Here is a 54839-nt window from a genome sequence, read left to right on the forward strand (position 1 = left end):
ACAGGCAGGCGAGCACGGAGAGGATCGGCACCAGCGGCACCAGCGGCGTGCGGAACGCGCGCGGGAGATCGGGCCGGGTCCGCCGCAGGATCACCACGCCGATCGACACCAGCACGAACGCGAACAGCGTGCCGATGTTGACCATCTCCTCCAGCGCCCCGGCCGGGAAGAAGGTGGCCGCCACCCCGACCGCCCCGCCGACGAGCAGCGTGGCCCGCTCCGGCGTGCCGTGCTTGCCGGTGCGCGACAGTCCGTGCGGCAGCAGCCCGTCGCGCGACATCGCGAACAGCACCCGGGTCTGGCCCAGCATCAGCACCATGACGACGGTCGTGAGGCCGGCGAGGGCCCCGACGGAGATCACCGCGGCCGCCCAGTCCACACCCAACGACGTGAACGCGGTGGCCAGCGTGGCCTTCTTCTCGCCGACGGTCGCGAGCTCGGTGTAGGGCACCATGCCGGTCAGGACCAGCGAGACCGCCACGTAGAGCACCGTCACGATGACGAGCGAGCCGATGATCCCGCGCGGAAGCGACTTCTGCGGGTTGCGCGTCTCCTCCGCGGTCGTCGCGACGACGTCGAAGCCGATGAACGCGAAGAACACCAGCGACGCCGCGGCCAGCAGCCCGTAGATCCCGAACGTGCTGCTCGCGCCTCCGCCGAGGAACGACAACAGCGACTGCGTGAGGACGCTGCCCCCGGAGCTCGCCGGCGCTGCCGGCGGGATGAACGGGGTGTAGTTCGCCGCCCGTACGTAGAACAGGCCGACGACCACCACCAGCAGGACGATCGCGACCTTGATCGCGGTGATCACGAAGCTGACCCGGCTCGACAGCTTCGTGCCGAGGTAGAGCAGCGTCGTCAGCGCGGCCACCAGCAGCAGCGCGCCCCAGTCGAAGGAGAAGAAGCCGAGCGACACCGAGGTCGAGACGTCGCCGCCACCCAGGCTCAGCACCTGCCCCAGGTACTGCGACCAGCCCTTCGCCACCACGGCGCTGCCGACCGCGAACTCGAGCACCAGGTCCCACCCGATGATCCACGCGACGAACTCCCCGGCCGTCGCGTAGGAGAAGGTGTAGGCGCTGCCGGCGACCGGCACGGTGGAGGCGAACTCGGCGTAGCACAGCGCGGCGAGCCCGCACGCGACCGCGGCGATCACGAACGCCAGCGACACCGACGGGCCGGCGATGTTGCCGGCCGTGCTCGCCGCCAGTGTGAAGATGCCCGCGCCGATGACGACCGCGACGCCGAAGACGATCAGGTCCCAGGTGCCCAGGTCCTTGCGCAGCTTGGTGTCCGGCTCGTCGGTGTCGCGGATGGACTGCTCGACCGACTTCGTCCGATGTATCCCGGATCCTCGGGACGTCTCTGAAGGTCGCATGCCGGCGAACGTAAACGTGCCGAGCGGATGGCGCGACTCGTCCGGGGGTGTTCAGGCCCGGCCGCTCACGGGAACACTCCCAGCATGGCCCGGTTCTCCGCCGTCAACTCGTCCGAGGCGGTCGTGGCCGCCCCCCGCCAGGAGATCTGGGCGGTCCTCACCGATCCCGTCGTCCTGCCGCAGCTCACGCCGCTGCTGCGGCGCATCGACGTCGCACCGCACGACCCGGACCTGTGGACGTGGCAGATGGTCGGGCTGTCGGTGCTCGGCGTGGGCATCAGTCCCGTCTTCACCGAACGCATGCGCTTCACGACCGACGACGACGGCGGCGGCGTCCGCATCGACTACACGCACGAGCCACCGGCCGGCGCCCGCGAGACCACCGCGGCCGAGGGCCTCTACCTGCTCTCCGACGTGCCCGGCGGCACCCGGCTGCGGATCCACGTCGAGCTGGCCGTCGAGCTGCCGCTGCCGCGGCTCTCCGCACCGGCCGTCACGCCCGTCATGCAGGCGACGATCCGGCGCATGGGCGAGCGCTTCGCCGCGAACCTGCTGCGCCACCTCGGGGTGACGGAGCCGCCGGCTCAGGCGGCAGCCGTGGACCGGTCGAGGTCCGGTTCCAGGTAGATCATCCGCGCGACGGGCACCGCGGCCCGCACGCGGGCCTCCGCGGCGTCGATGGCCGCGGCGACCTGCTCGACCGGCAGCCCCGGCGTCAACGCGATCTTCGCCGCGACCAGCAGCTCCTCCGGCCCGATGTACTCGGTGCGGATGTGGATGACCCGCTGCACCTGCTCGGCCGTCAGCCCGTCGACGATCTGCTGCAGCACCGGCGCGGTCGCGCCCTCGCCGACCAGCAGGCTCTTCATCTCGACGATCAGGATGATCGCGATGACGCCGAGCAGCAGGCCGATCGCGATCGTGCCCAGCGCGTCGAACACGGGGTTGCCGGTGAGCACGGTCAGGCCGACGCCCAGCAGCGCCAGCACCAGCCCGATCAGCGCGCCGAAGTCCTCCAGCAGCACGACCGGCAGCTCCGGCACCTTCGACTGCCGGATGAACTGCCACCACGTGCCGCCGCCCTTCAACGGGCGCGACTCGACGATCGCCGTCCGGAACGAGAAACCCTCCAGCCCGATCGCCACCACCAGGATGATCACGGCGACCAGCGGCGTCGACAGCGGCTCGTGCGACTCCAGCTTGTGGAAGCCCTCGTACAGCGCGAACACCGAGCCGAGCGTGAACAGCAGCAGCGCCACGATGAACGAGTAGAAGTAGCGGTCCCGGCCGTAGCCGAACGGGTGCTCGGGCGTGGCCGCCCGCTGCGCGCGCTTGCCGCCGAGCAGCAGCAACCCCTGGTTGGACGTGTCCGCGACGGAGTGCACCGCCTCGGCCAGCATCGACGACGACCCGGTCACCAGGTAGCCGATGAACTTCGCCAGCGCGATACCGGCGTTGGCGAGGAGCGCAGCGATGATCGCGCGGGTTCCACCATGCGAGGACACGGACCGCACGATAACGGGACGAAGCGCCCAGGGATCAACCCAGGGCGTCGCCGGCCAGGAACAGCTGCGTGCCCTCCTCCTGCGCCTCCAGCGTCAGGCCGGTGTCCTCCGCCCCCAGCCACGCGGACGCGCCGCGGCGCAGCTCCAGCCGGCCGTCACGACCGCGCAGGCACGCTGCGCCGGCGGTGCACAGCAGGATGCGCGGGCCGCCGTCCGGCACCTCGACGGGGTCGTCGGCTGGTGCGGCCTGCAGGCGGCGCAGCAGGAACTCCTCGAACGGCGTCTCGTAGCGCAGCCACGCCCCGTCCGGGGTTCCGGTGAGCACGGGCGGCGGGGCGGCGGCGAAGTCGAGGACGCGCAGCAGCTCCGGGACGTCGACGTGCTTGGGGGTGAGGCCGCCGCGCAACACGTTGTCGGAGCTGGCCATGACCTCGATGCCGGCGCCCTCCAGGTAGGCGTGGAGGTTGCCGGCGGGCAGGTAGACGGCCTCACCGGGGGCGAGCGTGATCCGGTTGAGCAGCAGCGCGGCGAGCACGCCGGCGTCGCCGGGGTAGCGCTCCGACAGCTCCAGCACCGTACGGGCCTCCGTACGGAACGGGCCGTCGGCGGCGGCCACGCGCACGCACCCGGCCTGCAGCGCGGGCACCAGCGTGTCGAGCAGCGCCTGCGGCAGCGTGATCCAGGTGGTGAAGAGCGCGCGCAGGCCGTCGGCGTCGGGCTGGCCGGCCAGCAGCTGCACGTACACGTCCAGCTCGGGCACGGCCAGCTCGCGCAGGAACTCGACGGTGGCGTCGGGGCTGCGGAAACCGACGAGCGCGTGGAACTCGGTGAGCGCGCAGATCAGCTCGGGCTTGTGGTTGGGGTCCCGGTAGTTGCGGTCTGCGGCGTCCCGGGCGAGCCCGGCGCGTTCCTCCCGCTCGAACCCGACGCGCGCCTGGTCGAGGCTCGGGTGCGCCTGCAGCGACAGTGGCTCGTCCGCGGCGAGCACCTTGAGCAGGAACGGCAGCGTGCCGTCCCACTTGCGGGCGCGGTCGGCGCCGAGGAGGCCGTCGGGGTCGGCGCGCAGGGCGTCGAGGAGGGTGCCGCCGCTCTGCAGCCGCGACGGGTCACCGGGGTGGGCGCCGAGCCACATCTCCGCCTGCGGGTGGGGGGCCGGTGACTCGTGGCCGAGCAGCTCGGCGAGCACCGTCCGCGACCCCCACGCGTAGGGACGGATCGGGTTGTCCAGCAGCTCCACGCCGCGATGCTCCTGTCGTCTCTGGCCGGTCAGGCCGGCGCGATCATGCGGGTGGCCAGCCCCAGGTACACGGCGGCCACGTCGAGCCGGGACGCGAGCAGGGCGGCCCGCAGCAACGCGGCGTGACGGGTGCCCCTGGCGACCTCCTCGACAGGGTGGACGACATCCGGCGACGGCAGGTCGCGTCCCGTGCGACGCAGCAGCGCACGGACCGGATCCTCCTCCTCGGTGCCCAAGAGCACGACTCGTGGCGGCGGCGCTGCGACCTCGCCGTCGCCGCCGTCGGCGAACGGGTCGTGGAAGATGTCGGTGGTCCCGGTGGCCAGCGCCCGCAGCAGCCCGGACGCGGTGACGCCGTCGGCGGCGTCGGCGCCGTGCGCGACCTGCCCGGCGTGCGTGGCGAGCGCGCGCACCCCGTGCGCGGCCACCGCAGCCGCGACGGCGTCGGTGCCCCACAGCAGCGGCGTGCGGTCGGCCAGCCGCAGCGCGAGCGCCTTGGCGGGGTTCATGAACGGTTCGTGGCCGGGTTGGTTGCGTTCCGCCTCGGCGTCGAGCACGTCGGCGACGGGACCCAGGTCCTCGCCCAGACCGGGATCGGCGCCGAGCAGCCCCAGCTCGGCGAGCGTGACGAGGCCCAGTGCGAGCGCGCGCGGCAGCTCCAGGCCGGCCGGCACGGGCACCCGCGGCTCCACCAGCCGCACCCGCCCGGCGCCCGCGGACGCGACCGGACCCTCGGCCGGTGCCGACAGCACCACCTCGGCGCCGCGGCGCGCGGCCCGGCCGATGGCGTCGGCGAGCTCGTAGTCGGTGCCGTCGCCGGTGTGGGCGAGGACGACGTCGAGCGCGCCCACCCACGTCGGCACCAGCTCCGACACCACCACGGGAACGGGGCACGCCGGCCCCAGCACGGCAGACAGGATGCCGGCGGCGGACGCCGACACCCCCGGCCGCGCGACCAGCACGAGCGCCCGCGGCCGGCTGCCGGCGAGCTGCCCGATCCCGGCCTCGGTCGCGGCGTGGGCCGTGGAGCGGACCTGGGCGCCGGCCGTCGCGGCGGAGCGCAGGATGCCGGCCGAGTCGAGCGAGGCCAGCGCGGCCGGGTCGCCCAGCACAGTGTCGTCGAGCACGATCACGGCCCGTCAGGCGCCGTCTGCGGGCAGGGCGGGCAGCGCCTCGTCGGCCAGCAGGACCGGGATGCCGTCGACGACGGGGTAGCGCAGCCCGCACGACGTGCAGGTCAGCACGTCGGCGCCGGGGTCGGCGACCGTGCCGACCCGCAGCGGGGCGTGGTCGGCCGGGCAGGCCAGGATGTCCATGAGCTGATCGTCGAGCTGTACGGCCACGCCGACTCTCCTCGCGCTGGTTCCCGGGACGTATCGGATCGATGCTAGTGCCCGGAGTCACTCTCCCGGGCGAATTCGGACTACCCGCGAACGATCGCCAGCACGGCGTCGCGGAGCGCGGCGAGGGACGCCCGGTCCGGCGCCTCCACGTTGAGCCGCAGCAGCGGTTCCGTGTTGGACGGGCGCAGGTTGAACCACGAGCCGTCGGGCAGGTCGACGGTGAGCCCGTCGAGCAGGTCGATGCGGACGCCGGGCCTGTCGGCGTAGGCGGCGCGCACGGCCGCGATCCGGCCGGGCACGTCGGTGACCGTCGAGTTGATCTCGCCGGAGGCCGGGTAGCGGTCGTAGCGCTCCATGAGCGCCGACAGCGGCCCGTCGGACTCGGCCAGCGCCGCCAGCACGTGCAGCGCGGCCAGCATGCCGGAGTCGGCCCGCCAGAAGTCGCGGAAGTAGTAGTGCGCCGAGTGCTCGCCGCCGAAGACGGCGTCGGACTCGGCCATCTGCTGCTTGATGAACGAGTGCCCGACCCGCGTGCGCACCGGCCGCCCACCGTGCTCGGCGACGATCTCCGGCACCGCCCGCGACGTGATCAGGTTGTGGATGATCGCCGATCCGGGCGCCTTCGCCAGCTCGCGGACGGCGACGAGCGCCGTGATCGCGCTGGGGCTCACCGGCTCGCCGCGCTCGTCGACCACGAAGCAGCGGTCGGCGTCGCCGTCGAACGCGAGTCCGACGTCGGCCCCTTCCGCGAGGACGCGCTTCTGCAGGTCGACGAGGTTGGCCGGGTCGAGCGGGTTGGCCTCGTGGTTGGGGAACGTGCCGTCGAGCTCGAAGTACAGGGGCACGACCTCGAACGGGAGGTCGCCGAACACCGCCGGCACCGTGTACCCGCCCATGCCGTTGCCGGCGTCGACGACGACGCGCAGCGGCCGCGCACCGGACAGGTCGACCAGCCCGTGCAGGTACGCGGCGTACCCGGCGAGCAGCTCCTGCCGAGACCGCACACCGCCCCCGGGCCCGGCCGGCACCCCGGCCTCGACGGCCTCGCGGATGGACCGCAACCCCGTGTCGTCCCCGATGGGCGTGGCGCCGGCCCGGCAGAGTTTGATGCCGTTGTAATGCGCCGGGTTGTGGCTAGCCGTGAACATGGCACCCGGCAACCCGAGCGTGCCCGAGGCGAAGTACAGCATGTCGGTGCTCGCCAGACCGATGGACACGACGTCGAGCCCCTGACCGGTCACCCCGTCGGCGAACGCGTCCACCAACCCCGGCGAACTGGCCCGCATGTCGTGCCCGACGACGACCGCCGCAGTGCCCGCATCCTCCGCGCGCAAGAGCCGAGCAAGAGCCGCCCCGAGATCGCGCACGACCGTCTCGTCGAGCCCGTCACCGACGACACCGCGGATGTCGTAGGCCTTCACGATCGCCGAGAGGTCCACGTCAGCCGAGCCTAGTGCGAACCGGAACCGGGCCGGTGGGGCGGGTGCGCACGAACGCAGCGACCTGTCGGGGCTCCGCCCCGCGCGGGTTCCGCGGTTGACCAGTCGCCCTTCCACAACGCGGTGACCGCCCGGGGCTCCGCCCCGAACCCCGGCCCTCTCTCCGGTGGAGCGGGAACGAGCGGGTCGGCTCCACCGTCGATCGGTCGCCCTGACGGGATGCCACACCGGCGGCCGGGCCGCAAACGAAACGACGTGTTTGCACCCCGACCACCGGCGCGGCGTTGCTGCGCACGCCCGATCGACGGTGGAGCCTGAAGACTGCGCGCTGGGCACAGTGGTGCCGCGCTCATGCCTGGGTCCAGAGGTCGGTCATCCAGGGTGGCGGGATGAACTCCGGTTTCCCGGACGACATGTCGATGCGCCACTCGGTGGAGTGAATTTGATCATGATGCTGGCAGCAGAGCATGACCAGGTTGCGTAGGTCGGTCGGTCCGCCGTGTTGCCACTCGATCACGTGGTGGACCTCGCACCAGCTCGGTGGTCGGTCGCAGCCGGGGTGGGCGCAACCACCGTCGCGGGCGGCCACCGCGCGGCGCAGGCGGGTGCCGATGGTGCGGCTGGCCCGGCCGATGTCGACCGGTTCGCTGCGCTCGTCCAGCAGTACCGGGATGAGCTGGGCGTCGCAGGCCAAGCGGCGCAGTTGACCGGGGGTGAGCTGGCCACCAGTGTCGAGCATGGCCGAGCGGACCCGGTCTTCCAGGTCGGTCAGGCTGATGGTGACCACCAGCCGGGGCCGTTCCCCGGCCACCTCACCGGAGTCGTCGAAGTCCAGCGCGAACCCGCAGATCTCCGCCAGCGCGGCGGCGTTGCGCTCCGCGCTGGTGGTGCCCCGGTTCTCGGGTGTGGGTCGGGTGCGGGCCTCGATCGCGGTGCGGATCGCGGCGAAGGCGAGCGGGTCCTCGAACTGCCCCCGCAGCCAACCGCTGCCATCAGCGTTGGCGCCCATCTGCAGTTCGTTGCGACCGGGCGGTTCATCCGGTTCCGGCCCGTCCAGATCAGCGGCGGCCAACAGCTCCAGCCCCATGATCCGCACTTCGTGCGGGGTGAAGGTACGCGCGGCCTCACCGAGGCTGGCCTCGATCGCGATCCGGTCCGCCAGGTTGATCCGGGAGGCCGGGCGGGAGTTCATCAGCGCGGCGATGGTCTCCACGTGCCGCAAGGTCGCGGCGCCGTCGGCGAACGCGGCCGCGGTGGCAGGCAGCACCGGCTCCAGAGGCTCGCCATCCAGCGTGGTGCGCGGCTCGACCTGCTGGGCGACGGTGACGTGCCGGCGGGCGGTGTCGTGGTCCCATCCGAGCAGATCCTTCAACCCGGCGAGAGTGGTGCGGTAACCCTTCTCGGCCAGGGTGCCGTCGCGGTCGACGGCGGCGATCTGGTTGACCTTCGCCCGATCGGCCCGGCGTGCCACGCCCTCGGCCACGAGGAGTGCGGCGAGGTGGTCGGAGTGGGTGTCGATGAGCGCGAACGCCTGCTCGATCAGGCTCACGGCCTGCGCGAGCGGGTTCTCGGTCATGCCCCCAATGATACCCGAACACAGGTTCGAACGAGCGCCGACTATCGCAGGTCAGACACCGTTCAACGCCAGCGGGGGATCGACCCCCGGTCCTCGCAGAAGTTGAAGTGTCCTCGCAGAGGTTCGAACTCCTGCGAGGACCACCGAACCTCTGCGAAGTCACCGGATCCCCGCGAAAGAGGCTCCACCGTCGGTCGGGCGTGCACAGCAAGGCCGCACCGGTGCTCGGGTGTCAAACACGCGGTTCGTTTGACACCCGAGCACCGGTGTGGCATCCCGGAGGGCGACCGACCGACGCTGGGGCGGCGGTAAACAGCTCCACCGGAGGGAGGGGCGGGGCCCGGGGCAGCGCCCCGGAAGCAGGAACCGCAAGCCCGGAAAGAACCGGAACCCGCTACTCCTCCTCCGACCCCGGAAGAACCCGGAGATGCCCCCGCCGCCCCTTCTGCACCCCGGGAGCCGGAACAACAGCCTCAACCGGCCGATCCACCCGCCCAGCCTCCCGAACGGCCTCGGCAAGAGCCGTGAGGTCGTCCGAAGTCGGCTGTGGCGGCGCGAACTCGCCTTCGAACCGCACGAGCTCCCACCCGCGCGGGGCGGTGAGCTTGTGCGCGTGGGTGGTGCACAGGTCGTAGGTGTGCGGCTCCGCCTGCGTGGCGAGGGGACCCACCACGGCGGTGGAGTCGGCGTACACGTAGGTGAGCGTGGCCACCGCGAGCTCGGTGCACCCGGTCCGCGAACACCTCCGCACGCTCAGCACCTGCCGACCATAGCGCCTGCGGGCACCGCACGGTCACCACGACGCGCACGTGTCTTGCCGGCCGGCCCGGCAGCTAGAATCGGGGTGGTGACCACAGCGCGACGCACCCTCCGGAGGGCGCCCCGCCGCCGCGATCGGCGCGGGCGCGGGTTGCGTGGTCTCCTCTACCCCGCGTCGACGCCGGCCTCGCGTACGCGTGCGGAGCGGTTCGACGCGCTGGTGCTGGAGGCGCTGGAGCCGATCGAGCTGCGGTGGGGTTCGGAGCTCGCGGAGCTGGATCTGGCGGTGGACGAGGTCCCGGAGGTCACGGAGACCTCCCCAGACCGCGTGGTGTGGGACACGGGTGTGCTGGCCGACACGGGTGTGCCGCTGGCCCAGCTGGTGCCGGCGGGGGTCGATCCGCAGGGCATGCCGTCGCGGGCCCGGATCGTGCTGTACCGGCGGCCGATCGAGGCGCGCGCGAAGGGGGCCGCAGAGTTGGCCGATCTGTTGCACGAGGTGCTGGTCGAGCAGGTGGCCGACTATCTGAACATCGAACCGGACGCGGTCGACGGCGGTTCCTGACCGTTCCGAATTCCGGTCATTTGTCCAAATAGCAGGAAAGCCACTTTCCTGCCACCGAATGGTGGGGAAGTGGCTTTCCTGCAAGGGCTGCGCGTCAGATGACCGCCCGCCGCAGCCGGCGACGCTCCCGCTCCGAGAGCCCGCCCCAGATGCCGAACCGCTCGTCGTGCGCCAGCGCGTACTCCAGGCACTCGGCACGGACCTCGCAGCCCGAGCAGATGCGCTTGGCCTCGCGCGTGGAGCCGCCCTTCTCCGGGAAGAACGCCTCCGGATCGGTCTGCGCGCAGAGCGCGCGCTCCTGCCAGTCCGGCTCCTCGGCCCCACCGTCCAGCAGCATCAGGCTGCGCAGTGGAGACTCCTCGTAGGAGACCGCCTCGATCGCCCCACCAACTTGCACCGGCATGCCGCCGGCCGTCTCGACCAGCGACAACGAATCCGTGATCACGTTCACCCGCCCAACCTCCCCGCACCCGGCGAATGGCTGCCGTCCCCGAATGACAGCGATGTAAGTACAGCGATGTCGTGCGTCGATCGCAAGTTGAACCTGCCAACCGGGTGACGAGGTACACCCGGTCGGTCCCCCGGCCGGCCCAATGGTTAGGTCGAACCGTGCAGACCCGACTCAGTCCGTGGTTCCTCGTGCTGACGGCCGCCACGGTCGTGGGTGGCGTGCTCACCGTGCCGGGCACCGCGGATCTGGCCGGCAAGGACCACTCGTTCCTGCTGTCGGCCGGCCTGCTGCTGCTCGTCGTGGGCGGCTGGACGATGTCGCTGTGCCTGCACGAGTTCGGTCACGCGTTCGTGGCGCTGCAGGGCGGCGACGGATCGGTCCGCGACAAGGGCTACCTGTCGCTCGACGTCCGCAAGTACGCCGACGTCGGGCTCAGCCTCGTGCTGCCGGTGCTGTTCCTGCTCCTCGGCGGGATCGCGCTGCCCGGCGGCGCGGTGTGGATCGACCACGGGGCGATCCGGTCCCGGGCGATGCGCAGCCTCGTCTCGCTCGCCGGCCCGGTGATCAACCTGGTGCTCGGCATCCTGCTGCTGCTTGTGGCGGTGAACGTGGCGATGCCGCTGGGCCTCACGGCGGGCCTGTCCACGCTGGCGTTCTTCCAGCTGCTGGCGTTCCTGCTCAACATCCTGCCCGTTCCCGGCCTCGACGGGTGGGGCGTGATCGAGCCGTACGTCGCCCCGCGCGGCATCAACCCGCAGGTGCGCAGCTGGGGCCCGCTGGTCTTCTTCGTGCTGCTGCTGGCCGTGCCTCCGCTGCTGAACGCCCTGTGGGCGGGCGCGGCGTGGATCTACGACCTGTTCGGCGGCGACCTGCGGCTCTACCGCGCCGGCTACAACGAGATGCGGTTCTGGGACTGGGCGCGCTGGTAGGCGGCCGCCATCTCGCGCACGCCCGGGTCGTCGGGCAGCGCGTCGAGCGGCCACCAGCGCAGGTCGGCCGACTCGTCGCTGATCCGCGGCACCGCGCCCGCCGGCGCCCGCACGAGGTAGCGGACGTCGAGGTGGCGCGTCGGCACGCCCAGCGAGCACGTGAGCGGGTGGACGGCGACGTGCCACGGCGTCTCGGAGATCGTCAGGCCGTCGATGCCCGACTCCTCCTCCGCCTCGCGCAATGCCGCCGCGCGGAGTGACGCGTCGCCGGGCTCGCAGTGCCCGCCCAGCTGCAGCCACTCGCCCAGCCTGCGGTGCAGGGTGAGCAGGGTGCGCTCCCCCGCATCGTCGACGACGAGCGCCGACGCCGTCAGGTGGCCGGGCACGCAGGAGCGGTCGCACGCGTCGTCGGGACGGGCGGCGAGGTAGGCGAGCAGCGCCTCCCGCAGCGACTGCTGGCCGTGGTCGTCCGGCTCCCAGGCGCGCAGCTCGTCGGCGGCGACGGCGGTGGCTACCACTGCAGGAACGCCCCTTCCGGGTCGCGCGGCGCGCGCGGCGCCAGGGGTTGCACGGGATGGCCGACGGCGATCGCACCGAGCGGCTGCCAGTCGGCGGGCAGGTCCAGCACGTCGCGGACGACGTCGGCGGCGAAGATCGTCGACCCCACCCAGCACGACGCCAGCCCCTCCGCGGCCAACGCGATGAGCAGCGACTGCACGGCGGCGCCGCCGGCGACGGTGAACATCGTGCGCTCGCCGAGCCGCCGCGCCTCGTCGCGGTAGACGTGCATGCCGTCGCCGGTGCGGAAGGCCAGCACCAGCTCGGGGGCGCGGCGCAGCAGGTCGCCGCGGCGCATGCGGCGGGCCACCTCGTCGGCGGGCCGCCCGTCGGCCTCCAGGTGCTCCTGCCAGCGCACGGCCATGGCGTCCAGCAGCGCGGTGCGCTTCTCGCGGACCAGCCCGAACCGGATCGGCGTGCTGTGGTGCGGCGCGGGCGCGGTCAGCGCGACGGCGACGGCCCGGCGCACCACATCGACGTCGACGGGCTCGTCGGTGAAGTCGCGGGTGCTGCGCCGCAGCAGCACGGCCTCACGCCGGCCCTCGGCGAGTGCCTCGTCGGTGCCGAGGCGGAACATGTCGCCCTCGATGGGTCGGACGAGGTCGCGCGCGGACGAACCGTCGTCGACGGGGGCGAGCCCGCGCACCACGGCGACCGGGGTGCCGCCCAACTTGCCCTTGACGAGGTCCGCGGCGGCGGCCAGCTCGTCGGCCACCGCGATCTCGGTGACGACCAGCTCGTTGCCCTGCGCGTCGTGCTGGCCGGCGTAGCCGTGCAGCACGGCGAGGCCGGCCGCGCCGATGGCCAGGTCGATCTGCCCGACCCGCCAGGCCCGACCCATCGTGTCGGTGACGACGACGGCGACGTCCACGCCGGCCAGCCGGGCGAGGTCGGCGCGCAGCCGGGCAGCGCTGGCGTCGGGGTCGGCGGGCAGCAGGGCCAGCTCGTCGGCGCGCACGTTCGACCCGTCGACGCCGGCGGCGGCCTGCACGACGCCGAGCTTGCCGGCGACGATCGTCGTGCGCCCGCGACGGGCCACCACCCGCTCGGTCTCGCCGTCGACGAGCCGGCGGCGCAGCGCGTCGCGCTCCTCGGGATCGGTCGGGGCCGGCACCAACCGGCCCTCGACCTTCGAGAACACCTTCGACGTGATCACCACGACGTCGCCGTCGGCGAGCCACGGCGCGGCGGCGACGAGCGCGGTGGCGACGTCGTCGCCGGGCCGGAACTCGGGCAGCCCGGGCACCGGCAGCACCTGGATGCCGGCCGGGTTGCCGTGATCAAGGGCAGAAGGTCGCTCGCCGGGCTCGTCGGACGACGTTTTGCCCTTGATCACCGAGCCACCCCGACGAGGTCGAACGCGTCGGCCACCATCTGGGCCGTCGTCGCCGGGTCGGTCATCAGCAGCGGCACCGGGCGGGTGGCCACGCCGGGCACGTCCGCCGTGTCGCCCGTGTGCACCAGCCAGCCGTCGAGCAGCCCACCGTCGGCCCGCGCGCCGTAGTGCCGGCCGACGGCCTCCGCCGAGGTCTCCACGCCGATCGCGGTCAGGCAGCGGTCGGCCATGCCGCGCAGCGGCCGGTCGGCGACGATCGGCGAGATCCCGACGATCTTCGCCGGGGTGTCGCGCAGCGCGTCGCGCGCGCCGGGGATCTCCAGGATCGAGCCGATGCTCACCACCGGGTTGGACGGCGCGAGCAGCACGATGTCGGCCCCGGCGATGGCGTCCTTCGCCGCCGGCAGCAGCGTGGCCTCGTCGGCGCCGATCGCGGCGAACCGGTGCACCGGCAGCTCGCCCTTGTGCCGCACCCACCACTCCTGGAAGTGGATCGCCTTGCGCGCCTTCTCCCCGTTCGCGGGGTCGTCGACGACGACGTGCGTCTCCACCCGGTCGTCCGACGCCGGCAGCAGCGTCACCCCGGGCTGCCAGCGGTGGCACAGCGCCGCCGTGACGTCGGAGAGCGCGTAGCCGGCGCGCAGCATCCTGGTGCGCACCAGGTGCGTGGCCATGTCCTTGTCGCCCAGCCCGAACCACGTCGGGTCGGCGCCGTAGCCGGCCAGCTCGTCGCGCACCACCCAGGTCTCGCCCTGGCGACCCCACCCGCGCTCGGGATCGATCCCGCCGCCGAGCGTGTACATGCACGTGTCCAGATCGGGACAGATCCGCAGCCCGTGCAGCCAGATGTCGTCGCCGACGTTGACCACGGCCGTGACGTCGGCGTCCGCCCCGAGAAGCTCCTTGACGCCGAGCAGGAACCGCGCCCCGCCGACACCCCCCACCAGCACCGTCACCTTCACGGTACCGAGCCTACGTCGCCGGGCCGGAGCCGCGACGTCACACCGGGTGCGGTCCTCACACACGTTGCTGCATGTGTGCGGACCGCACCGGGTGTGTGAGGTCGGCCTGCCTAGACTGGGCCCGATCGGCCGGAGGGGGTTCGATGCAGCCGCTTCAGCCGGGCGACCCGGTCGCCGTGGGCCGCTACCGCCTGGGCGGGCGGCTCGGTAGCGGCGGCATGGGCCAGGTGTACTGGGGGCGCTCGCCGAGCGGCCGGCCCGTCGCGATCAAGGTGGTGCACCCGCACCTCGCCGGCCGGTCGGACTTCCGCCGCCGGTTCGCCCAGGAGGTCGAGGCCGCGCGGCGCGTCGGCGGGTTCCACACCGCCCCCGTCGTCGACGCCGATCCCGACGGCGACCCGCCGTGGCTGGTCACGGCCTATGTGGCAGGCCCCTCACTCGCCGCCGCCATCAAGCGCGTCGGGCGCTTCGACGTCCCGACGCTGCGCGTGCTGGGCGCCGGTCTCGCCGAGGCGCTCGAGGCCGTGCACGCGGCCGGACTGGTGCACCGTGACCTCAAACCGGCGAACATCCTGCTCGCCGAGGACGGCCCGCGCGTGATCGACTTCGGGATCGCCCGCGCGCTGGACGGGCCCGACGCCGGCGGCATCACCGCCACCGGAGCGTCGGTCGGTACACCCCGCTTCATGGCGCCGGAGCAGTTCGGGGGCGAGCCGATCACCGGCGCCGCCGACGTGTTCGCATGGGGCTGCGTGCTCTGCCACGCGGCCGGCGCGCACCCGTTCGGCGACGGGAGCCCGGCAACGGTCGTCGGGGCCATCCTCCTGAAGCCGCCGCGGCTGGACGCCGTGCCGCCGCCGCTGGTCCCGGTGGTGGCGGCTGCGCTGGAGAAGGACCCGGCGCACCGCCCGACCCCCGCCCAGCTGCTCGACGCGCTCTCCGACGGCACGTCCTCGGACGGCTGGCTGCCCCCGCCGGTGCGGGCCATGCTGCCCGAGCACACCCTGCCGGACGCGACCCGCTCCGCGGTCGACGTCGGAACGGCGCGCACCCAGGTGATCGACGGCGGCCGCACGCACCGCATCACGCCGCGACAGCCCGTCCGGGCCCACGCGTACACCCCGCCGCCCCAGCCGATGCCGGCCCCGGCGCCACCGCCGCGCACCCGCCGCGGGCTGCTCGCCGTGGCGCTGATCGGCGCGTTCCTCGCCCTGGTCGTCATCGCGGTGATCATCGGGGCCAGCCTGAGCTCGCGCACCCCGACGATCACGGCCACGGACGCACCGACCGCCACGAGCGAGCCGACCACAGGACCAGTCACTGCGTCGGCCGTCGACCCGTCCACGACGGTCGACCCGGCGGCGTTCGTCGGGAGCTGGCAGACCGTTCCGGGCGCCGCCCGAGAGATCTCCCTCAGCATCACGTCCGCGGACGCGAGCGCCGGGTCCTTCGACCTGGCGATCACGATCACCGGGGCGGCGGAGTGCGGCGGCAGCGACAACCTCACCGGCAAGGCCAGCGGCAGCCCCGTGGACGACTCGATGGCCGCGAACTGGGAGCTGACCTGCAGCAACGGAGGCACCGGCAGCGCGTCGTTCACCGCGCTGTACACCTACGACCCGGCGTCCGGGCAGCTGCACGACGCCCAGGGGATGCAGTACACCAAGCAGTGATGCTCAGATGGCGCGGTAGTCGCGCGGGGAGAACCGCGGCCCGAACCGCGGCCGCTTGAACCCCGACACCTCCACCAGCCGCACCGCCCGCCCGCGCTGCGGCGCGTAGGGCGCGAGCACCTCGGCCATCTCCGTGTCGTCGATCGGCCGGCCGAGCAGGGCCCAGCCGACGAGCGTGGGGATGTGGAAGTCGCCGTAGCTGACGGCGTCGGCGTCGCCCCAGACCCGCTGGGCCACCTCGGCCGCCGTCCACACCCCGATGCCGGGCACGTTGCGCAGCAGCGTGCGGCCCTCGACGCCGCCGAGCTCGGCGGCCCGTTCCAGCCGCCGCGCGACGGACGCGCAGGCGAGGATCGCGCGGCGGCGCGAGAAGTCGACGCCGGCGCGGTGCCACGCCCACTCGGGCACGGCCCGGATCTGCTCGGGCGTGGGCGGCACGCGCAACCCGTCCGGTGCGGGGCCGGGCGCGGGCTCGCCGAAGCGGCGGCACAGCTCCCGCCACGAGCGGCGGGCCTCGATGCCGGTGACCTTCTGCTCCAGCACCGACGGCACCAGCACGTCCCACACCCGCATGCTGGCGCCGAACCGCAGCCCGGGTCGGAGCCGGGCCGCGTCGGCGATCAACGGGTGGTGGGCGACGAACTCGTCGGGACGGTCGTGCACACCGAGCAGCGCGGGCACCCCGTCGAGCGCCCAGTCGGCGCCCGGCCCCCATGCGGTCGTGACGACGGTGCCGTCCGCGCGGCGGTGCATCCGCGTGGTGACGGGGCCGGCCGGGCTCGTCGACGCCCGCCACACCGGCGCCCCGTGCCCGGCGGTGACGAACGCGGGATCGCCGGCGCCGCGGCGCAGCGGGGCGAGCACGCCGGCCAGGTCGAGCGGGTAGTCCGGCCGCCACTCCCGGACCAGGCCGTCAGACATCGGGCGAGAAGCGCACCCCGTGCGGCGGCAGCGTCACGCCCGGCCACACCCGGGCGCCGTGTCGCAGCTCGCACTGCGCGCCGACGACCGCGCGGTCGCCCACGACGCTGTCGACCAGCACCGCGCCCTCGTGCACCTGGGCCCCGAACCCGACGATCGAGTGCCGGACCAGCGCGCCCGCCCCGACGACGGCCCCGTCGAACAGCATGGCGCCCTCGACGCGCGCACCCGGTCCGATGCGAACGCCACGGCCGACCGTGGTGCCCCCGAACACGAGCGCGTCGGGGGCGAGCTCGGCGCCCTCCAGCACGAGCCGGTCCCCGACCGGCCCCGGCAGCGCAGCCGACGGCGCGATGCCGCGCACGAGGTCGGCGGAGCCGTGCACCAGGTCACCGGGGGTGCCCAGGTCGCGCCAGTACGCGGCGTCGACGTGCCCCCACACGCGCGCGCCCTCGGCGAGCAGCCCGGGGAACGTGTCGCGCTCCACCGACACCACCCGTCCGGCCGGGATCTGGTCGATCACCTTGCGGCGGAACACGTAGCAGCCGGCGTTGATCTGGTCGGTCGGCGGATCCTCGGTCTTCTCCAGGAACGCCTGCACCCGGCCCTCGGCATCGGTGGGCACGCAGCCGAACGCGCGCGGGTTCTGCACCCGCACCAGGTGCAGGGTGACGTCCGCGTCGGTGCGCCGGTGCGTGTCGACGACCGCGGTGAGATCGGTGCCGGCGAGGACGTCGCCGTTGAAGACCATGACCGTCTCCGCGGTCAGGTGATCGGCGACGTTGCGGATGCCGCCACCCGTCCCGAGCGGCTGCTCCTCGGTGACGTAGATCAGCTCCAGGTCCAGGGCGGCGCCGTCGCCGAAGCCCGCCTCGAACGTCTCCGCGAGGTAGCTGGTGCCGAGCACGACCCGCCGCACCCCCGCCGCCCGGATCCGCGACAGCAGGTGCGCGAGGAACGGCACGCCCGCCGTCGGCAGCATCGGCTTCGCCGCCGCGAGCGTCAGCGGCCGCAACCGCGTCCCCTTGCCGCCCACCAGGACCACGGCCTCGACATCGTCCAGCACCCGGGCAGTCTAGGAGGCGGCACCGTCCACGCCGCCCACCCGCCAGAACAGGCGGTTGCGCAGGCACTCGCCGAGGTAGGGCACGCCCGAGCTGTACCCCGAGCCGGGCCGGTCGCCCAGCATCCGGGCGGCCAGCGAGCGGTGGGTGGCCTTCCAGCGCTGGTGGGCCGCCTCCAGCCGGCGCACAGCGGCGGTCAGCCGCTCGGTCGGGGGCACGTCGAGCAGGGCGCGAGACAGGTCGTCGCCGCCCGCCAGCGCCTCCGCGCGCACCGCCGGGACGCCGTCGAACGCCATCGACGCGAGCCGCTCGGCCCTCGGCCGCCCGCACGCCACCTCGAACCGCTTGTACTGGTCGGACTGCACGGCGCTCGCGCCCTCGGTGTGCGTGCGGAAGTCGGCGAACGCGTCCGCTGACATCGTCGCGACGATGCGGAACAGCAGCTGAGCGCGTTCGAACACGGTGCCGGCGTGGTCGAGGTGCGCGACCGCCCCGTCGACGTCGCCGGCACGCAGGGCCGCGGTGGCGGCCCGGACGTCCGCGACCAGCACGGTGAACGTCAGCTCGTGGCACTGCAGCGAGCGGATGAAGAAGTGCTCGTCGTGGCGGGTCGACACCGGCAGCACGGTCAGGTCGAGCCAGCCCGCGGCGGGGGCGTCGGGCAGCCCGTCGAGCGGGCAGGCCGGTTCGACCGTCTCGCCCAGGCAGCGACCGACGAACCGGCGCGCGTGCCGCACCCGCTTGCGCAGGACGTCCGGGGCGGGCGAGTCGGGGGATCCGGCGTTGTGCAGCTCGTGCCGGACGACGTCGGCCATCAGGAGGGCCGCGAGCCGGTCCGGATCCAGCCCGACCAGCTCCAGCAACGGCAGCGCCAGGTAGTGCCGGTTGACGAACCGGCCGTCGCGGCGCGCGAGCACGCTGTCGAGGAATGCCCGCAGGTGCGGGCCGGTGCCGCGGTCGCGCAGCGCGTCCAGCTCGGCCAGGAACGACGCGGGCAGCGCGGCGCTGCCCACCGCGCGCACGCGCGCGGCGACGTGCCGGGCGAGCGCGAGACCGTCGGTGTGGTCGTCCATGCGGACACGGTGCGCTCCACGACCCCACCCGCGGCATCCCCGCCGGGGACGGATCAGCCCACCGGCCGGTCAGGTTTTCCTCACCGGACGGGAAGCGCGCTCAGTCGTCGGTCGCGTCGATGCCGTCGAGCTCGTCCAGCAGCTCCGCAGCCTCGACGTCGCCGGCGTCGGCCCCGGCCTGCAGGTAGCCGCGGGCCTCGTCGGGGCGGCCGGTGTCGAGCAGGAAGCGGCCCATGGTGACCGCCCACCGCGGCTCGTCCGCGTCGACGGCCGCGCGGAACTCCCGCTCGGCGGCCTCGAGTGCCCCGATGTTGACCAGGAAGGTGCCGTAGGCGGTGTGCGCGCGGACGGCGCCGAGCTGCGCGGCCTGCAGGTACAGCCGCTCGGCCTCGGTGTCGCGCTCCTGCGCGACGCGGACGTCGCCGAGCGCGACCAGCGTGTCCGGGTTGGCCTCGTCGACGTAGCGCTCTGCGGTGTCCACGGCGGCACGCAGGTTCCCCGACTCCAGGTGCAGCTCGACGAGGTTCGCGGGCGCGACGGGATCCCCCGCTGCCGCAGCCTGCTCGAGGACGAACTGGGCCTCGGCGGGGCGGCCGCGGTCGCGCAGCAGGATCGCCAGGTCGTTGGCCGCCGCGACGTCGCCGGAGGAGACGGCGAGCCGGTACGCGTCCTCGGCCGCGTCGACGTCGCCCACACCGGCCAGCGCGACGCCGAGCCGTCCGGCGAACTCGGTGTGCCCGGCCGCGACGCGCGGGGCGAGCCAGTCGACGGCGGCATGCCAGCTCCCGCTGTCGAGGTAGGCGCGGACGAGGAGGTCCTCCGCGTCGGGTTCGCCGGCTGCGACGGCGCTGCGCAGCACGTCCACCGCTTCCCGGTTGCGCCCGGCGCGCAACAACGCGATCGCTTCGTCAGTGCGCGTCGTACTCACCGTCACCCCTGTGGGTTACCCGCTGGGTAGGTCGCGATAACCCTCCGGTACGCGGTGCGCCGCAGCCGTTCGGGCACGAGCCGGTACCCGCCACGGACGGCGACGTTGCGCAGGAACTGCGCCGGCGTGGTGAACCCGAGCCCGCGGAATCGCCACTGCAGCGCCAGCTCGGCGCGCAGCTGCGGCCAACCACCCCGCCGGGCGTACGCGCCGGCGCCCACCCGGTAGGCCACCAGGGGCTCCGCGACGTTCGCGACCCGCGCGCCCACCATGATCAGCTTCGCCCAGAGCAGGTAGTCCTCCATCAGCGCGAAGTCCCCGTACCCGCCGACGGCCTGCACGAGCTCGCGCCGGTAGACGACGGTCGGGTGGTTGAACGGGGACGCGAACCGCGAGCGTGCCCGGATGTCCGCCGCCGTGACGGGCGGGGTGCGGCTGCCGACCACGTCGTCGACCTCGACGCCGAACTCCAGCAACCCCGATCCCAGCAGGTCGACCCCGGACTCCATGATCGGCAGCTGCGTGGCGAAGCGGTGCGGCAGGGAGACGTCGTCGGCGTCCATGCGGGCGACGAACTCGTGCCGGCACGCGGCCAACCCGGCGTCGAGGGCGGGCCCGAGCCCGCCGTTGCGCTCCAGCGCCACGACGTCGACCGGCACGGACGCGGCGGCGGCCAGCTCGTCGATGCGGGTCTGCAATGCGGCGGGCACCGGCCCGTCCCGGACGATCACGACCTGGTCAGGGCGGCGCGTCTGCTCGTCGGTCACCGAGTGGAACGCCGTCGCGAGGTGGTCGGCGTCGTCCCCGGCCCAGACGGGCAGCAGCACCGAGAGCACGGCACTCCTTCTGAGTAGTCCTTCGGCGACACGCGGAACACGTCCGGTGGGACTCCCGCAGAAGTTGCACCCTAGACCGGTGAGCACCCGGGGCACGGCGACGGTCCGCCGCCCCGGCGTGCCGCCGCCACCGCCGCCGCCGAAGCGGACGTGGCGGCGCCGGATCCGCATCGCGCTCGTCGTCGCGCACGTGCTGGTGCTGGCCGCGGCCGGCACGGCGTGGAGCCTCTACCGCGACGTCACGGCGGGCATCGTGACGACCGACGTCGTGTCGGGCGACTCGTCGGACGGCGCGCAGAACGTCCTGCTCGTCGGCGTGGACAGCCGCACCGACACCAAGGGCAACCCGCTGCCCGACGAGGTGCTGCGCCGGCTGCACGCCGGCCCCGACACCGGCGTGCTGAACTCCGACACGATCATCCTGCTGCACGTGCCGGACGGCGGCGGCGCGGCCGCGGCGTTCTCCATCCCGCGCGACAGCTACGTCGACATCCCCGGGTACCGCACCGACAAGATCAACGCCGCGTACCCGGCGGTGACGGCGTTGACGGCGGAGAAGCTGGTCGCCGAGGGCGGGCACCCTCGCCAGGAGATCGACGCGCTGGCGCGGCAGGCCGGGCGGACGGCGCTGGTCAAGGCCGTCGAGGAGCTGACCGGGGTCTCCGTCGACCACTACGCGGAGATCAACCTGCTCGGCTTCGCGAACCTCACCCAGGCCGTCGGTGGCGTGGACGTGTGCCTGCGCGCCGCCACGTCCGACGAGCTGTCCGGCGCGGACTTCCGGGCCGGGCCGCAGACGCTCAGCGGCGCGGACGCACTGTCGTTCGTCCGGCAGCGGCACGGCCTCCCGCAGGGCGACCTGTCGCGGATCCGCCGCCAGCAGGTGTTCCTCGCCGCGGTCGCGCACAAGATCCTCTCCGCCGGCACGCTCACCGACCCGGCGAAGCTGTCCGCGCTGGTCGGGGTCGCGCAGGACACCCTGGTCATCGACTCCGGCTGGGACCTGCTCGGCTTCGCGCAGCAGGCGGCCGGGATCGCGCGCGGCAACCTGGAGTTCGTGACCATCCCGACCCTCGGCACGCAGACGATCGACGTCGGCAGCGTGGTGAAGGTGGACCCGTTCCAGGTGCACGACTTCGTCGACCGCACGATCGCCGACCAGGCGGCCAAGGCGGAGGAGGCCGCGAAGGCCACGCCGCCACCTGCGGCGCCCGGCCCGCTGACGATCATCCCGAGCCGGTACGCGGTGGACGTGCGCAACGGCTCGTCCGTCAAAGGGCTGGCCGTGACCGTCGTCGACCGCATGCGCGACCTCGGGTTCCTCCGCGGCAGCACCGACAACTTCGAGCCCACCGAGGAGTCGGTGGTGCGCTACACCGGCGCCGACCGCGGCGCAGCCCTGCAGGTGGCCGAGCAGCTCGGCGGGCTGCCGGTGGAGGCGAGCGACGAGACGGTCGCGGGGCACCTCCTCGTCATCCTGGGCTCGGACTTCGACCGTTCAGTGCTGCCCACCCCGGCCCCGCGCACTACGGCGGCGCCGCCACCCCCCACCGCACCGATCACGGCCGACGGGGTGCCCTGCATCGACTGACGCCCCCGGGGTGATCGCTACGGTGGGTCCGTGAGCTTGACCGACGCCCTGCTCGGGCCCGTCCTGCGCGGTCCCGGATCCGCCCGCCCCCTCGTCACGTTCTACGACGACGCGACGGGGGAACGGATCGAGCTGTCCGGGGTGACCACGGCCAACTGGGCCGCCAAGGCCGCCAACCTGCTGCGCGACGAGTGCGACGTCGAACCCGGCGGCCGCGTGGCGGTGCTGCTGCCGGCGCACTGGCAGACGGCGGCGGTGCTGCTCGCCGCGTGGTCGTGCGGGGCGGAGGTGGTGGCCGATCCGGCCGGCGCCGACGTGGTGGCGTGCGACGCCGAGCGACTCGACCTGGCGCTCGGCGCCGACGCCGGTCGGGTGGTCGCGCTCTCGCTCGACGCGTTCGGCAAGGGGGTGGCCGGGTTGCCCGGCGGGGTCGTCGACTTCGCGACCGAGGTGCGGCTGCACGGTGACGACTTCGTGCCGTGGGAGCCGGTGCCCGGTTCGGCGCTCGCACTGCGCGGCGAGACCGTCGACCGGGTGCTCGACCTGTCCCGCATCCGCGCCGAGGCACTCGGCATCGGCGCCGGCGACCGCGTCCTCTCCACCCTGGACTGGACGGCAGAAGGCCTGGTCGACGGCCTGCTCGCCCCGCTGGCCGCGGGCGCGTCGCTGGTGCAGGTGCGCAACGCCGACCCCGACCGGCTGGACCGCAAGGCGTCGTCCGAGAAGGTCACCGTCCGGCTGGGCTGACGCAGCTCATCCCGCTGCCGCAACGACCTCCCTCGCCACCTCGGCGAAAGCCCGGATGGCGGCGTTCTCCCGGTCCGTGCGCCACACCAGCACGCTCTCCGTCGGCGGCGTGTCGAGGAACGGGACGTGCGTCACGTCGGGGTGGCGGTAGTACGTGGTGAACGACGCGACGGTCGGATGCACGATGTCGCCGCGGGCGACGAGGTGCAGGACGTCGCTGCTCATCGTGATCGCGGGGCCGCGCCGCACGGGTCGCCCGCTCGGGGTGGTGGCCGGGAAGAAGTCGTCGTACAGCCGGGCCGGGATCCCGGCCCGGGAGATGACGGTCCAGTCGCCGAGGTCCTCGAGCGTGGCGTGGCCGCGTTCGGCGAGCGAGTGGCCGACGTGCACGAGCAGGATGCGCTCCTCCAGGCTCAGGCGCGGGCCGATCGTCAGGTCCGGCTCGGAGATGGGCTGCCGCTGGCACATCAGGTCGTAGGCGCCCTGGCGCAGCCGGCCGAAGTCGCCGGGGAACTCCTCGGCGACGACCAGTCGGCACGCCGGGTACCGCGCCTGGAACACCCGGGTGATCTCGGTGAACGACGGCCCGGCCATCGAGTAGGTGGGCACGCACAGTCGCAGGACCCCGGTAACCCCCTTTGCCCGGTCGGCGGCGCTGGCCACGGCCCGCTGGATCTGCTCGTAGCCCGGGCGCAGCTCGTCGCGCAGGTGCTCGCCGAGCGGCGTCAGCTCGACCCGCCGGCTGGTGCGGTCGAAGAGCTTGCCGCCGATGCGGTCCTCGAGTGCCCTGATCGTCTGGCTGATGCGGGACTGGGTGAGGTAGAGCCGCTCGGCGGTGCGTCCGAAGTGCAGCTCCTCGGCGAGCACGAGGAAGATCTCCAGCTCCCTCATCTCCATACCGACAGCGTACCGATCGAGTAGCTCGACTAATGGGTGCCGTGCGAAGTCGGCCGTTGATGGCCGGTGACGACCACCCCATCCTCAGTGCCATGAACAGCGCCATGAACACCACAGACATCTCCACCGCCGGCTACGCCAACGTCAACGGCCTGCGCATGTACTACGAGGTCCACGGCAGCGGCGGAACTCCGCTGGTGCTGCTGCACGGCGGCGTCATGACGATCGACACCACGTTCGGTGCCGTCCTCCCGGAGCTGGCGGCGAACCGGCAGGTGATCGCCGTCGAGCTGCAGGCCCACGGGCACACCGCCGACATCGACCGCGCCATCACGCTGGACGGCCTCGCAGCCGACGTCGTCGCCCTGCTCGACGAGCTCGGCATCGAGCAGGTCGACCTGTTCGGCTTCAGCCTCGGCGGGCTCACCGCCCTGCGGGTGGCCATGCTGCATCCCGACCGGGTTCGTCGGCTGGTGGCCGCCGCCACCCACTTCCGCAGCTCCGGCTACCACTCGGGCATCCGCGACGGCGCACCCGACACCGCCGGCCGGATGCCGACCGCCGAGGAGTTCCAGCAGTGGCAGGAGTCCTACGAGCGGGTCGCCCCGGACCCGGACCAGTTCTTCGCGCTGGCCGCGAAGGCCACGCCGGCACCCGACGACGTCGACGGCTGGACGGAGGACGAGCTGCGGGGGATCACCGCGCGCACCCTCCTGGTGGTCGCCGACAACGACTTCGTCCGGCTCGACCACGCGGGCGCGATGCGGGACCTGATCCCGGGCGCCCGGCTGGCGGTCGTCCCCGGGGCCACCCACACCGGCCTGATGCGCCGCACCGCCATCCTCCTCCCGCTGGTCGAGTCGTTCCTCGCGGAGGAGGGCTGACGGCCGCGTGCCACTTCCGCTCGTCAGCAGCGGCGCCGCCGTCATGGGCCGCGGCCCGGTCGAGGTGGTGCGGGGTTTGCGGTGATCAAGGGCGAAATGCCGTTCGCAGAGATCGACAAGCGACGATCTGCCCTTGATCACCGACACCCCCGGCCGCGCCTCACCTTCGCGCCTACCGGGGAACGCGCCGGCCTACTTCAGCAGCGCCCGCGCCATCACCATGCGCTGGATCTGGTTCGTGCCCTCGTAGATCTGCGTGATCTTCGCGTCGCGCATCATGCGCTCGACCGGGAAGTCCTTGGTGTAGCCGGCGCCGCCCAGCAGCTGCACGGCGTCGGTGGTGACCGACATGGCCGTGTCGGACGCGAAGGTCTTCGCGGCGCTGGAGATGAACCCGAGGTTGGGCTCGCCGCGCTCGGCCCGCGACGTCGCGACGTACACCAGCTGGCGGGCCGCCTCCACGCGCATCGCCATGTCGGCGAGCATGAACTGCAGGCCCTGGAACTCGGCGATGGCCCGACCGAACTGGCGGCGCTCCTTCACGTAGGAGATCGCGACGTCGAGCGCACCTTGCGCGATGCCGACGGCCTGCGCGCCGATGGTGGGACGGGTGTGGTCCAGGGTGGCCAGTGCGGTCTTGAAGCCGGTGCCCTCGGCGCCGATGATCCGGTCGCCGGGGATGCGGCAGTTCTCGAAGTGGATCTCGCGCGTCGGCGAGCCGTTGATGCCGAGCTTGCGCTCCTTCGAGCCGACGACGAAGCCCGGGTCGTCCTTGTGCACCACGAACGCCGAGATGCCGTTCGCCTTCTTCTCCGGGTCGGTGACGGCCATGACCGTGTACCACGTGGAGACGCCGGCGTTGGTGATCCAGCACTTCGTGCCGTTAAGCACCCAGTCGTCGCCGTCGCGGCGGGCCCGGGTCTTCATCGACGCGGCGTCGGAACCGGCCTCGCGCTCCGACAGCGCGTAGCTGATCATCGCGTCGCCGGCCGCGATCGACGGCAGCACCTGCTTCTTCAGCTCGTGCGACGCCGACAGCAGGATCGGCGTCATGCCCAGCCCGTTGACGGCCGGGATCAGCGACGACGACGCGCAGGCCCGGGCGACCTCCTCGATCACGATGCACCCGGCCAGCTCGTCGGCGCCCTCCCCGCCGTACTCCTCCGGGATGATCACCGCGTGGAACCCGGCCTTGGTCAGGGCGTTCTGCGCCTCTATCGGGTAACGCCCCTCCTCGTCGACCTCGGCGGCGTGGGGGGCGATCTCCTTGGTGGCGAGATCGCGGACGGCCTCGCGCAGCGCGGTGTGCTCCTCGCTGAGCTGGTAGGCGTCGAAGGCAGGGTCCATGCCGTCCAGCGTAACGGCACGCAGTGCCACGAGCAAGGATCGTTGCTACCCTGCGTGCCATGACGGTGGCGCGCAGGGGGCGGTCCGAGGCCGGCCGGGCCGAAGTGCGGCGCGACCTCGTCGCCGCCGCGGTCGCGCTGTTCGCCGACCAGGGCTACGACGCCACCACCGTCGACGACATCGCGGCAGCCGCCGGTGTCGGACGGCGGACGTTCTTCCGCTACTTCCGCGCCAAGGAGGAGGCGGTCTCCCCCGACCACGCGTCCGCGCTGGCCCGCGTCGGCGAGGTCTTCGAGTCCGCCCACCCCACCGAGTCGCCGGCCGCGCTCGCCCTGCGCGCCGGCGAGACGGTCTTCGACCTCTACACCGACGACCCCGCCCTCTCCGTGGCGCGCTACCGGATCACGCACGACGTGCCGGCGCTGCGCGACCGCGAGTCGGCCAGCGTCGACCACTACCGCCGGCTCTTCACCCGCCACCTGCGCACGCGCCTCGCCACCGACCCGGACGGCGATCTGCGGGCCGCCGTCATCGGCTCGGCCGTGGTGGCCGCGCACAACCTCGCCCTGCGCACCTGGCTCGCCGCCGGCGCGCCGGCCGGCGGGATCGCGGCGATGGTGGCGCGCTACCGCGCGGTGTCCACCATGCTCCCCGTCGAGCAGCCGGCGCTGGCGCAGGTGACGGAACGCCTGGAAGCAGCGGTCGTCCGGCTGGAGCAGCAGCCGGGGGTCGCTCGCTGATCAAGGGCAGAATGTCGCTGTCGAAGATCGACAAGCAACATTTTGCCCTTGATCAACTCACCCCCCCGCCCGGCTCAGGCCACCAGCTCCACCGGAGCCGCGGGCTGCGCGAGCTCCCACAGCCGCTCGGCGAGCTCGTCCGGGTCGACGCGCGGCATCGGGCCGCTCTGCACCTCGTCGTAGTAGCCCTGCTCGACGAGCGCCTCGGCCGCGCTACCCCTGATCAGCCGGCCGATCTGCAGGCTCGCCACCCGCACCCCGCTGGCCTCCACGTCGCGCGCGAGCGCCCGCAGGTAGGTGAGCAGCGCACCCTGCCCGACGCTCACGCTGCCCAGCTCGGGCATCGGCTCGCGCACCGCGACGCCCTGCGCCACCAGGAACGCGCCCGAGCCGCGCGCCACCATCCCGGGAACGATCACGTGCGCGATGTCCACCGGCGAGAGCAGGTTCAGCGGCAGCCAGGTGGCGAGCGTCGCGGCGTCCAGGGCGGAGACGGCGACGGGCAGGCGCTCGGTGCCGCCGGGCGCGTAGACCACCACGTCCGGCGTCCCGACCTGCTCGGCGGCCGCCCGCGCCGCTGCCGGATCGGCGAGGTCGGCGAGCAGCCGGTCGGCCGTGACCCCGTCCGCGCGCAGCGCGGCCACGAGCGGGTCGACGGTGGTGGCGTTGCGGCCGACCAGGGTGACGGCGTGCCCTTCGCGGGCGAACCGGCGGGCGGTGGACAGGCCGAGCGCGGGCCCGGCACCGAAGACGACGATCGACTTATCTTGAGCCATGCCTCAAGTTCTACCGTAACTTGAGGTGACCCTCAACAAGTAGACTCGACGGATGCCCTCGAGCACGCTCCGCGCGGACGCGCGCCGCAACCGCGAGCGGCTCCTCAGCGCAGCGCGGGAGGTCTTCGCCGAGTCCGGGCTCGACGCGTCGCTGGAGGAGATCGCCCGCCGCGCCGGCGTGCGCGTCGGCACGCTGTACCACCACTTCGGCAACCGGGCGACGCTCGTCGACGCGGCCGTCGCTCCCCAGGTCGAGGCGTCGGTCGAGCTCACCGAGCGCGCGCTGGCGAACCCCGATCCGTGGCAGGGGCTGGTGGATCACCTCACCACGCTCGCCGAGTGGCAGGCGAGCGACCGCGGGTTCACCGAGGTCTGCGTGCGCACCCTCCCGGCCGACTCGGCCACCGAACGGGCCAAGGCCCGCGGCCACACCCGCTACCTGCAGCTCATCGCCCGCGCACACGAAGCCGGGGTGCTGCGAACGGACGTCGGCCCGGCCGACGTCGGCCTGCTCCTGTGGGGCGTCGTCCGCGCCACGGAGGGCTTGCGCGAGGTGCTCCCCGACGCCTGGCGCCGCCACGTCTGCGTGCTCCTCGACGGGCTCCGGGCCGGCTCGGCCACCCCGTTGCCCGGCGCGCCGCTCGACCCGGCGATGGTCGCCACGGCCATGCGGTTCCCCTGAGCGACGTCACACAGCGCACGGCCACGGCACACACGTTGCAACCTGTGCGCGGTGGCCGCGGGATGTGTGACGTCCCTGGACATGCGTGATCCCCGGGCCGCACCGGCTGGTGCGTCACCGAGCTGGACGGGCTCGGACCCGGGGATCACGGGTGACTGTCTGGGATTGGCCGGCACCACACCCGGCTTCCACAAACCGTCGGAGACATGTCCTGTGGTGCTAGCGGACAGCCACCTCACAAGTCCTGCAGCTAATCAACGCTGGACCACCTCCTCTCCTGTGTAGCGCCAGGCTACGACCGGAACCGGCGATCTCGCCATGATTTTTACGAGCTGTTCACGCGCTCCCGCAGCGCAGCGTCCTTGGCCAGCACGGACTGCTCCAACCCCGCCTGGAAGAGGGCCACCTTCGCGCGGAGCTCGGGGTCGCCGGCAGCCAGGATCCGCACCGCGTACAGGCCCGCGTTGCGCGCGCCGCCGATCGCCATCGTGCCCACCGGCACCCCCGCCGGCATCTGCGCGATCGACAGCAGCGAGTCCATCCCATCGAGCGTCCGCAACGGCACCGGCACGCCGATGACGGGCAACGTCGTCGCGGACGCGACCATGCCGGGCAGATGGGCCGCACCACCCGCACCGGCGATGATCACCTGGATGCCGCGGTCCGCCGCCGACGCCGCGTAGTCGAGCATCCGCTGGGGCGTGCGGTGCGCGGAGTACACGCCCACCTCGTAGGGCACCTCGAACTCGGCGAGCGCCTCGGCCGCGGCCTCCATGACCGACCAGTCCGAGTCGCTGCCCATGATCACGCCCACGACCGCGTCAGGCATGCGCGGCCTCCTTCCCGACACCGTGGATCGACCAGCCGTCCGCCCACTCCGCGGTGGACAGCCACGCGGCGGCCAGCGCCGCCCGCTCCCGCACGACCACCGGATCGTCGCCCAGCGCCGTGACGTGCCCGATCTTGCGCGCCGGGCGGGCGGCCTTGCCGTAAAGGTGGATCTTGACGTCCGGGAACCGCGCGAACAGGTGATGGCAGCGCTCGTCCATGGACATCACCGGCTCGACGTCCGCGCCCAGCACGTTCGCCATCACCACCGCAGGCGCGGTCATCGTCGTGGCACCCAGCGGGTAGTCGAGCACCGCGCGCAGGTGCTGCTCGAACTGCGACGTGCGCGCGCCCTCGATCGTCCAGTGGCCCGAGTTGTGCGGCCGCATCGCCAGCTCGTTGACGACCATCGCACCCGAGGCGGTCTCGAACAGCTCCACGGCCAGCAGCCCGGTCACGTCCAGCTCGGTGGCGATCCGCAGCGCCGTCGCCTGGGCCGCCGCGGCCACGTCCGGGTCCAGGCCGGGGGCCGGTGCGAGCACCTGCACGCACTGCCCGGCCTCCTGCACCGTCTCGACGACGGGCCACGCCGCCGCCTGCCCGAACGGCGAGCGCGCCACCAGTGCGGCCAGCTCGCGGCGCATCGACACGCGCTGCTCCGCCATCAGTGGGGTGCCCGCCGCCAGCAGCTCCGCCACCAGCGCCGGGGTGGCGTCGAGCCACACGCCGCGCCCGTCGTAACCGCCGCGGACGGCCTTCAGCACGGCCGCGCCGTGCCGCTCGACGAACTCCGCGAACCCGGCCGGCGACGTGATCTCGGCGAACGGCGGCACCGCAACCCCCAAATCCGCCAACCGGCGGCGCATCACCAGCTTGTCCTGCGCGTACCGCAGCGCGTCCGGGCCCGGCCGAACCGTGACGCCGGCCGCGACCAGCGCCCGCAGGTCCGCCTGCGGCACGCCCTCGTGGTCGAACGTCACCACGGCCGTACCGGCCGCGAACGACCGCATCGCCGCCAGATCCGTGCCGTACGCGACGTCGCGGCAGACCAGCGCCGCCGGGTCGTCCGGCTTCGCGGCCAGCACCCGCAGCGACTGCCCCAGCGCGATCGCGGCCTGGTGCGTCATCCGTGCCAACTGACCGCCGCCGATCATGCCCACGACCGGCAGCTCCGGTGCATCGTCCACGGTCAGGAGACCTTACGGGAGCGCCCCCGTCCGGCTGTGATCTCGGTCCTTCGGCACAATGTCAGGGATGACGATGGTCGAAGCGGTGCTCTACCGCATCCCGCAGCCGTACCGGGATGTGGCGATCCAGCATCGAGAGCTGATCAAGTTCGCCTTCGTCGGCGGCGCCACCTGGATCATCGACACCACGGTGTTCCTGCTGCTCAAGAACACCGTCCTGGTCGAGAAGCCGCTCACCGCGAAGATCTTCGCGGTGCTCGTCGCCACCATCGCCTCCTACGTGTTCAACCGCGAGTGGTCCTTCCGCACCCGCGGCGGCCGCGAACGCCACCACGAGGCCGCGCTGTTCTTCCTGATCAGCGGCATCGGCGTCGCCGTCTACACCGCACCGCTGGCCGTGTCCCGCTACGTGCTGGACCTGCAGGTGCCCGCCGTCTCCCTGTTCACGCAGGAGGTCGCCGACTTCGTCAGCGGCCAGATCCTCGGCGTCCTGCTCGGCATGGCGTTCCGCTGGTGGGCGTTCCGCCGCTTCGTCTTCCCGGACGAGAACGTGCGCCGCCAGTTCCCCCCGGACTGACCCGCACCCACGCACCGCGAGTTCGCCATTCCGACAGGGCGAGTTGGCCCTCTCGGCAGGATCTGTCGGCCGAGTCGCCCTGTCGAACCGGCCAACTCGCGCTGCTGCACCGGGCAACTCGCGGTCCAGAACCGGGCAACTCGCGAGGACGAATCCCGCGACTCGCCGACGCGAGATCCGCGACTCGCGGACACCAGACCCGCGACTCGCGCACGCGGGAACCGCAACTCGCCGTCAGCGGGGGCTGGCCGGGCGGGGGGCGCCGACGAGGTCGTCGGCCCTGGCCGCCGGCAGGAACACGGAGAACATCGCGGGGCGGGCGCGGGAGAGCTCCAGCCGGCCCCCGTCGGCCTCGACGAGCGCCCGGGCCAGCGCCAGCCCGAGCCCGGTCGACGACCCGACGGACACGCCCCGGTCGAACACGTGCGGCACCAGCTCCTCCGGCACGCCGTGCCCGCCGTCGGAGACCTCGATGACGATGGAGTTCTCGGTGGCGCGCGCCGCGAGCAGGACGGTGCCGTCGCCGTGCTGGATGGCGTTGTCGACGAGCGCGCCGACGGCCTCGCGCAGCCGCGCCGGCGTGACCCTGGCCAGCAGGCCGTCCGGGAGCCGCACCCGCAGTGACCGCCCGGCGGCGCGCAGTGCAGATCGCCACTCGTCGGCGACGGTGGTCAGCAAGGTCCGCAGGTCCTGCACCTCCGCCCCGGCGGAACGGGCGGCACGGGCGGCCTCGAGCAGCTCGTCGAGCACCTCGGTGAGCTTCTCGGTCTGCTCCAGCGCAGCCAGTGCCTCGCGCCGGGCGCTCTCGTCGGGGTGGGTGGCCAGCTCGTCGAGCCGGAGCTGCAACGCGGTGAGCCGGCTACGGAGCTGGTGGGAGACGTCGCCGACGAGGTCACGTTCGCGACGCAGCAGGTCGGCGAGCGCCCCGGCCGAGGTGTCCAGCACGTCGGAGACGCGGTCCAGCTCGGGGATCCCGTGCCGGTGCGGGGCGGCGCGGAAGTCGCCTGCGCCGAGCCGCGCGGCCCGGTCGGCGACGTCGGAGAGCGGCTCGGCGAGCCGGCGAGCCGTCCAGATCGCGACGCTCGTGCCGGCGGCGACCGACAGCACCACCAGCAGCACGACGATGAGCGTCACCTGCAGCTGCTGGGTGCGCAGCGTCGAGTTCGGCTCGGAGATGGTGAGCAGCCCACCCGGCGCGAACGGCAGCGTCTCGACGACCGACGTGCGCGGATCGCGTTCCGGCCCGACGGCCAGCACCTGCCGCCCGTCCAGCTCGACGACGAGCCGCCCGCCGGCGGGCAGCGCCAGCTCCACCTGGGACGGTTCGAGCGCCGCGATGGCGCCGGGGTCGTCGAGCCTGCCGGCGATCTGCTCGAGCGTGCCGGTGAGCTCTGCGCGCGCGACGTCCTCGACGAGCCGCCAGGTCGTGAACGCGAGCGGCACACCCAGCACCAGACCCATGATCGTGACCACGATCAGGGTCGACTGCAGGATCCGGCGGCGCATGGATCAGTCGTGGTTGAACCGGAAACCGACCCCGCGCACGGTGGCGATGCGCTGCTCGCCGCCGATCTTGCGGCGCAGCCACGACATGTGCATGTCGAGTGTCTTGGACGTCTTGAGGTCGGGGTCGTGCCACACCTCGCGGAGGATCTCGTCGCGCGTGACGACCTGCCCGGCGCGCAGCATGAGCACGCGCAGCAGCTCGAACTCCTTGTTGGCGAGGTTGACCTCGGCGCCGTCGACGAGCACCCGCCGCCCGGACAGCTCCATCCGCACCCCGCCGACGTCCACGGTCTCGGGGGTGAGCCGGCGCAGCAGCGCGCGCACCCTGGCGAGCAGCTCGGCGAGCCGGAACGGCTTGCCGACGTAGTCGTCCGCGCCGGCGTCGAGGCCGACGACGAAGTCGACCTCGTCGGTGCGGGCGGTGAGCATGAGCACCGGGAGGTCGGGGAAGTCGAGCCGCACGCGGCGGCACACCTCGAGCCCGTCCATGCCGGGCAGGCCGAGGTCGAGCAGCAGCAGGTCGATGCCGCCGTCGCGCACCCGGCCCAGTGCCGTGTTCCCGTCGACGGCGACGTCGACCTGGTAGCCCTCCCGCTGCAGCGCGCGCGAGAGGGGTTCCGCGATCGCGGCGTCGTCCTCCGCGAGCAGCACCGTCGTCACGCACCGAACTCTATGCCCGGGGAAGATGATCGGTGTGAGCCCCGATCTGGACCTGGCCCTCCGGCTGGCCGACGCCGCCGACGCCGTCACGCTCGACCGCTTCCGCGCGGCCGACCTCCAGGTGACGAGCAAGCCCGACCGCACGCCCGTCACCGATGCCGACACGGCCACGGAGGCGCAGCTGCGCGCGCTGCTCGCCGCCGAGCGACCGGACGACGTCATCCTCGGTGAGGAGGAGGGCGGTTCGGTGGCGATCCGTGGCCGCGGCTGGGTGATCGACCCGATCGACGGCACCAAGAACTTCTCCCGCGGCGTGCCGGTCTGGGCCACGCTGATCGGCCTGACCGTCGACGGCGAGGCGACGGTCGGCGTGGCGAGCGCGCCTGCGCTGGGCCGCCGCTGGTGGGCCGCGCGCGGCGAGGGCGCGTGGACCGACGACGCGGGGGGCGCGCCCCGGCGCATCGCCGTCTCGCGGATCACCGAGCTCGCCGACGCCTACCTGACCACCACCGACGCCCGCTCGTTCGCGGACATCGGCAAGGACCGGCAGTGGCAGGAGCTCGGCGAGTCGGTGTGGGAGACCCGCGCGTTCGGCGACTTCTGGATGTACTGCCTGCTCGCCGAGGGGGTGCTGGACATCGCCGTCGACGCCGTGGCGAACCCGTGGGACCTCGCCGCGCTCGTCCCGATCGTGACCGAGGCGGGCGGCCGGCTGACCGACCTGGCGGGATCCGACGGGTTCGCCGGCGGCAACGGGGTGGCGACCAACGGCGCTCTGCACGACGCCGTGGTCGCCGCGCTCACTCCGTGACCGGCGGGCTGATGCCCTCGCGGCCGCCGAGCTCGCGGTCCAGCGTCTCCTGCGCGTCGCGCATCGACGCCGCGTACTGCGGCTCCGCGAGTCGCGCCATCCCCACCTCGGGGGCCACGTCCTCCACCTGTGCCACGACCCACCAGATGTTGCCGAACGGGTCGCGCACCCGTCCGCCGCGCTGACCGAAGGCGCTGTCCGACAGCTCCGTGACGATCCGCCCGCCCAGCTCGACGGCGCGCGCCATGGCTGCGTCGGCGTCGGGCACCCACACCCGCAGCAGCGACGGCAGCGCCGGCCAGCCCTCCTTGCGGTCGAACGCCAGCACGACCGTGTCGCCGATGCGGATCTCCGCGTGCCCGATCGACCCGTCCTGCAGCGGGACGCGCATGAGCTCCTTCCCGTCGAAGGCGCTGGTGATGAAGTCGAGGAGCGCGGCGGTGTCGTCGGTGACGATCCACGGGGCGACGGTCGTGTACTGCTCGGGCTGTGTCATGGGACGAGCCTATGAGGCACAGCGGCCACTTCCTGTCCTCAATTGCCGCCGGGTTACGGTGCATCCGTGCCTGATCTGTACTTCGAGGACCTCACGATCGGCCGGGAGTTCGATCTCGGCACCGTCACCGTCGACCGCGACGAGATGATCGCGTTCGCGCAGCGGTTCGATCCCCAGCCGTTCCACGTCGACGAGCAGGCCGGCAAGGAGTCGATCTTCGGTCAGCTGGCGGCCTCGGGCTGGTACACGTCCAGCCTGTGGATGCGCGCCTACGTCGACCACGTGCTGTCGCGCGCGGCGTCGCTCGGCTCGCCCGGCGGTGACGAGGTGGCGTGGCCCGCGCCCGTCTTCGCCGGCGACGAGCTCGCCTTCTCGCTCGTGATCGAGGACGCCCGGCGCTCGAAGAGCCGCCCGACGATGGGCCTGGTCACCCTGCGCGCGCTGGCCCGCCGCGGCGACACCGACGTCTACCGCGGCCGGTTCGTCGGGATGTTCAGCACTCGGGACTAGGAAGGCCCGAAGACCTCGTGCAGCGCCGAGATCGGCGGCAGGTCCGCGACGAACCCGAACCGGCCCGCGCGCATCTGGCGCGCCCCGTCCATGAAGGCCTTCAGCGCGAGCCGGGAGAGCGCGCCGCCGATGCTGACCCGGCGCACCCCGATCTCGCCCAGCTGCTCCAGCGTGATCGACGGATCGGCGAAGCCCATCACGACGTTGACGGGCCTGCCCACCGACGAGACCACGGCCCGCATCTCGTCCAAGGTGCGCAGGCCGGGCGCGTACAGCACGTCCGCGCCGGCTTCCTCGAACGCCTGCAGGCGCTTGATCGTCCCGTCGAGGTCACCGAGGCCGTAGAACAAGCTCTCGGCCCGCGCCGTGAGCACGACGGGGATCGGCAGGCCGTGCGCGGTCTCGACGGCCGCCCGGATCCGGTCCACGGCCAGGCCGAACCCGTAGATCGGATCGCGACGGTCCCCGGTGGCGTCCTCGATGGACGCGCCGACCGCGCCCGCCCGTGCCGCCGCCTCGATCATCGTCGCCGCCTCGGCGGGATCGTCGGCGAAGCCGTTCTCGAGGTCCGCGTTCACCGGTAACGCGGTCGCCCGGTCGAGCTCCGCGCAGTTGTCCAGGATCTCCTGGCGCGACGCGCGGACGCGACCGGCCGTGTTGGCCACGCCGAGGCTGGTCGTCGCCAGTGCCTCGAAGCCGAGTGCAGCCAGGAGCCGGGCCGTCCCGGCGTCCCACGGGTTCGGGAGCAGCAGCGGCTCGGGCCGCTCGTGCAGCTCACGGAACCGCGCAGCCTTCGTCGCCTGGTCGGTCGTCATGCCTCCACCGTGCCCGCAGCCAGGACATACGTCCAATGCATAGATCTGACACCGACTCATCAGGAATACTGATCGAGTGACTTTCGACGAGGTCGAGACGTTCGTCTGCATCGCCGAAGTGGGGGGCTTCACCGAGGCGGCGCGACGGCTGCACCGCTCGCAGCCCGCCGTCAGCCGGCGGATCCACGAGCTGGAGCACCGCCTGGGTGCGCCGCTGTTCGATCGAACCGGCCGTCGAGCGACGCTCACGGACGCGGGACGCGCGCTGCTCCCGTACGCGGAGGCGGCCCTGGCCGCGGTGCGCGACGGCGAGAGCGCGGTCCGCGACCGGGCAGGCCGTGGCCCGACGCGTTTCCGCCTGGCGATCGTCGGGACCCTTGCCGACTCGCACATCGTGGACCTGCTGCGCGAGTTCACCGCGCGATCTGCCGACGTCTCGGTCGACCTGCGCACGGCGCCCAGCCGCGAGGTGAGCGCGCTCGTCCGGTCCGGCGAGGCCGACCTCGGCCTGCGCTACCACCCCGACCCCGACCCCAAGCTCGAGTCGATCCCGCTCGGCGAGGAGAAGCTCTACGTCGTGGTACCGGCCGGCCACCGCATCACCGCGGACCGGCTACCGGACCTGGGGCCGCTGCACGACGAGCAGTGGCTCGGCTTCCCGGCCGAGCGCGGGCAGTCCGGGTCCTTCCGCGGCATCCTCGAACGGCAGCTGGCGGCAGCCGGCATGGCGAACCCGGCGATCACGACGGTCGACAGCCTCACCGCGCAGAAGCGGCTCATCGAAGCCGGGTTCGGCGTCGCGCTCATGCCGGTGGCCAACATCCGGGAGGAGCTGCGGATCGGCAGCCTGCGCGTGATCGACGTGGACGGCCTGGACGCGCGCATCCCCGTCGTCGCCGTCCGGCGGGCCGGCGGCTACCGGAGCCGGGCGGTGACCGAGTTCCTGGCGCTGCTGACGCACTAGCTCAGTACTCGGGATCGACCAACGCGTCGATGTCGATGCGCAGCGGAAACGGCTCGCTCACCGCCAGCTCGCCGGTGGCGGTCTGACTCTCCCGGTAGCCGTCGCCCGGCGCGCCGAGCCCGAACACGGTGATCGACGGGGCGGGCGGCTCGATGTCGACCACCCAGTAGTGCGGGATCCCGGCCTCGGCGTACTCGTAGGCCTTGAGGACCAGGTCGACGTTGCGGGTGCCGGGCGAGATGATCTCGATGGCCAGTCGCACGTCGGCGGCGGCAGCTCGCTTCTTCGAGGTGTCCGCCGGCACCACGACGATGTCCGGGGCGCGAACGATCGGTGGACCTTCCGCGCGGACCACGACCTCGAAATCGGCGACGCACCTCCAGTCGCGAGGTAACTGGCGCCGAAGATGGTAGGCCAGCTCGACCAGCACTTCCTGATGCGTCATGTTCGGTCGCGGTGACATCACGAGAACGCCCTCCTGCAGCTCGTAACGGGCCGAGCTGTCCTCGGGCAGCGCGTCGTACTCCTCGAGAGTCATCAGCGCTCCGTGCAGGGGCATGGCCATGCGGAGAGTGTGCCGCACGACACCGACGGTTCGGGGCAGAACCGCTCAGCTCACCCGCCGCCGAGCGCCCGCACCACCCGTGACGGCGACGGGCGGCCGAGCTGCTCGGCCATCCACGTGCTGGTGGCGACGAGCGCGTCGAGGTCGACGCCGTGCGCGATGCCGAGGCCGTCGAGCATCCAGACGAGGTCCTCGGTGGCGAGGTTGCCGGTGGCCGACTCGGCGTAGGGGCAGCCGCCCAGCCCGCCGGCCGACGCGTCGACGGTGGTGACGCCGCGGCGCAACGCGGCGAGGGTGTTGGCGAGCGCCTGGCCGTAGGTGTCGTGGAAGTGCACGGCCAGCTGCTCCACGCCGATGCCGGCAGCGACGCACGCGTCCAGGACCGCGTCGACGTGCCCGGCCGTGCCGGTGCCGATGGTGTCGCCGAGGGAGATCTGGGCGCAGCCTCCCTCGACGAGCCGCGCCGCGACCGACGCGACCTGCGCCGGCGCGACGGCGCCCTCCCACGGGTCGCCCCAGCACATCGACACGTAGCCGCGGACCGTCAGGCCCGCGTCGCGCGCCCGGTCCAGCACCGGGGTGAACATCTCGAACTGGGAGTCGAGCGTGCGGTTGAGGTTGCGCTGCGCGAACGTCTCGGTGGCGCTGGCGAACACCGCGACGTGCGAGAGGCCGGCCGCGATCGCGCGGTCGAGCCCCCGCTCGTTGGGCACGAGCACCGGGTAGTCGACGCCGTCGCGGCGGCGCAGGCCGGCGACCAGCTCCTCCGCGTCCGCCAGCTGGGGCACCCACTTCGGGTGCACGAAGCTGGTGGCCTCCAGGGTGGTCAGACCGGCATCGGCGAGCCGGTCGAGGAACTCGACCTTCACCTCGACCGGCACGATCGTCTGCTCGTTCTGCAGCCCGTCGCGGGCGCCGACCTCGTAGATCGTGACGCGTTCCGGGAGCCCGTCCGCGGGCACGTGCATCGGCAGGCTTCTAGTCGTGCTCATCGGCGACCTCCTGGTAGAGCAGCGCGTGCACCCGCTCGACCCCGGGGACGTCGGTGAACTCCAGCGGCTCGTCCGACGCCGACTCGATGATCAACGTGCCGCAGCCCAGCAGCCGTTCGAGGACGGTGTGGCGGAACTGGACGCTGTTGATGCGGCTCATCGGGATGTCGAGGCCGTGCCGGGCGATCAGCCCCTCGCGCACGAGCACCCGGCGGGTGGTGACGACGAAGTGCGTGGTGCGCCAGCGGATCAGCGGCTTCACCGTGAGCCACCCGATCAGGCCGAGCGCGACCGCCGCGATCGCGATCCACGCCCACAACGCCCAGGTCTGCGCGCTCACCAGCGCCGCGAGGAAGCTCGCCGCCGCGACGATCAGCAGGAACGCCAGCACGGGCCCGACCAGCATCTTCCAGTGCGGGTGCTTGTGCATGACGACCTGCTCGCCGTCGACGAGGAGCTCGTCGGGATAGGCCACGCCGCCGACCTTAGCCCCGCTCCCCCGAGCGGTTACGCGCTCGGGCGCAGGTGCACCACGTCGCCGGCGGCGACGGCGCGGCGGGTGCCGGAGTCGTCCAGGATCAGCAGCCGGCCGTCGACGTCGACGTCCTCGGCGATGCCGGTGAGCACGGCGCCGCCGGGCAGCTCCACCCGGACGGGTGAGCCGAGGCTGGTGCAGGCGGCGCGGTAGTCGCCGCGAAGCACCTCGGGGTCGCCGCGCTGGGCGCGCCACCGCTCCTCGCGCTCGCCGAGCTTGCGCAGGAGCGTGAGCAGGACGGTCGAGCGGTCGAGGTCGGCGCCCTCCGCCGCCAGCGACGTGGCGGCCGGCTGACCCTCGGGGGCCGCGCCCACGTTCAGCCCGATCCCGATGACGACGGCGTTGCCGGTGGCCTCGGCCAGGATGCCGGCGACCTTGCGCGGCTCCGCCCCGGCGAGCAGGTCGTTGGGCCACTTCAGGCCGGCGGGCACGTCGGTCAGTTCCCGCACGGTGTCGAGCACGGCGAGCCCGGCCAGCAACGGCAGCCAGCCGTAGCGCGAGGCCGGCACCGCCGTGGGGCGCAGCAGCACGCTCACGGTGAGGCCCGCGCCGGGCGGCGACACCCACGAGCGGGCCAGCCGGCCCCGGCCGGCCTCCTGGTGCTCCGCGACGAGCACGCTGCGGTCGGGGGCGCCGGCGGCGGCCGCCGCGACCAGGTCGGCATTGGTCGAGCCGGTGCGCTCGACGATCTCGACGTGTGGCCACGCCCCGGCGAGCGCGGCCCGGATCGCGTCGCCGTCGAGGTGCGCCGCTGTCCGGTTCATGCCGGTGGACGCTACCGGCGGCATCCGTCCCCTGCCGGGCGAACCGCGGCATCTCCGCCGGACGGCTGAAGGTCCGCGCCGGACTGCATCGAGCATCCGTCCACCGTCGGCGCGGTGCCGTCCGCCGCATGGCCCCGGCCGGGCAGGGCGCCGGAAGAACAGCCGCTTCCGCTCGGGCGCCATCAGCCGGCCGGGCCCGTCGGCCGTCACGCAGGGTTGACGCGCACGAAACCCGACCGCCCCCGCCGCCGACGGACGATGCCAGCCATGACCCAGGAGATGACCCGGGAATCCGCCACCACGCAGGCGACCTCGGCCGCCACGCGCGAGACGCTCGAGGACTACACGCTCCGGTTCGCACCGCGCAGCTACCGGAAGTGGTCACCGGGAGTGGTCGGCGTGACCGCGCTCGGCGGCATCGCCTACCTGGCCGACTTCGCGATCGGCGCGAACATCGGCATCTCCTACGGCACGACGAACGCCCTCTGGGGGATCCTCGTCTTCGCCGTGGTCATCGTGCTGACCGGGCTGCCGGTCGCCTACTACGCCGCCCGCTACAACCTCGACCTCGACCTGATCACCCGGGGCAGCGGGTTCGGCTACTACGGCTCGGTGGTCACGAACGTCATCTTCGCGACGTTCACGTTCATCTTCTTCGCGCTCGAGGGCTCGATCATGGCGCAGGGGCTCCAGCTGGGGCTGGGCATCCCGCTGTGGCTCGGGTACGCCGCCTCGACGCTGATCATCTTCCCGCTCGTCGTCTACGGGATGACGCTGCTGTCGAAGCTGCAGCTGTGGACCACGCCGCTGTGGCTGGTCCTGATGGTCGCGCCGTTCGCGTACCTGCTGATCAGCCACCCCGACTCGGTGTCGGCGTTCTTCGCCTACCAGGGCGAGAACGGGCAGGGCGCACCCAACCTGGGCGCGGTGATGCTGGCCGCCGGGGTGTGCCTGTCGCTCATCGCGCAGATCGCCGAGCAGATCGACTACCTGCGGTTCATGCCGCCGAAGACGCCGGAGAACGCCCGCCGCTGGTGGACGTCCGTGCTGCTCGCCGGGCCCGGCTGGGTGATCTTCGGCGCGGTCAAGCAGGTGGTCGGGCTGTTCCTGGCGGTCTACATCATCGCGCACGTCGCCGACGGCGCCGCGATCGCGAACCAGCCGGTGCACCAGTTCCTGGAGATCTACCGCGACCTGCTGCCGCCGTGGCTCGCCATGACGCTCGCCGTCGTGCTCGTCGTCATCAGCCAGATCAAGATCAACGTGACGAACGCGTACTCCGGTTCGCTGGCCTGGACGAACTCGTTCACGCGCGTGACGAAGACCTACCCCGGCCGCCTGGTGTTCCTCGGCGTCAACCTGGCCATCGCGCTCGTGCTGATGGAGGCGAACATGTTCGACTTCCTCAACACGATCCTCGGCTTCTACGCCAACTGCGGCATGTCCTGGGTGGTCGTGGTGGCCACCGACATCGCGGTGAACAAGTACCTGCTGAAGCTGTCGCCGCTGCGCCCGGAGTTCCGCCGCGGGATGCTCTACGCGGTCAACCCGGTCGGGTTCGGCTCGATGCTCGTCTCGGCGGGGGTGTCGATCGCGGTGTTCTTCGGCGCGTTCGGCGCCGGGCTGCAGCCGTTCTCGCCGCTGGTCGCGATCGTGCTCGCGTTCGTGCTGCCACCCGTCCTCGCCCTCGCGACGCGCGGGCGCTGGTACCTGCGCCGGACCGACGACGGTCTGGACCTGCCCATGGACGACGAGCTGGGCAACCCGTCCGGCGCGGTGCTGCACTGCCACGTCTGCGACCAGGAGTACGAGCGGCCCGACGTCACCGCGTGCACCGCCCACGACGCCGTCGTCTGCTCGCTGTGCCTGTCCACCGACCGGACGAGCGAGCACGTCCTGCCCGCCACCTGATCGGCCGCCCCGCTCACCCTGCCGATGTTGTTGCAGGCGCGCATACTTTTCCCGTCGGACACCGCCGTCGACGAGCGGGAGGTTCGTCGTGGACCGCAGCGCCGCACCACGACCCGGCTGGGCACGCTTCGCCGCCCAGATCGTCCCGACCTGCGTGGTGCCCGACGCCGTCGCCTTCGCCGGCGTGGGGCTCTGGGCGCTGTCGGTGTGGCTCGTGGAGCTCGCGGTGCCGCAGGGCGCCACGGCGCGCGCGTTCGCGTTGCTGCTGTTCGGCGCGCTGACCATCGTGTGGATCGTCGGCGGCTGCCTCGCCGGAGCCGCGCTCTTCTACGCCTACGAGGAGGCCGCACCGCAGGTGTCGCCCGGTGTCGCGCTGCTCGGCGCCGTCGGGCAGCCCGCCGCGGTCGTGGCCTGGCAGGTGACCGGCTCGGCCGCGTGGCTGCTGCTGCTGGCGGTGCTGCCGATCCGGTTCGGGCTGGCCGCGGCGGGGGTCACCCTGTCCGCCCCGGGATCCGGCAGAGCCGCGCACGGCCGGTGATGTGGCCCGTTCCACGGCGCTGCGCCGGTCGGAGCAAGTTAGGGTCCGCCCATGAGTTCCGCCCTGGAGCCGGCCGCCGACGTGTCCGGAGCAGCCGCTGACGAACCTGACGTCCACACCACGGCCGGCAAGCTCGCCGACCTGTACCGGCGCATCGACGGCGCGATCCACGCCGGCAGCGAGGCCGCGGTGGAGCGGCAGCACGCCCGGGGGCGGCAGACCGCCCGGGAGCGCATCGACCAGCTCCTGGACCCGGGGTCGTTCGTGGAGCTCGACGCGCTGACCCGGCACCGTTCCACCAACTTCGGGATGGACGCCAAGCGCCCGTTCGGCGACGGCGTGGTCACCGGCACCGGCACGATCGACGGCCGACCGGTGGCCGTGTTCAGCCAGGACGCCACCGTGTTCGGCGGCGCGCTCGGCGAGGTCTACGGCGAGAAGATCGTCAAGGTGATGGACCTGGCCGTGAAGATCGGCTGCCCGGTCATCGGCATCAACGACGGCGGCGGTGCCCGCATCCAGGAGGGCGTGGTCGCGCTCGGCCTCTACGGCGACATCTTCATCCGCAACGTGCGCAGCTCCGGTGTGGTCCCGCAGATCTCGCTGATCATGGGCGCGTGCGCGGGCGGCGCGGTGTACTCCCCCGCGATCACCGACTTCACGGTGATGGTCGACCAGACCAGCCACATGTTCATCACCGGCCCGGACATCATCAAGACCGTCACGGGCGAGGAGGTCGACTTCGAGGAGCTCGGCGGCGGCCGGGCGCACAACACGAAGTCCGGGGTGGCGCACTACTTGGCCGACGACGAGGCCGACGCGTTCACCTACGTCAAGGAGCTGTTGGGCTACCTTCCGTCGAACAACCTGTCCGAGCCGCCGGTCTACCCCGCTCCCGAGCCCGTCGAGGGCGGCATCGTGGACGGGCTCACCGACTCCGACCTCGAGCTCGACTCGATCATCCCGGACTCGCCGAACACCCCGTACGACATCCGCGAGGTGATCACCCGGGTCGTCGACGACGGCGAGTTCCTCGAGGTCCACGAGCTGTTCGCGCCCAACATCGTGGTCGGCTACGCGCGGGTGGAGGGTCGCTCGGTCGGGGTCGTGGCGAACCAGCCCACGCAGTTCGCCGGCTGCCTCGACATCGATGCGTCGGAGAAGGCCGCGCGGTTCGTGCGCACCTGCGACGCGTTCAACATCCCCGTGCTCACGTTCGTCGACGTGCCGGGCTTCCTGCCGGGCACCGAGCAGGAGTGGAACGGCATCATCCGCCGCGGCGCCAAGCTGATCTACGCGTACGCGGAGGCGACCGTCCCGAAGGTCACCGTGATCACGCGCAAGGCGTACGGCGGCGCGTACGACGTGATGGGCTCCAAGCACCTGGGCGCCGACATCAACGTTGCGTGGCCGACCGCGCAGATCGCCGTCACCGGCGCGGCGGGCGCGGTCAGCATCCTCTACCGCAAGGAGCTGCAGGGCCTGGAGGGCGACGAGCTCGCCGCGCGCCGGGCGGAGCTGCAGCAGGAGTACGAGGACACGCTCGCCAACCCGTACATCGCCGCCGACCGCGGCTACATCGACGGCGTCATCCCGCCCTCGCACACCCGCGGCTACGTGGGCCGCGCGCTGCGCCTGCTGGCCACCAAGCGCGAGGCCGTGCCGCCGCGCAAGCACGGGAACATCCCGCTATGAGCCTCGAGGAGGCCACCCCCGAGGAGCGGCGCGCCCTCTTCCGGGTCGTCCGCGGCGGCCCGTCCGACGAGGAGCTGGCGGCGGTCGCGGTGGTGCTGGCGGCTGCGGCGAGCGCGTCCGGCGAGGAGCCCGCAGCGGCCGCCCCTGACCGGTGGTCGGACCCGTCGGTGCAGCACCGGGTCCCGCTCGTGCCGGGCCCGGGGGCCTGGCGCACCACGTACTGGCCCCGCTAGGTACGCGTCGAGAACGAACCTGTGGTGATCGACAAGGCTTGTTGATCACCACAGGTTCGTTCTCGACGGGGAGGTGGGCGGGCAACCTCAAGTCATCGTGAAGAAGCTCGACGGTGCGACGTGACCGCCCGCACACTCGGTTCGCGAACGAACTGCTCGCTCAGTCCACCGGGGGGAATGACGTCATGGGCATCGCGATCCTCATGATCATCGCTGCAGCGGCCGTAGGGGGTCTCGTCGTGTTCCGCGCCCTCGCGCGCAGCGCCGACGCCGCACCCCGCCACGGCTCCACGCACCACGGGTCCCTCTGGCTCGGCGCTGCGACGAGCTCGGGCAGCGCCGACTGGGGTGGCGGCTGGGGTGGCAGCGGGGGCGACGGTGGCGGGAGCTGCGGCGGCGGTGGCGGCGGCGGGTCGTGCTGAGCGTCGAGCTGCAGCCTCGGGTCGATCACTCCAGCAGTCGCGGGCGGGCCGACTGATGCTCACGCTGGTGGGGCTGCTCGTCGCCGTCGGCGTCGTGTTCGTGCTGGCCGCGGTGTTGACGGTCGCCGTCTTCGGCAGTGACCACGGTCGCCGCACCATCGTCGACGACGAGGACTGAGCTCCGGCGCGTCCGCCCTCCACCCGTGGGTTGAGCGCTGATCTCCACCCGCGATCCCGCTCCGGGCCGACGTGCCGGAGGGCTGCGCGGCCGACGATCCGTGCATGAGCCCGTTGAGCCTCCTCCTCACCCTCGCCGTCCTCGTCTGGGTGATGCGGCGCCAGTTCGTCGGCCGGTTCGTCTCGACCCGGCGGTCCCTCACGCTGCCCGTCGTGCTGGGTGTGTTCGGCGCGGTCACGGTCGCGCAGGCGCACGTGGAGTGGACGGCGGCGGCGCTAGCCTGGATCGCGATCGACACGGCGGTCACCGTTGTGCTGGGTGCCGTACGCGGCTGCGCGACCACGCTCACGCTGCGCGACGGCTACCTCTACCAGCGCGGCGGTGTCCCGACGCTCCTGCTGTGGCTGCTCTCGATCGGCGCCAGGGTGCTCGTCGCCGTGCTGGCGCACGGCACGTCGGCGGGGCCGGCGGTCGAGGCGTCGCTGCTGCTCACGTTCGGGATCAGCCTCGGCGTCCAGGCGCTGGTTCTGCTGGCGCGGGTGCGTGCCGACGGCCGCCCGGTCCACCCCGGCGTGGGTCGACGCGCCGAGCGGGCGCCGAGCACACTCTCCGGGTGACCGTCGATCCCGGCCCGCTCCGCACGGCGGCGAACCTGGTTTGGCTGCCGCTCGTGCTGCTCGGCACGGCGGTCGACGGGCCCTCGATCGCGCACGTGCCGGCGACGATCGCCGCCTGCGCCGTCGCGTCGATCGGCTGGATCGTGCTGGCCGTCCGGCGCGACGGGCCGCCGTGGCTGACCGTCGCGTGCGTGGCGGCGGTCGGGGCGGCGGGCGTCGCCGCGACCGTGGCGGTCGGGCACTGGTCGACCCCGATGTCGTTCTGCCTGTACGCCGTCGTCGTGGCGGCGGTGCGACTGCCGACGTGGTCGGCGCTGGTGACGCTCGCGACACTGACCGGGGGCCTGTGGCTGGCCCTGCTGGCGCTCGACCCGACCGAGCCCGTCGAGCTCGCGCTGGCCGGCACGGCGCTGGCCGCCGGGTTCCTGCTCGGGCTGGGGCGACGCCAGAGCCGCGAGCGGGCCGAGCAGCAGGAGCTGACACTGGCCTCCGCGGCGCGGGCGAACGAGGAGCACGCCCGGGCCGCCGCGCTGGCCGAACGCACCCGGATCGCGCGCGACGTGCACGACGTGCTCGCCCACTCGCTGTCCGCGCTGGCCGTCCAGCTCCAGGGGGCCCGGCTGATGCTGGAGCGCGACGGCGCGCCCGCCGACACCCGCGCCCAGGTGGAACGGGCGCAACGGCTGGCGCAGGACGGCCTCGCGGAGGCGCGGCGCGCGGTGACGGCGCTGCGCAGCGAACCGCCCGACCTCGCCGACGGGCTGCGCGCACTGGTGGCCGACACCCCGCACGCGTCCCTGGAGATCGACTCGCCGACCCCGCCGCTGTCCGCGCAGGCCCGCGAGACCGTCCTGCGCACCGCCCAGGAGGCGCTGTCGAACGTGCGCAAGCACGCCGCGGGGGCGCCGGTGGCGGTCCGCCTCCACCATGCCGACGGAGCCACGTCGCTCGAGGTCCACGACCTCGCCGGCGCGCCGGCGCCGCGCGATCCGTCGGGATGGGGGCTGGTCGGGATGCAGGAGCGGGCGGCGCTGGCGGGTGCCACGCTCGACGCCGGCCCCGTCGCGGACGGGTGGCGGGTGCGGCTGGTGCTGCCCGACGAGGTGAGCCGGTGAACGAGCTCGCGAGCGGGGCAGGGGCACGGCGCGAGCTGCGCGTCGTGCTCGTCGACGACCAGCGGATCGTCCGCGACGGGCTGGTGACCCTGCTCGGCCTGCTGCCGGGCATCACGGTGGTGGGCGCCGCGGCCGACGGGGCACAGGCCGTCGCGCTGGTGGCCGAGCAGGCGCCGGACGTGCTGCTCACCGACCTGCGCATGCCCGGCGTCGACGGGGTCGAGGTGACCCGCCGGGTGCGGGCCGACCATCCGGGCACCGCCGTCGTCGTCCTCACCACGTACGCCGACGACGGCGCGGTCGTGGGCGCACTGCGCGCGGGCGCGGTCGGCTGGCTCTCCAAGGACGCCGACGCCGAGGCGATCGGGCGGGCGCTGCGCTCGGCCGCCGACGGGCACTCCACGATCGACTCGGCGGCGCTGGCCAGGCTCGTCACTCCGGCCGCCGGACCGCCGGCCCAGCTGCCCGACGGGCTGACCGCGCGCGAGGCCGAGGTGTTGGGGCTGATCGCGGAGGGGCTGTCCAACGGCGAGATCGCGCGGAAGCTGGTGGTCAGCGAGGCCACGGTGAAGACGCACATCAACCACGTGTTCGCCAAGGCCGCGTTGCGCGACCGCGCGCAGGCCGTCGGCTACGCCTATCGGCACGGGCTCGCGTAGGAGGGTCCTGAACGACTGGGGCAGTCGCGCAGTAGGTCCCAGTCGTTCAGGGCGCTCCTGCCCCCTTCCGTAGGGTCGGCGCGTGCTCGTGGTGCTCGCCTCCGCCTCCCCCGCCCGCCTGTCCGTGCTGCGCGCCGCCGGCATCGACCCGGCCGTCGAGGTCGCCGATCTCGACGAGGACGCGCTGCTCGCAGCCATGCCGGACGCCGACGCCGGCGAGAAGGTCTCGGCGCTCGCCGCGGCGAAGGCCACGGCGGTGGCCGAGCGGATCGCGGCGGACCGGCCCGACGCGGTCGTCATCGGCTGCGACTCGATGCTGCTGATCGACGGCGCCCTCGTCGGCAAGCCGCACACCGCGGAGGTCGCGCGGAAGCGCTGGGCCGAGATGGCCGGCGGTACGGGCGAGCTGTACACGGGGCACGCCGTGCTCCGCCTCGCCGACGGGACGGTCGCGGCGTCGGCCGTCGAGCACGCCGTCACGCGCGTCCGGTTCGCGGTGCCGACACCGCAGGAGCTGGACGCCTACCTCGCCACCGGCGAGCCGCTCGCGGTGGCCGGCTCGTTCACGATCGACGGGCTGGGCGGCTGGTTCGTCGAGGGCCTGGACGGCGATCCGTCCAACGTGATCGGGTTGTCGCTGCCGCTCACCCGGAGGTTGCTGACCCGGGTCGGGATCACCGTCACGGACCTCTGGCGGGCATAGGGTGGCGGGCATGGATGCGAAGTTCGCCGACTACGCCCACCCGGACGCCCTGGTCGACACCGCGTGGCTCGCCGAGCACCTCGACGACGCGAACCTGGTCGTCGTCGAGTCGGACGAGGACGTGCTCCTCTACGACACCGGCCACATCCCGGGCGCGGTGAAGGTCGACTGGCACACCGAGCTGAACGACCCGGTCACCCGCGACTACGTCGACGGCGCCCGCTTCGCCGAGATCTGCGGGGAGCGCGGCATCGGCCGCGACACCACCGTCGTCTTCTACGGCGACCGCAACAACTGGTGGGCCACCTACGCGCTGTGGGTGTTCAGCCTGTTCGGGCACCAGGACGTGCGGATCCTGGACGGCGGCCGCGCCAAGTGGCTGGCCGAGGGCCGCGAGCTGACCACGGACCAGCCGAAGCCGACCCCGGTCGAGTACCCGGTCGTCGAGCGGGACGACGCGACGATCCGCGCGTTCAAGGACGACGTGCTCGCCCACCTGGGCAAGCCCCTGGTCGACGTCCGCTCGCCGGGCGAGTACTCGGGCGAGCTGCTGCACATGCCCGACTACCCGCAGGAGGGCGCGGTCCGCGGCGGGCACATCCCGGGCGCCGCGAGCGTGCCCTGGGCCCGCGCGGCCGCCGAGGACGCCACGTTCAAGCCGCGGGCCGAGCTGGAGGCCATCTACCTGCAGGAACAGGGCCTGAGCCCGGACGACGACGTGATCGCGTACTGCCGCATCGGCGAGCGCTCCAGCCACACCTGGTTCGTGCTCACCCACCTGCTCGGGTTCTCCCGCGTCCGCAACTACGACGGCAGCTGGACGGAGTGGGGCAACTCGGTGCGCGTGCCGATCGTGCAGGGCGCCGAGCGAGGCAGTGCATGAGCCTGCCGCCCCAGCTCGCCGAGCTGGTGGAGGACTTCGCCGACGTCGGCCCGAAGGACCGGCTGCAGCTGCTGCTGGAGCTGTCGATGGAGCTGCCCGACCTGCCTGAGCGCTACGCCGACGCGGCCGACTCCATGGAGCAGGTGCACGAGTGCCAGTCGCCGCTCTTCCTTGCCGTCGAGGTCGAGCCCGACGGCGACCGCCTCGTGCACCTGTTCTTCTCGGCGCCACCGGAGGCCCCGACCACGCGCGGGTTCGCCTCGATCATGCACACGGGCCTGGACGGCGAGCCGGCGCAGGCCGTGCTCGACGTGCCGGACGACTTCTACACCGCACTGGGCCTCGGGCAGGCGGTGAGCCCGCTGCGGCTGCGGGGCATGGCGGCGATGCTCGCGCGGATCAAGAACCAGGTCCGCAGGGCCACGACCACCTGAACGCCAACCTCAAGTCTGTGTGAAGAACGTTCCGTCCCACCCCGCACTGAGCCAAGACTGTGAATCAGCTCATACGGCTCGATGCAAGGGGGTGGAGGGCATGGCACTCGCGGCTGCAGGCGACACCTGGGGCATCGACGGCACGACCTTCCTCGGCGGCTACGCGGTCCTCGCGATCGCGGTGTTCGTCGCGGCGCAGGTCGCGCGACGGTCGCTGACCGATCCGACCCACAAGCGCCCCGCTCCCGACCTGACCGGTCGGCACAACGACATCGCCTACCTCAACGGCGGCGCCGACCTCGCCGTCTGCTCGGCGCTCTCGCGGCTGCGCCTTCAGGGCCTCGTGAGTGCCCGCAAGGGCACGATCACCGCCGTCGGCCGCCCGGCTCCGGGCAGTGGTCAGGGCAGCGACGAGCTCGAGCGCGCCATCGCCTTCGTGACGACGTCGCCGACGCCGCGGTCGCGGATCTCCTGGCAGCGCCCGGTCCGCTCGGCGCTCGACGGCATCGAGCGCCGGCTCGTGGCGGAGGGTCTGCTCCTGTCCGACGAGCAGCGCAACCGGGTCCGCCGGGTCGGCCTGTGGATGGTCGCGGTGGCCGGCCTCGGCCTCCTGCGGCTGCTCGCCGGGATCGCGGGCGCGAAGCCCGTCGGGTTCCTCGTCGTGGAGCTGCTGGTGGTCGCGGTGGTCGCCGTGGTGCAGCTGGTCCGCGCGCCGCGCCGGTCCCGGTCGGGCGACCGGGCCCTCGCCGCGCTGCGCGGCGAGTACGACCGGTACGCGCCGGCGCAGCGGCCCAACTGGACCGTGTACGGGCCGGAGGCCGCCGCGCTCGGCGTGGGGCTGTTCGGTGCCAGCGCGCTGTGGGCGTCCGACCCGGCCATGGCCGAGGAGTTCGCGGTGCAGCGGGCGGCGAGCGGATCGTCGTCGAGCGGCAGCAGCTGCGGCGGCGGGGACAGCGGAGGAGGCAGCAGCTGCGGTGGGGGCGGCGGCTGCGGCGGCGGAGGTTGCGGCGGCTGATGGTCCCGATCGTGGGCGCCGTTCCCGAACTGGCCGGCCTGGGAGTCGGCTGGCGGCCCGAGGTGTCCGGGTGGGTCGCCGACCGACCCGGGCTGGGGTTCTGCGAGGTCATCGCGGAATCTCTCGCTCCCGCAGTTCCACCTCGAGGGGTGGTGGAACTGCGGGAGCGCGGCGTCGCCGCGGTCCCGCACGGCATCCGGCTCTCGCTCGGCGGCACCGACCCGCTCGACCCCGCGAAGGTCACGCACCTCGCGGCCTGCGCCGCGGCGCTGCAGGCACCGGTGGCGAGCGAGCACATCGCGTTCTGCTCGGCCGGCGGTGTCTACTCCGGGCACATGCTGCCCGTACCGCGCACCCGCGCCGCGCTGGACGTGCTGGCCGCGAACGTGCACCGCACCCAGGCCGAGCTGGACGTCCCGCTGGCGCTGGAACCGATCGCGGCGTTCCTGGACTGGCCCGACGACGAGTTCACCGAGGCCGACTTCCTCACCGAGCTGGTCGAGCGGACCGGCGCCCTCCTCCTGCTCGACGTCGCGAACGTGTACGCGAACGCGATCAACCGCGGCCGCGACCCGCGGACCGCGCTGGACCGGATGCCGCTCTCGCGGATCGCCTACGTCCACGTCGCAGGCGGCGCCGAGCACGTCGACGACCCGGGCATCTACCACGACACGCACGTCGATCCCGTTCCCGCGCCGGTGCTCGCGCTGCTCACCGAACTGGTGGACCGCGTCGGCGGGGCTCCGCCGGTCATGCTCGAACGGGACGGGCGCTACCCCCCGGCCGCGGAGCTGTCGGCAGAGCTCGACGGCATCGCCGCTGCGGCCCGCCTGACCGCGACGGCACGGTGAGCGCGCGCCGACCCGCCGCCGAGCCGCCCGAGGACCGTCGCTCGCGGGCCGCGCTGGCCGCGCGGCAGGCCGAGCTGGTGGCCAGTCTCGTCGCAGGGGCACCGGACCCGGCCGGCTTCGATCCGGCCCGACTCGCCGCCACGCGCCGCGCGCTGCTGCGCAAACGCGCCGGCGAGGCCGGCCAGGCGTGGCCGATGCTCGCGAGGTCGCTCGGCCACGAGTGGCCCGTCCTGTTCGCATCGCTGCGATCGGGCCACGCGCCCGTCGGTGCTCTCCGCGACGGCTGGGACGTGGCGCTCGCCCTGCGCGCCGACGGCCGGCTCACCCCCGAGGCCGCCGCGGAGCTGGCCGCGCGGGAGGCCGAGCTGCGCTATGACGGGACCAGCTCGCCGACCCCGCGGCGGTGGCGTCGGTTACGCCGCCGGGTGTTCCGGTCCGGTCGTGCCTAAACTCCCGGTAACCATGCGCCGGGGCAGCGGGCCCCGGGCCGGCTGGGGCTGATCACGGGGAGGCCGACTGCTGTGGCGCGCTTGACGAAGATCCTGGTCGCGAACCGGGGAGAGATCGCCGTGCGGGTCATCCGGGCCTGTCGCGACGCCGGACTGACCAGCGTCGCCGTCTACGCGGACCCGGATCGGGACGCGCCCTTCGTCCGGCTCGCCGACGAGGCGTTCGCGCTGGACGGGACGACCGCGGCGGAGACCTACCTGAACATCGCCAAGGTCGTGGACACGGCCAAGCGCGCCGGCGCCGACGGCATCCACCCCGGCTACGGGTTCCTCTCGGAGAACGCCGACTTCGCCCAAGCCGTCATCGACGCCGGGATCACCTGGATCGGCCCGTCGCCGCAGTCGATCCGCGACCTCGGTGACAAGGTGACCGCCCGGCACATCGCGATGCGCGCGGGCGCACCGCTGGTGCCCGGCACCCCGGACCCGGTGTCGGGCGCGGACGAGGTGGTGGCCTTCGCGAAGGAGCACGGGCTGCCGGTGGCGATCAAGGCCGCGTTCGGCGGTGGCGGGCGCGGGATGAAGGTGGCCCGCGAGGAGAAGGACATCGTCGAGCTGTACGAGTCGGCGGTGCGCGAGGCGACGGCGGCGTTCGGGCGCGGCGAGTGCTTCGTCGAGCGGTACCTGGACAAGCCGCGCCACGTCGAGACGCAGGTGCTGGCCGACCAGCACGGCAACGTGATCGTGGTGGGCACGCGGGACTGCTCGCTGCAGCGCCGGTTCCAGAAGCTGGTCGAGGAGGCGCCGGCCCCGTTCCTCACCGACGAGCAGCGCGACACGCTCTACACGGCGTCGAAGGCGATCGTGAAGGAGGCCGGCTACTACGGCGCCGGCACCGTCGAGTTCCTGATCGGGCAGGACGGGCTGATCACCTTCCTCGAGGTGAACACCCGGCTGCAGGTGGAGCACCCCGTCTCGGAGGAGACCTCCGGCCTCGACCTGGTGCGGGAGATGTTCCGCATCGCCGAGGGCCAGACGCTCAACGTGCTCGACGACCCCACTCCGCGGGGGCACTCGATCGAGTTCCGCATCAACGGCGAGGACGCCGGCCGCGGGTTCCTGCCCGCCCCCGGCACCGTGTCCGCCATCGAGTTCCCGGCCGGGCCCGGCGTGCGGGTGGATGCCGGGGTCGAGGCCGGATCGGTGGTGGGCGGCCAGTTCGACTCGCTGCTGGCCAAGCTGATCGTCACCGGCTCCGACCGGGCCCAGGCGCTGGAGCGCTCGCGCCGGGCACTGGCGGAGTTCCAGGTCGAGGGCATGGCCACGGTGCTGCCGTTCCACCGGCTCGTCGTCTCCGACCCGGCGTTCGCCGCGACCGATGGCGACGCGTTCACCGTGCACACGCGGTGGATCGAGACCGAGTGGGACAACACCGTCGAGCCGTTCACCAACCCCGGCGACGTCGACGAAGAGCCGGCGGCGCGGCAGACCGTGGTCGTCGAGGTCGGTGGCCGCCGGCTGGAGGTGTCGCTGCCCGGTGACCTCGCCCTCGGTGGTGGCAGGGCCGCGCCCGCGGCGAAGAAGCCGCGCAAGCGCGGCGGCAGCCGGGGCGGCGGCGCGGTGTCCGGGGACGCGGTCACCGCACCCATGCAGGGCACCGTGATCAAGGTCGCGGTGTCCGACGGCGACACCGTCGAGGCCGGTCAGCTCATCGTCGTGCTCGAGGCGATGAAGATGGAGAACCCGGTCACCGCGCACAAGGCCGGCACCGTCACCGGCCTGACGGCGGAGCAGGGTGCCTCGGTCTCCCAGGGCACCGTCTTCTGCGAGATCAAGGACTAGAGACCGCGCCGGTCCAGCTGCGCCATCAGTGAGGTGCGCCGGCCGAAGCGGGTGCGGATCTCGGCCAGGTACTCCGCGAACTCGGCGCCCGCGCCGGCTGCGGCGTACAGGTCCCGCACCTGAGCGAGCATGGCGGCGATGCCGGGGTAGCGCTTGGTGTCGGCGATCCGCAGGTCCTCGTCGACGACCCTGCGGTACAGGTCGGCGGCCTCCCGCGGCATCGTCTCCGCTGACGCCTCGGCCAGCTGGCGCCACCGGTGGCCGGCCCCGTGCTGCTCGGCCGCGGCCCACGCCGCGGCCAGGTCGCCCTCGCCCAGCGCGATCTCGATGCGCGCCGGACCCCGGAACCAGGGCAGTGCTGCATCGGCCGCCGCGAGTGCCCACGCCCGCTCGTCGTCGCGGAGTCCGAACCGGTCGGCCATCCGCACCAGCGCGTCGTACGTGGTGTGGCCGGGCGAGTCGCGGAACTGGGCGCGGAGTACGTCGAGCGCGGCGCGACCGCGGCCCGCGTCCGCCAGCGTGGTCGCGACGTCCATGGCGTCGAGGACGTGGTCGCTGCGCAGCCGTCCCGAGACCCGTCCGGCACGCGCGGCCCGTTCCATCCAGTCGAGCACCTCGTCGTCCCGGCCGGCCTCCCGCAGCCGGCGCACCACCGCCGCGTACGCCGGCGGATCGTCGGCGGCGAGGATCGCGATGGCACCGTCGACGTCGCCCCGATGATCGGCCAGCTCGACGCGCATCCGGTCGACGTCCCGGCGCCGGTCGGCACCGGTGAGCTGCTCGACCCCGGCCTCGTAGACGGCGAGCGCCTCGGCGTCGAACGCTGCGGCGAAGTCGGCGAGCGGGGTCTGCAGCCAGGCGTGCCCAGCAGCGCGGAACTCGACGAGCCAGCGCGCGAGCTGTACCGCGTCCGGGTGTCCCTCCCTGCAGGAGCGCGCGTACAGGTCGGCGGCGCGCTGGCCGGCGGCCTGGAGCACGCCGGAGGAGTCGTCGGCCTGCTCGACGATCTGCACCAGCTCGGCGAGGGCGTGCCGCAGCGCCGGACGGACGGCGTCGGCCGCGCCGCCGTCGAGGTGGCCCTCCAGCTCGTCGAGGAGGTCCTGGGCGTCGTGGGCGACGTCGAAGGACCGGCGGTGGTCGACGAACCCGCGCGTGCTCAGCGCAGTGTCGACGGCGGCCACGAGTGCGTCCACGGTCTCGCCCGCACCTCCGCCGGCGCGGACGGCGACCATCCGCGCGACGGCCGGGTCACGGGCTGCGAGCTCGGCCACGATGTCGCGCAGATCCTCCACGCTCAGCCGGGCGAGCTGTGCCTCGACCGGGATCGCCTCCCGGCCGGCGAGCTCGGCGATCGCCGCCAGCCCGACGGCGACGGCGTGCCGGCAGAGCTCGCCCGCCGAGCAGGTGCATCGGCCGGACAACTCGGTGCCCGACCAGTCCAGCTCTGCGACGTGGACCCGCCGCGCCTGGACGCTGCCCTGTGCGGTCGAGCCGACGACGTGCAACCCGTGGACCCGCGCGACGGCATCCTCCCCGTGCCGGAAGACCCGATCGCCCGCCGCAGCGCGCAGCGCCTCCTCGGTGAGCATCGGTCTCAGCTGCTCACGAGGATCTCGGACAAGGCGCTGAGCAGGCCCGGGGGCACGCCGATCGCCTGCAGCTCGGCCAGCTTCCCGACCTCGTCCGCGCTCGACTCCAGCGCCCCCCACGCCCGCCACTTCAGCTCGTGGTCCCACTGCGCGGTGGAGAGCACGGCGTGCAGCCGGCGGGTCCGGTCCGCGGTGGCCGAGCGACGGGTGGCGCGGACGGTGAGCCGGAGCTCGGCGTCGCTCGGGACGTCCTCGACCGTGACCTGCCAGCCGAGCCCGGTGCGCTCGATCACCGCGC

Annotated in this window: 61 protein-coding genes (2 of these 61 only partly in view); 29 read left to right on the forward strand and 32 right to left on the reverse strand. The window is 73.2% G+C overall.

What is annotated here, in order from left to right:
* Window positions 1–1378, reverse strand: partial view of an amino acid permease gene (locus ACQEVB_RS02485; RefSeq protein ID WP_432964289.1) — the 5' portion only. The gene continues 119 nt to the left of window position 1, outside the view; 1378 of the gene's 1497 nt are visible here — the first part of the coding sequence; the start codon lies at window positions 1376–1378; its stop codon lies off the left edge, out of view.
* A gap of 84 nt (window positions 1379–1462) precedes the next feature.
* On the opposite strand from ACQEVB_RS02485, the gene ACQEVB_RS02490 reads away from it, so the two are divergent.
* Window positions 1463–2005 carry a CoxG family protein gene (locus ACQEVB_RS02490; protein ID WP_432964292.1) on the forward strand — a complete coding sequence of 181 codons (543 nt, stop codon included), beginning with the start codon at window positions 1463–1465 and terminating at the stop codon, window positions 2003–2005.
* Here ACQEVB_RS02490 and ACQEVB_RS02495 read toward each other — a convergent pair.
* From ACQEVB_RS02495 to ACQEVB_RS02525, 7 genes are all read right to left on the reverse strand, one after another.
* Complete coding sequence (locus ACQEVB_RS02495) at window positions 1963–2883, reverse strand: cation diffusion facilitator family transporter (RefSeq protein WP_432964295.1); 921 nt, start codon at window positions 2881–2883, stop codon at window positions 1963–1965. The two genes, ACQEVB_RS02490 and ACQEVB_RS02495, sit on opposite strands and share 43 nt — an antisense overlap.
* Before the next feature lie 34 nt (window positions 2884–2917).
* Window positions 2918–4120: a mannose-6-phosphate isomerase, class I gene (gene manA / locus ACQEVB_RS02500; RefSeq protein WP_432964298.1), complete on the reverse strand. Its 1203-nt coding sequence runs from the start codon at window positions 4118–4120 to the stop codon at window positions 2918–2920.
* A gap of 29 nt (window positions 4121–4149) precedes the next feature.
* Window positions 4150–5247, reverse strand: a complete 1098-nt coding sequence (locus ACQEVB_RS02505) for a hypothetical protein (protein ID WP_432964301.1) — start codon at window positions 5245–5247, stop codon at window positions 4150–4152.
* A gap of 12 nt (window positions 5248–5259) precedes the next feature.
* Window positions 5260–5463, reverse strand: a complete 204-nt coding sequence (locus ACQEVB_RS02510; protein ID WP_432964303.1) for a Trm112 family protein — start codon at window positions 5461–5463, stop codon at window positions 5260–5262.
* Between the two features lie 80 nt (window positions 5464–5543).
* Window positions 5544–6902: a phosphomannomutase/phosphoglucomutase gene (locus ACQEVB_RS02515; RefSeq protein WP_432964306.1), complete on the reverse strand. Its 1359-nt coding sequence runs from the start codon at window positions 6900–6902 to the stop codon at window positions 5544–5546.
* A 349-nt stretch (window positions 6903–7251) separates the two neighbouring features.
* Window positions 7252–8478, reverse strand: coding sequence for a DUF222 domain-containing protein (locus ACQEVB_RS02520; RefSeq protein WP_432964308.1), 1227 nt, complete (start codon window positions 8476–8478; stop codon window positions 7252–7254).
* A gap of 394 nt (window positions 8479–8872) precedes the next feature.
* Window positions 8873–9229, reverse strand: a complete 357-nt coding sequence (locus ACQEVB_RS02525) for a DUF3499 domain-containing protein (protein WP_432980079.1) — start codon at window positions 9227–9229, stop codon at window positions 8873–8875.
* A gap of 96 nt (window positions 9230–9325) precedes the next feature.
* On the opposite strand from ACQEVB_RS02525, the gene ACQEVB_RS02530 reads away from it, so the two are divergent.
* The gene (locus ACQEVB_RS02530; RefSeq protein WP_432964311.1) at window positions 9326–9802 is read left to right on the forward strand and encodes a metallopeptidase family protein; all 477 of its coding nucleotides are present in this window, start codon (window positions 9326–9328) and stop codon (window positions 9800–9802) included.
* A 94-nt stretch (window positions 9803–9896) separates the two neighbouring features.
* Here the strand turns inward: ACQEVB_RS02530 and ACQEVB_RS02535 are convergent, their stop codons facing one another.
* Window positions 9897–10139, reverse strand: coding sequence for a WhiB family transcriptional regulator (locus ACQEVB_RS02535; RefSeq protein WP_432980082.1), 243 nt, complete (start codon window positions 10137–10139; stop codon window positions 9897–9899).
* 272 nt (window positions 10140–10411) lie between these two features.
* On the opposite strand from ACQEVB_RS02535, the gene ACQEVB_RS02540 reads away from it, so the two are divergent.
* On the forward strand, window positions 10412–11182 hold the full coding sequence (locus ACQEVB_RS02540; RefSeq protein WP_432964314.1) for a site-2 protease family protein: 771 nt from the start codon (window positions 10412–10414) through the stop codon (window positions 11180–11182).
* Here the strand turns inward: ACQEVB_RS02540 and ACQEVB_RS02545 are convergent.
* Genes ACQEVB_RS02545 through cofD form a run of 3 tightly spaced genes read right to left on the reverse strand, consistent with a single transcriptional unit; the run spans window position 11143 to window position 14038 of the window.
* Window positions 11143–11700, reverse strand: a complete 558-nt coding sequence (locus ACQEVB_RS02545) for an NUDIX hydrolase (protein ID WP_432964317.1) — start codon at window positions 11698–11700, stop codon at window positions 11143–11145. The two genes, ACQEVB_RS02540 and ACQEVB_RS02545, sit on opposite strands and share 40 nt — an antisense overlap.
* Complete coding sequence (locus ACQEVB_RS02550) at window positions 11694–13076, reverse strand: coenzyme F420-0:L-glutamate ligase (RefSeq protein ID WP_432964320.1); 1383 nt, start codon at window positions 13074–13076, stop codon at window positions 11694–11696. Before ACQEVB_RS02550 ends, ACQEVB_RS02545 begins: the two co-directional genes overlap by 7 nt.
* On the reverse strand, window positions 13073–14038 hold the full coding sequence (gene cofD / locus ACQEVB_RS02555; RefSeq protein ID WP_432964323.1) for a 2-phospho-L-lactate transferase: 966 nt from the start codon (window positions 14036–14038) through the stop codon (window positions 13073–13075). The genes ACQEVB_RS02550 and cofD overlap by 4 nt, the downstream gene beginning before the upstream one ends.
* A 143-nt stretch (window positions 14039–14181) precedes the next feature.
* Here cofD and ACQEVB_RS02560 point away from each other — a divergent pair, with 143 nt between their 5' ends.
* Window positions 14182–15711 (forward strand): serine/threonine-protein kinase, encoded by a 1530-nt coding sequence (locus tag ACQEVB_RS02560; protein WP_432964326.1) that lies wholly within the window; start codon window positions 14182–14184, stop codon window positions 15709–15711.
* Window positions 15712–15714: 3 nt separating this feature from the next.
* On the opposite strand, the gene ACQEVB_RS02565 is transcribed toward ACQEVB_RS02560, so the two are convergent.
* From ACQEVB_RS02565 to ACQEVB_RS02585, 5 genes are all read right to left on the reverse strand, one after another.
* Complete coding sequence (locus ACQEVB_RS02565; protein ID WP_432964329.1) at window positions 15715–16632, reverse strand: DNA-3-methyladenine glycosylase family protein; 918 nt, start codon at window positions 16630–16632, stop codon at window positions 15715–15717.
* Window positions 16625–17695: a sugar phosphate nucleotidyltransferase gene (locus ACQEVB_RS02570; protein ID WP_432980085.1), complete on the reverse strand. Its 1071-nt coding sequence runs from the start codon at window positions 17693–17695 to the stop codon at window positions 16625–16627. The genes ACQEVB_RS02565 and ACQEVB_RS02570 overlap by 8 nt, the downstream gene beginning before the upstream one ends.
* A 12-nt stretch (window positions 17696–17707) precedes the next feature.
* On the reverse strand, window positions 17708–18769 hold the full coding sequence (locus ACQEVB_RS02575; RefSeq protein WP_432964332.1) for a tryptophan 2,3-dioxygenase family protein: 1062 nt from the start codon (window positions 18767–18769) through the stop codon (window positions 17708–17710).
* Between the two features lie 100 nt (window positions 18770–18869).
* On the reverse strand, window positions 18870–19697 hold the full coding sequence (locus ACQEVB_RS02580) for a tetratricopeptide repeat protein (protein WP_432964335.1): 828 nt from the start codon (window positions 19695–19697) through the stop codon (window positions 18870–18872).
* Window positions 19698–19699: 2 nt separating this feature from the next.
* A complete protein-coding gene (locus ACQEVB_RS02585; protein ID WP_432964338.1) occupies window positions 19700–20533 on the reverse strand; it encodes a glycosyltransferase in 834 nt (277 codons plus the stop codon).
* A gap of 79 nt (window positions 20534–20612) precedes the next feature.
* Between ACQEVB_RS02585 and ACQEVB_RS02590 the strand changes: the two genes are divergently transcribed.
* Window positions 20613–22124: an LCP family protein gene (locus tag ACQEVB_RS02590; RefSeq protein WP_432964341.1), complete on the forward strand. Its 1512-nt coding sequence runs from the start codon at window positions 20613–20615 to the stop codon at window positions 22122–22124.
* A gap of 30 nt (window positions 22125–22154) precedes the next feature.
* Complete coding sequence (locus ACQEVB_RS02595) at window positions 22155–22871, forward strand: TIGR03089 family protein (protein ID WP_432964344.1); 717 nt, start codon at window positions 22155–22157, stop codon at window positions 22869–22871.
* Between the two features lie 6 nt (window positions 22872–22877).
* On the opposite strand, the gene ACQEVB_RS02600 is transcribed toward ACQEVB_RS02595, so the two are convergent.
* Window positions 22878–23768 (reverse strand): LysR family transcriptional regulator, encoded by an 891-nt coding sequence (locus ACQEVB_RS02600; protein WP_432964347.1) that lies wholly within the window; start codon window positions 23766–23768, stop codon window positions 22878–22880.
* 92 nt (window positions 23769–23860) lie between these two features.
* On the opposite strand from ACQEVB_RS02600, the gene ACQEVB_RS02605 reads away from it, so the two are divergent.
* A complete protein-coding gene (locus tag ACQEVB_RS02605; RefSeq protein ID WP_432964350.1) occupies window positions 23861–24652 on the forward strand; it encodes an alpha/beta fold hydrolase in 792 nt (263 codons plus the stop codon).
* Window positions 24653–24844: 192 nt separating this feature from the next.
* Here ACQEVB_RS02605 and ACQEVB_RS02610 read toward each other — a convergent pair whose 3' ends face one another.
* Entirely contained in the window at window positions 24845–25999 is a 1155-nt protein-coding gene (locus ACQEVB_RS02610) for an acyl-CoA dehydrogenase (protein ID WP_432964352.1), read from the reverse strand.
* Window positions 26000–26058: 59 nt separating this feature from the next.
* Here ACQEVB_RS02610 and ACQEVB_RS02615 point away from each other — a divergent pair, with 59 nt between their 5' ends.
* Complete coding sequence (locus ACQEVB_RS02615; RefSeq protein ID WP_432964355.1) at window positions 26059–26739, forward strand: TetR family transcriptional regulator; 681 nt, start codon at window positions 26059–26061, stop codon at window positions 26737–26739.
* Window positions 26740–26813: 74 nt separating this feature from the next.
* Here ACQEVB_RS02615 and ACQEVB_RS02620 read toward each other — a convergent pair whose 3' ends face one another.
* On the reverse strand, window positions 26814–27515 hold the full coding sequence (locus ACQEVB_RS02620; RefSeq protein ID WP_432964358.1) for an SDR family NAD(P)-dependent oxidoreductase: 702 nt from the start codon (window positions 27513–27515) through the stop codon (window positions 26814–26816).
* Window positions 27516–27567: 52 nt separating this feature from the next.
* Here ACQEVB_RS02620 and ACQEVB_RS02625 point away from each other — a divergent pair, with 52 nt between their 5' ends.
* A complete protein-coding gene (locus ACQEVB_RS02625; protein ID WP_432964362.1) occupies window positions 27568–28197 on the forward strand; it encodes a TetR/AcrR family transcriptional regulator in 630 nt (209 codons plus the stop codon).
* A gap of 325 nt (window positions 28198–28522) precedes the next feature.
* On the opposite strand, the gene purE is transcribed toward ACQEVB_RS02625, so the two are convergent.
* Window positions 28523–29026 carry a 5-(carboxyamino)imidazole ribonucleotide mutase gene (purE, locus tag ACQEVB_RS02630; protein ID WP_432964365.1) on the reverse strand — a complete coding sequence of 168 codons (504 nt, stop codon included), beginning with the start codon at window positions 29024–29026 and terminating at the stop codon, window positions 28523–28525.
* Window positions 29019–30212, reverse strand: coding sequence for a 5-(carboxyamino)imidazole ribonucleotide synthase (locus tag ACQEVB_RS02635; RefSeq protein ID WP_432964368.1), 1194 nt, complete (start codon window positions 30210–30212; stop codon window positions 29019–29021). Before ACQEVB_RS02635 ends, purE begins: the two co-directional genes overlap by 8 nt.
* A 67-nt stretch (window positions 30213–30279) precedes the next feature.
* Here ACQEVB_RS02635 and ACQEVB_RS02640 point away from each other — a divergent pair, with 67 nt between their 5' ends.
* A complete protein-coding gene (locus tag ACQEVB_RS02640; protein WP_432964371.1) occupies window positions 30280–30789 on the forward strand; it encodes a GtrA family protein in 510 nt (169 codons plus the stop codon).
* A gap of 234 nt (window positions 30790–31023) precedes the next feature.
* Here the strand turns inward: ACQEVB_RS02640 and ACQEVB_RS02645 are convergent, their stop codons facing one another.
* Together ACQEVB_RS02645 and ACQEVB_RS02650 are read right to left on the reverse strand one after the other, a co-directional pair.
* The gene (locus tag ACQEVB_RS02645; RefSeq protein ID WP_432964373.1) at window positions 31024–32295 is read right to left on the reverse strand and encodes an ATP-binding protein; all 1272 of its coding nucleotides are present in this window, start codon (window positions 32293–32295) and stop codon (window positions 31024–31026) included.
* 3 nt (window positions 32296–32298) lie between these two features.
* Window positions 32299–32955 (reverse strand): response regulator transcription factor, encoded by a 657-nt coding sequence (locus ACQEVB_RS02650; protein ID WP_432964376.1) that lies wholly within the window; start codon window positions 32953–32955, stop codon window positions 32299–32301.
* Window positions 32956–32980: 25 nt separating this feature from the next.
* Between ACQEVB_RS02650 and hisN the strand changes: the two genes are divergently transcribed.
* Window positions 32981–33766, forward strand: coding sequence for a histidinol-phosphatase (gene hisN, locus ACQEVB_RS02655; RefSeq protein WP_432964379.1), 786 nt, complete (start codon window positions 32981–32983; stop codon window positions 33764–33766).
* On the opposite strand, the gene ACQEVB_RS02660 is transcribed toward hisN, so the two are convergent.
* The gene (locus ACQEVB_RS02660; RefSeq protein WP_432964382.1) at window positions 33756–34262 is read right to left on the reverse strand and encodes a VOC family protein; all 507 of its coding nucleotides are present in this window, start codon (window positions 34260–34262) and stop codon (window positions 33756–33758) included. The genes hisN and ACQEVB_RS02660 overlap by 11 nt on opposite strands.
* A gap of 66 nt (window positions 34263–34328) precedes the next feature.
* Here ACQEVB_RS02660 and ACQEVB_RS02665 point away from each other — a divergent pair, with 66 nt between their 5' ends.
* The gene (locus ACQEVB_RS02665; RefSeq protein WP_432964385.1) at window positions 34329–34772 is read left to right on the forward strand and encodes a MaoC family dehydratase; all 444 of its coding nucleotides are present in this window, start codon (window positions 34329–34331) and stop codon (window positions 34770–34772) included.
* On the opposite strand, the gene ACQEVB_RS02670 is transcribed toward ACQEVB_RS02665, so the two are convergent.
* Window positions 34769–35587 (reverse strand): isocitrate lyase/PEP mutase family protein, encoded by an 819-nt coding sequence (locus ACQEVB_RS02670; RefSeq protein ID WP_432964388.1) that lies wholly within the window; start codon window positions 35585–35587, stop codon window positions 34769–34771. The two genes, ACQEVB_RS02665 and ACQEVB_RS02670, sit on opposite strands and share 4 nt — an antisense overlap.
* A 76-nt stretch (window positions 35588–35663) precedes the next feature.
* On the opposite strand from ACQEVB_RS02670, the gene ACQEVB_RS02675 reads away from it, so the two are divergent.
* A complete protein-coding gene (locus ACQEVB_RS02675; RefSeq protein ID WP_432964391.1) occupies window positions 35664–36551 on the forward strand; it encodes a LysR family transcriptional regulator in 888 nt (295 codons plus the stop codon).
* Window position 36552: 1 nt separating this feature from the next.
* On the opposite strand, the gene ACQEVB_RS02680 is transcribed toward ACQEVB_RS02675, so the two are convergent.
* From ACQEVB_RS02680 to ACQEVB_RS02695, 4 genes are read right to left on the reverse strand one after another with little or no spacing between them, the layout of a single operon-like run.
* Window positions 36553–37116 (reverse strand): Uma2 family endonuclease, encoded by a 564-nt coding sequence (locus ACQEVB_RS02680; RefSeq protein WP_432964394.1) that lies wholly within the window; start codon window positions 37114–37116, stop codon window positions 36553–36555.
* Between the two features lie 50 nt (window positions 37117–37166).
* Window positions 37167–38108: a hydroxymethylglutaryl-CoA lyase gene (locus ACQEVB_RS02685; RefSeq protein ID WP_432964397.1), complete on the reverse strand. Its 942-nt coding sequence runs from the start codon at window positions 38106–38108 to the stop codon at window positions 37167–37169.
* On the reverse strand, window positions 38095–38583 hold the full coding sequence (locus ACQEVB_RS02690) for a PH domain-containing protein (protein WP_432964400.1): 489 nt from the start codon (window positions 38581–38583) through the stop codon (window positions 38095–38097). Before ACQEVB_RS02690 ends, ACQEVB_RS02685 begins: the two co-directional genes overlap by 14 nt.
* Before the next feature lie 32 nt (window positions 38584–38615).
* Entirely contained in the window at window positions 38616–39407 is a 792-nt protein-coding gene (locus ACQEVB_RS02695) for a biotin--[acetyl-CoA-carboxylase] ligase (RefSeq protein WP_432964403.1), read from the reverse strand.
* A 267-nt stretch (window positions 39408–39674) separates the two neighbouring features.
* On the opposite strand from ACQEVB_RS02695, the gene ACQEVB_RS02700 reads away from it, so the two are divergent.
* The 16 genes from ACQEVB_RS02700 (at window position 39675) to ACQEVB_RS02775 (ending at window position 52952) form a co-directional block, all read left to right on the forward strand.
* Entirely contained in the window at window positions 39675–41318 is a 1644-nt protein-coding gene (locus tag ACQEVB_RS02700; RefSeq protein ID WP_432964406.1) for a purine-cytosine permease family protein, read from the forward strand.
* 88 nt (window positions 41319–41406) lie between these two features.
* Window positions 41407–41856, forward strand: a complete 450-nt coding sequence (locus tag ACQEVB_RS02705; protein WP_432964409.1) for a hypothetical protein — start codon at window positions 41407–41409, stop codon at window positions 41854–41856.
* A 51-nt stretch (window positions 41857–41907) separates the two neighbouring features.
* Window positions 41908–43551 (forward strand): acyl-CoA carboxylase subunit beta, encoded by a 1644-nt coding sequence (locus tag ACQEVB_RS02710; RefSeq protein WP_432964412.1) that lies wholly within the window; start codon window positions 41908–41910, stop codon window positions 43549–43551.
* Window positions 43548–43784 carry an acyl-CoA carboxylase subunit epsilon gene (locus ACQEVB_RS02715; protein WP_432964415.1) on the forward strand — a complete coding sequence of 79 codons (237 nt, stop codon included), beginning with the start codon at window positions 43548–43550 and terminating at the stop codon, window positions 43782–43784. Before ACQEVB_RS02710 ends, ACQEVB_RS02715 begins: the two co-directional genes overlap by 4 nt.
* Window positions 43785–43969: 185 nt before the next feature.
* Window positions 43970–44206, forward strand: coding sequence for a hypothetical protein (locus tag ACQEVB_RS02720; RefSeq protein WP_432964418.1), 237 nt, complete (start codon window positions 43970–43972; stop codon window positions 44204–44206).
* A 55-nt stretch (window positions 44207–44261) separates the two neighbouring features.
* Window positions 44262–44384, forward strand: coding sequence for a hypothetical protein (locus ACQEVB_RS02725; protein WP_432964421.1), 123 nt, complete (start codon window positions 44262–44264; stop codon window positions 44382–44384).
* Window positions 44385–44488: 104 nt separating this feature from the next.
* Window positions 44489–45001 carry a hypothetical protein gene (locus ACQEVB_RS02730; RefSeq protein ID WP_432964424.1) on the forward strand — a complete coding sequence of 171 codons (513 nt, stop codon included), beginning with the start codon at window positions 44489–44491 and terminating at the stop codon, window positions 44999–45001.
* Window positions 44998–46116 carry a sensor histidine kinase gene (locus tag ACQEVB_RS02735; RefSeq protein ID WP_432964427.1) on the forward strand — a complete coding sequence of 373 codons (1119 nt, stop codon included), beginning with the start codon at window positions 44998–45000 and terminating at the stop codon, window positions 46114–46116. The genes ACQEVB_RS02730 and ACQEVB_RS02735 overlap by 4 nt, the downstream gene beginning before the upstream one ends.
* Window positions 46113–46775: a response regulator gene (locus ACQEVB_RS02740; protein ID WP_432964430.1), complete on the forward strand. Its 663-nt coding sequence runs from the start codon at window positions 46113–46115 to the stop codon at window positions 46773–46775. Before ACQEVB_RS02735 ends, ACQEVB_RS02740 begins: the two co-directional genes overlap by 4 nt.
* Window positions 46776–46857: 82 nt before the next feature.
* Entirely contained in the window at window positions 46858–47478 is a 621-nt protein-coding gene (locus ACQEVB_RS02745) for a Maf family protein (protein WP_432964433.1), read from the forward strand.
* Window positions 47479–47488: 10 nt separating this feature from the next.
* Window positions 47489–48361, forward strand: a complete 873-nt coding sequence (locus ACQEVB_RS02750; protein WP_432964436.1) for a sulfurtransferase — start codon at window positions 47489–47491, stop codon at window positions 48359–48361.
* Window positions 48358–48795 (forward strand): SufE family protein, encoded by a 438-nt coding sequence (locus ACQEVB_RS02755; protein ID WP_432964439.1) that lies wholly within the window; start codon window positions 48358–48360, stop codon window positions 48793–48795. Before ACQEVB_RS02750 ends, ACQEVB_RS02755 begins: the two co-directional genes overlap by 4 nt.
* Window positions 48796–48895: 100 nt before the next feature.
* Entirely contained in the window at window positions 48896–49810 is a 915-nt protein-coding gene (locus ACQEVB_RS02760; RefSeq protein WP_432964442.1) for a TIGR04222 domain-containing membrane protein, read from the forward strand.
* Complete coding sequence (locus ACQEVB_RS02765) at window positions 49810–50661, forward strand: DUF692 domain-containing protein (protein ID WP_432964444.1); 852 nt, start codon at window positions 49810–49812, stop codon at window positions 50659–50661. Before ACQEVB_RS02760 ends, ACQEVB_RS02765 begins: the two co-directional genes overlap by 1 nt.
* The gene (locus ACQEVB_RS02770; RefSeq protein ID WP_432964447.1) at window positions 50658–51110 is read left to right on the forward strand and encodes a hypothetical protein; all 453 of its coding nucleotides are present in this window, start codon (window positions 50658–50660) and stop codon (window positions 51108–51110) included. Before ACQEVB_RS02765 ends, ACQEVB_RS02770 begins: the two co-directional genes overlap by 4 nt.
* A gap of 72 nt (window positions 51111–51182) precedes the next feature.
* Complete coding sequence (locus ACQEVB_RS02775) at window positions 51183–52952, forward strand: acetyl/propionyl/methylcrotonyl-CoA carboxylase subunit alpha (RefSeq protein ID WP_432964450.1); 1770 nt, start codon at window positions 51183–51185, stop codon at window positions 52950–52952.
* On the opposite strand, the gene ACQEVB_RS02780 is transcribed toward ACQEVB_RS02775, so the two are convergent.
* Together ACQEVB_RS02780 and ACQEVB_RS02785 are read right to left on the reverse strand one after the other, a co-directional pair.
* The gene (locus ACQEVB_RS02780) at window positions 52949–54541 is read right to left on the reverse strand and encodes an SWIM zinc finger family protein (RefSeq protein ID WP_432964453.1); all 1593 of its coding nucleotides are present in this window, start codon (window positions 54539–54541) and stop codon (window positions 52949–52951) included. The genes ACQEVB_RS02775 and ACQEVB_RS02780 overlap by 4 nt on opposite strands.
* Before the next feature lie 5 nt (window positions 54542–54546).
* Window positions 54547–54839: the 3' end of a TIM-barrel domain-containing protein gene (locus ACQEVB_RS02785; protein ID WP_432964456.1), read on the reverse strand. The gene runs 2092 nt beyond the window's last position; the window shows 293 of its 2385 coding nt (coding positions 2093–2385); the start codon falls outside the window, past its right edge — the gene reads right to left on this strand; it ends in the stop codon at window positions 54547–54549.

The sequence above is a fragment of the Pseudonocardia sp. CA-107938 genome (assembly GCF_050936315.1).
In the GTDB taxonomy this organism is placed as follows: domain Bacteria; phylum Actinomycetota; class Actinomycetes; order Mycobacteriales; family Pseudonocardiaceae; genus Pseudonocardia.

What these genes read in the sequence shown, in the direction of transcription:
- ACQEVB_RS02520 (WP_432964308.1), bottom strand. Translation starts at nt 8,478, where the DNA reads ATGACCGAGAACCCGCTCGCGCAGGCCGTGAGCCTGATCGAGCAGGCG.
- ACQEVB_RS02750 (WP_432964436.1), top strand. Translation starts at nt 47,489, where the DNA reads ATGGATGCGAAGTTCGCCGACTACGCCCACCCGGACGCCCTGGTCGAC.
- ACQEVB_RS02560 (WP_432964326.1), top strand. Translation starts at nt 14,182, where the DNA reads ATGCAGCCGCTTCAGCCGGGCGACCCGGTCGCCGTGGGCCGCTACCGC.
- ACQEVB_RS02685 (WP_432964397.1), bottom strand. Translation starts at nt 38,108, where the DNA reads ATGAGCACGACTAGAAGCCTGCCGATGCACGTGCCCGCGGACGGGCTC.
- ACQEVB_RS02730 (WP_432964424.1), top strand. Translation starts at nt 44,489, where the DNA reads ATGAGCCCGTTGAGCCTCCTCCTCACCCTCGCCGTCCTCGTCTGGGTG.
- ACQEVB_RS02600 (WP_432964347.1), bottom strand. Translation starts at nt 23,768, where the DNA reads ATGGAGATGAGGGAGCTGGAGATCTTCCTCGTGCTCGCCGAGGAGCTG.
- ACQEVB_RS02755 (WP_432964439.1), top strand. Translation starts at nt 48,358, where the DNA reads ATGAGCCTGCCGCCCCAGCTCGCCGAGCTGGTGGAGGACTTCGCCGAC.
- ACQEVB_RS02720 (WP_432964418.1), top strand. Translation starts at nt 43,970, where the DNA reads ATGGGCATCGCGATCCTCATGATCATCGCTGCAGCGGCCGTAGGGGGT.
- ACQEVB_RS02620 (WP_432964358.1), bottom strand. Translation starts at nt 27,515, where the DNA reads ATGGCTCAAGATAAGTCGATCGTCGTCTTCGGTGCCGGGCCCGCGCTC.
- ACQEVB_RS02640 (WP_432964371.1), top strand. Translation starts at nt 30,280, where the DNA reads ATGACGATGGTCGAAGCGGTGCTCTACCGCATCCCGCAGCCGTACCGG.
- ACQEVB_RS02490 (WP_432964292.1), top strand. Translation starts at nt 1,463, where the DNA reads ATGGCCCGGTTCTCCGCCGTCAACTCGTCCGAGGCGGTCGTGGCCGCC.
- ACQEVB_RS02715 (WP_432964415.1), top strand. Translation starts at nt 43,548, where the DNA reads ATGAGCCTCGAGGAGGCCACCCCCGAGGAGCGGCGCGCCCTCTTCCGG.
- purE (WP_432964365.1), bottom strand. Translation starts at nt 29,026, where the DNA reads ATGCCTGACGCGGTCGTGGGCGTGATCATGGGCAGCGACTCGGACTGG.
- ACQEVB_RS02615 (WP_432964355.1), top strand. Translation starts at nt 26,059, where the DNA reads ATGACGGTGGCGCGCAGGGGGCGGTCCGAGGCCGGCCGGGCCGAAGTG.
- ACQEVB_RS02575 (WP_432964332.1), bottom strand. Translation starts at nt 18,769, where the DNA reads ATGGACGACCACACCGACGGTCTCGCGCTCGCCCGGCACGTCGCCGCG.
- ACQEVB_RS02700 (WP_432964406.1), top strand. Translation starts at nt 39,675, where the DNA reads ATGACCCAGGAGATGACCCGGGAATCCGCCACCACGCAGGCGACCTCG.
- ACQEVB_RS02605 (WP_432964350.1), top strand. Translation starts at nt 23,861, where the DNA reads ATGAACAGCGCCATGAACACCACAGACATCTCCACCGCCGGCTACGCC.
- ACQEVB_RS02535 (WP_432980082.1), bottom strand. Translation starts at nt 10,139, where the DNA reads ATGCTGCTGGACGGTGGGGCCGAGGAGCCGGACTGGCAGGAGCGCGCG.
- ACQEVB_RS02660 (WP_432964382.1), bottom strand. Translation starts at nt 34,262, where the DNA reads ATGACACAGCCCGAGCAGTACACGACCGTCGCCCCGTGGATCGTCACC.
- ACQEVB_RS02760 (WP_432964442.1), top strand. Translation starts at nt 48,896, where the DNA reads ATGGCACTCGCGGCTGCAGGCGACACCTGGGGCATCGACGGCACGACC.
- ACQEVB_RS02610 (WP_432964352.1), bottom strand. Translation starts at nt 25,999, where the DNA reads ATGGACCCTGCCTTCGACGCCTACCAGCTCAGCGAGGAGCACACCGCG.
- ACQEVB_RS02645 (WP_432964373.1), bottom strand. Translation starts at nt 32,295, where the DNA reads ATGCGCCGCCGGATCCTGCAGTCGACCCTGATCGTGGTCACGATCATG.
- ACQEVB_RS02565 (WP_432964329.1), bottom strand. Translation starts at nt 16,632, where the DNA reads ATGTCTGACGGCCTGGTCCGGGAGTGGCGGCCGGACTACCCGCTCGAC.
- ACQEVB_RS02780 (WP_432964453.1), bottom strand. Translation starts at nt 54,541, where the DNA reads ATGCTCACCGAGGAGGCGCTGCGCGCTGCGGCGGGCGATCGGGTCTTC.
- ACQEVB_RS02670 (WP_432964388.1), bottom strand. Translation starts at nt 35,587, where the DNA reads ATGACGACCGACCAGGCGACGAAGGCTGCGCGGTTCCGTGAGCTGCAC.
- ACQEVB_RS02710 (WP_432964412.1), top strand. Translation starts at nt 41,908, where the DNA reads ATGAGTTCCGCCCTGGAGCCGGCCGCCGACGTGTCCGGAGCAGCCGCT.
- ACQEVB_RS02625 (WP_432964362.1), top strand. Translation starts at nt 27,568, where the DNA reads ATGCCCTCGAGCACGCTCCGCGCGGACGCGCGCCGCAACCGCGAGCGG.
- hisN (WP_432964379.1), top strand. Translation starts at nt 32,981, where the DNA reads ATGATCGGTGTGAGCCCCGATCTGGACCTGGCCCTCCGGCTGGCCGAC.
- ACQEVB_RS02725 (WP_432964421.1), top strand. Translation starts at nt 44,262, where the DNA reads ATGCTCACGCTGGTGGGGCTGCTCGTCGCCGTCGGCGTCGTGTTCGTG.
- ACQEVB_RS02765 (WP_432964444.1), top strand. Translation starts at nt 49,810, where the DNA reads ATGGTCCCGATCGTGGGCGCCGTTCCCGAACTGGCCGGCCTGGGAGTC.
- ACQEVB_RS02695 (WP_432964403.1), bottom strand. Translation starts at nt 39,407, where the DNA reads ATGAACCGGACAGCGGCGCACCTCGACGGCGACGCGATCCGGGCCGCG.
- ACQEVB_RS02680 (WP_432964394.1), bottom strand. Translation starts at nt 37,116, where the DNA reads ATGGCCATGCCCCTGCACGGAGCGCTGATGACTCTCGAGGAGTACGAC.